We start from the raw sequence: 57,277 nt of genomic DNA on the forward strand, positions 1-57,277 counted from the left end.
CGGTGTCACCGCGTGGCCGGGCCTTTCCCATGGACCGGATGATCGACAGATCCGCTCAGCCCTTGGCCTGGGGCCTCCACTGCCGGAGACTGATCCGATGACGCAGCGTGTGGATCTCGCGACCGTGATGGACCAACTGGCCATCGATGAGGTGATCAGCGGTTACGCGATGGCCGTGGACGATGCCGACTGGCCCGGCTTTCTCGCTCTCTTCACTCCCGACGGGCGCGCCGACCACCGCGGCGCCGGTGGAATCGAGGGGTCGGCCGCCGAGGTCGCCGACTGGCTCGCGGGCGTCCTGGGCCGTTTTCCCGTACGCCAGCACCTGATCGGCAACCGCCGGCTGAGCTTCCAGGACGCCGGCGGATATCCCGGCGACCGTGCCGAGGTGCGGGCCGACTGCCTGAGCACACTGTTCGCGGAGTCCGGTGAGGAGACCGCCGCCATCGGCCGTTACACCTTCGGCCTCTCCCGCACGGACGACGGCTGGCGGCTGCACGGCGTCGTGGCGCGGGAGCGGGCACGGCGTGGCGCGGGTGTCACCACCGAGGGCTGACGGGGCGCGCTCGTCGATGCCGTGGACGCGGGGCTCATGGGCGCGCGGCTCGTAGGCGCGGGCTGACGCGCCGGGGGCGCTCTGTCGTCGCACGCCTCCTCTCCCGCACACTGATCGCCAAGCACCACGCCCGGCCGGGATCGGGCGGACGGCGGATCGGGCGGCACGAGGAGGCGCGGCATGCGGGTTCCGGCCGGCCGGCGGGAGATCTGGGCCCGCCGCGCCACTTCACCCGTGTGGCGCGGCGCCGCGGCTGTGGCGGCGGGCGCGCTGCCCGCGCTCTCCTTTCCCGAACCGGGCCTCTGGTGGTTCGCGTACGGGGCCCTCGTGCCGTGGATGCTGCTGGTACGTACGGCTCCGACGGGCCGACGCGCGGCCCTGGACGGCTGGCTCGGCGGGCTGGGTTTCATGCTCGCCGTCCATCACTGGCTGATGCCGAGCCTCCATGTGTTCATCGTGCTGTTGGCCGGGCTGCTGGGGCTGCTGTGGGCCCCGTGGGGCCCGCTGGTCCGGCGGATGCTCGGCGGGCGGCCTTCGCCCCGGCGTACGGCCGCCGCGCTGGCGGTGGTGCCGTCGGGCTGGCTGATGATCGAGACGGTGCGGTCGTTCGAGGGGCTGGGCGGTCCGTGGGGGCTGCTGGGCGCCGGTCAGTGGGAGGTCGCGCCCGCGCTGCGGCTCGCCTCGGTGGGCGGCGTCTGGCTGGTGACTCTGCTGGTGGTGGCCGTGAACACCGCGCTGACCGTGCTGCTGACGGTGTCCACCGCCCGTACGGTCGCCGTCGCCGGGCTCGTGGGGTCCGCCGTCGCCGTGACCTCCGCGTGGCTGTGGGCGCCACGCCCGGCGCACTCGGGGCAGGTGCGCGTCGCCGTCGTCCAGCCCGGTGTCTTCGGCGGCCCCGACAGCGTCGAGCGGCGCTTCGACCACGGCGAGGAGCTGACGCGCTCGCTGGCCGGCCGGGATCTGGACCTCGTGGTGTGGGGCGAGAGCAGCGTCGGCCACGATCTGACGACCCGGCCGGATCTCGCGGCGCGCCTCGCCGTGCTGTCCCGGCAGGTCGGCGCCGAGATCCTGGTCAACGTGGACGCTCCCGGTACGGACGCGGCGGGGCGCACCGGGATCTTCAAGAGCGCCGTGCTGGTGGGCCCGAACGGTCTGACGGGCGACCGCTACGACAAGATGCGGCTGGTGCCGTTCGGCGAGTACGTCCCGGCGCGCGCGGCGCTCGGCTGGGCGACGTCGGTGGGCAAGGCGGCGGGCGAGGACCGTGTGCGGGGCACCCGCCGGGTGGTCATGGTGCTGCCCGGCGAGGGGCGGGGCGGGCTGCGGGTCGGCCCGCTGATCTGCTTCGAGTCGGCGTTCCCCGACATGAGCCGGCGACTGGCCAGGGACGGCGCGCAGGTGCTCGTCGCACAGTCGTCGACCTCGTCCTTCCAGGGAAGCTGGGCGCCGGAGCAGCACGCGTCGCTGGCCGCGCTGCGGGCGGCGGAGACGGGCCGCCCGACGGTGCACGCCACCCTCACGGGCATGAGCGCGGTGTACGGCCCGGAGGGCGAGCGGGTCGGTGCCCCGCTCGGCACGGGCCCCGGTGCGAGCGCCGTGTACGAGCTTCCGCTGGCACACGGCACCACGGCGTACGTCAAGTACGGCGACTGGCCGCTGTACGGCGCGCTGGCCGTGCTGGCGGCGCTGTGCGCCGCCGAGGGCGCGCGGTCGCTCAGGCGGCCTGTGCCCGCACCGCCAGAACCACCCGTTCACACAGCTCGTGCGTCAGCAGAGCGTCCCGGGCACTGAGCGTCTTCCCGGCCCGTACGGCGTCCAGGAACGTCAGCACGCACTGCTCGATACCGCGCTGCCGGGCCACCGGCACCCAGTCGCCGCGCCTGCGGACGCTGGGCTGGCCCTTGTGGTCGACGATCTCGGCGAGGTGGTGGACGGCGCGCTTGGTGTCCTGTCCCGAGACTTCGAGGATCTCCTCGGTCGAGCCGTTCATCCGGTTCATCATGCCGATGGCGGTGAAGCCGTCGCCGGAGAGCTGGAGCACGACGTGCTCGGTCAGGCCCTCGCGTGTGCGGGCGCGGACGTCGATGTGCTCGACGGGGCCGGGGACCAGGAAGCGCAGGGTGTCCACGACATGGATGAAGTCGTCCAGGACGAGGGTGCGGGCGTCCTCGGGCAGGCCGACGCGGTTCTTCTGCATGAGGATCAGGTCGCGCGGATGCTCCAGGCACTGCGCGTAGGAAGGCGCGAAGCGCCGGTTGAAGCCGACGGTCAGGCTCGTCCCGCGCTCCTCGGCGAGGGCCACCAGCCGCTCGGAGTCCTTGAGTTCGTACGCGAGGGGCTTGTCGACGAAGGTGGGCACACCGGCCTCCAGGAGCCGGGTGACGATCTCGGCGTGGGCGGCGGTCGGCGCGTGGACGAACGCGGCGTCCAGGCCCTGGCCGAGGAGCGAGTCGAGGTCGGCGTGGCGCCGCTCGGCGGGGATGTGGTGGGTCTCGCCGACCCGCGTGAGGGTGGCCGGGGTGCGCGTCTGCAGATGCAGCTCGGTCCCGGGCAGCGTGGTGAGCACCGGCAGATACGCCTTCTGCGCGATGTCGCCGAGCCCTATGCAGCCGACCTTCACGTGGTTCTCCCTGTCGCCTTGCCGCGGTTCTGTCTCACGCGCCGGTGCGCGAGGGTCTGCCGTGCGGACCCTGATCCGCAGCATACGGGCGCCGCGGGGATCACCGTTCGGCGACGACGGCAACACCTGGGCGGGCCGTGTCACCCGTGCGGGTCACTCCGGGCGGTTACGGCCCCGACACGCCGGGCGGCCAGCAGAGTTGGCCCGGTGACACGGCGGACGAGAACGACAGCGTTGCTCCTGCTCGGTGTGGCCGTCGGAGGGGCCTCGGCCTGTGTGGCCGTGGAGCCCGAGGCGGGCGCCGCCCCGGACGTCGGCGCCGTACGGGCCGAGGCCCCGACGCCCGGCGCCGTGGAGCCGCAGATCGTGCAGCCGTCGGCGCGCGAGGTCCTGGAGGCCGCGGCCCCGCCCCGGCGTACGCTCCCGGCGCGGCCGGCCGTGACGGACTCCGTACAGCCGTCGCCCGAGCCGCCTCGGCGCCGTACGGCCGTACGACCGCCGGCACCTCCCGCACCATCCGCACGGCCCGTCCCGGCGGCTCCGACGACGGCGTTGCCCGATCTGGACGCCGGGCTGTGCGCGCTCGGTACGCGGTACGGGGGCTGGGCGCCGGGCAGTCCGGAGAGCCGTCTCTGCGAGCGGACGTACGGCGACTGACCACCCGCCGCTCCTCTCCTCCCCCCTCCCTCGCGGGAATGTGACCGATTCCGGCCAATCCGCAGGTCAAGCCGCCGCTGCGACAGCGCGACCGCCTCGGAACCGACGCCGACCGGCTTCACACACTCGACTCGCATGTCACTAAGTGACACAATGTCGCTTGAAGACATCGACAGAAGGGTGACGGGACGCCATGACGACGACAAAGCGCGGCGGAGGAGGGATGAGCGACCAGCGGCGTACGCGCCTGCGGCTGGAGATCTCCCGGGAAGCGGCACGTCTGTTCTGGGACCAGGGGGTGGCCGGCACGAGCGGCGATCAGATCGCGGAGGCCGTGGGCCTCTCGACACGCACCATCTGGCGCCACTTCCGCAGCAAGGAGAGCTGCGCCGAGCCGATCGTCATGCAAGGCGTCGTCACCCTGACGAAGGTGCTGCGCGACTGGCCCCGACATCTCTCCCTCGAAGACCATCTGGCGGCCGACCTGATCAGGCTCGGGCAGGAGGCACCGCCCGTCGACATGGCCGACGAGATGCTCGCGATGAAGATGATCAAGCTCGCCGACACCGAGCCGGCGCTCCGCACGGCGTGGCTGATGGCCTGCGACCAGACGGAGCGGGAGATGCGCGCGATCATCGGCGACCGCCTCGGGCGTCCGTCCGATGATCTGGAGGTACGGCTGCACGCCGCGACGACCGCCTCGGTGCTGCGGGTGCTGGACGAGTACATCGGCGCCGCCGTCCTCGCCGGTGAGGACCTCCCCGAGTTCAAGGACGCGACGGCCGTCGCCCGGCGTTTCGCCCAGGCGATCCGAAGAGCCACCGGCGGAGTCGTCGGCGACCCCGTCGCGTGAGGCCCCCGAGCCCCGAAAAACCTGTCGACCGATCTGGGAAACAGCCAGAAGGAGTGTCTTATGTCCGCCGTCTCACCCGCGGTCCCCCACCTCGCCGTCGAAGACCTCTTCGGCTCGCCGATCAAGGCCGGCGCGTCGATCTCACCCGACGGCACCACCCTCGCGTACCTGGCGCCCTGGCGGGGGCGGCTGAACGTCTGGGTGGAGAGCATCGACACGGACGAGGAGGCGCGCTGCGTCACCGCGGACGACCACCGCAGCGTGCACATCTACCACTGGACCGACGACCCGCGCTGGCTGCTCTACGAGCAGGACGGCGACGGTGACGAGAACTGGCACGTCCACCGGGTCGACCTGACGGACCCGGGCGCGAAGGCGGTCGATCTCACCCCCTTCCCCGGCGCCAGGGTCATGGGTTTCGAGACGAGCGTCTCCCGGCCGGGCAAGGCGCTGCTGCGGCTGAACCGGCGGGATCCCGCCGAGTTCGACCTCTACGAGGTGGACATCGCCACGGGTGAGCTGACGATGCTGGCGCAAAACCCCGGCCAGGTCGCCGACTTTCTTTACACGCCCAGCGGTGATCTGTACACGCGGTCCCTGGCGGCCGACGGCGACATGGAACTGTCGAAGTGGCGCCCCGGCGCGGAGAAGTCGCCTCCGGTCGTCACGGTCGACGGCGCCGACTACCCGCTGGGTGTGTATCCGTTCCAGCTCACCCCGGACGGCACCGGTCTGTGGCTCGGCTCCAACCGGAACAGCGACCGGACCCGGCTGGTCCGGCTCGACCTGGCCACGGGCGAGGAGACCGAGATCGACAGCCACCCGGTCTTCGACCTCGACACCCAGGCACACGTCTTCCCCACGCTGCCGTCGCCGCTCATCCGCGACCGGCGCACCGGCGAGCTGATCGCGGTCCGCTACCGCGGCGAGCGGCAGGTGATCCAGCCCCTGGACCCGCACTTCGCCGACGTACTGGAACATCTCACGAAGCTCTCCGACGGCGACCTGTCGGCCGTGTCGTCCGACGAGAGCGGACAGCGCTGGGTCGTCAGCTTCAGCCATGACCGTGACCCCGGTGCCACCTTCTACTACGACCACTCCACCGGCGAGAGCCGACTGCTGTTCCGGCCGTACCCGCATCTGGACCCCGAGGCACTGGCTCCGATGACACCGGTCACGATCACCTCACGGGACGGGCTGGCACTCCCGTCGTACCTGACGCTGCCCCTGGGGGCGGAGCCGTCCGCGCTGCCCCTGGTCCTCCTCGTCCACGGCGGCCCGTGGTCCCGCGACACCTGGGGCTTCAACCCGGTCGCGCAGCTGCTGGCCAACCGCGGCCACGCGGTGCTCCAGGTCAACTTCCGCGGCTCGGCCGGATTCGGCAAGTCCTTCCTCAAGGCCGGCATCGGTGAACTGGCCGGCAAGATGCACGACGACCTCATCGACGCCGTGGACTGGGCCGTCGACACGGGGTACGCGGACCGGGACCGGGTCGCCATCTTCGGCGGCTCCTACGGCGGCTACGCCACGCTGGTCGGCGTCACCTTCACCCCCGACGTCTTCGCCGCGGCCATCGACTGCTTCGGCATCTCCAACCTCGCGAGCTTCCTGGCGACCGTGCCGGAGTTCGTGAAGAACCAACTGACCAACAACTGGCACCGCTACGCCGGCGACCCCGACATCCCGGAGCAGGCGGCGGACCTGTGGGCCCGCTCGCCCATCAGCCGCGTCGACGACATCCGTACGCCGCTGATGGTGGTCCAGGGAGCCAACGACGTCCGCGTCGTCAAGGCCGAGTCCGACCAGATCGTCGACGCGCTGCGCGCCCGCGGCGTCGAGGTCGAGTACCTGGTCAAGGACGACGAAGGCCACGGCTTCGTCAATCCCGAGAACAACATCGAGATGTACCGCGCGGCCGAACAGTTCCTCGCGCGCCACCTCAAGCCGCGCTGAAGCGGCACTGACGGGGCAGCAGGACCGGAGCTGATCAGGCAGCGCGACGGAATCGCGACGAAATGAGGCAGAGCAGATGACACAGGACTTCGACCGTACGATCCACACCTCCACCTCCACCTCCACCTCCACCGGCGAGCCGGACCGGGGCCACCACAAGAACCCGAAACCGACGATGCTGGAGCAGATGGGCGGCACGACCGGCCTCGTCTACACGATGCTGCCGATCGTTGTCTTCGTCCTCGCCAACGCCTCCCTCGGGCTGACGCCCGCCATCTGCGCCGCGGTCGGCGTCGGGGTCGCGATCTCGGTGCTGCGCCTGGTGCGCAAGGAGCCGATCCAGCCGGCCCTCTCCGGCCTGTTCGGTGTCGGAGTCGCGTCGGCGGTCGCTTGGCAGACCGGCTCGGCCAAGGGCTTCTTCCTGCTGGGTATCTGGTCCAACCTCGCCCTCGGCGTGATCTTCCTGCTCTCCGTCCTGGTGCGGCGGCCCCTCGCCGGACTGGTCTGGGGCGCGCTGAACGGTACGGGGACGGCCTGGCTGCAGGACAAGCCCTCCATCCGCTACTACGACATAGCCACGCTCGCCCTGACGGCCGTCTTCGCCGCCCGGTTCGTCGTGCAGGAGTGGCTGTACGAGCAGGACGCCACCGGCTGGCTGGCCGTCACGAAGATCGCGATGGGCTACCCGCTGCTCGGCCTGGCGCTCCTGGTGGTGCTGTGGGCGGCCCGCCGCTCCGCCAAGCGGCTCAAGGCCAACCCCGTACAGCGGCTCGCCTGATCCAGCTGCCGCCTGCCGTCCCCGTCCGATCCGTCATCAGCGAGCACTTCGGAGGACAAGCGATGCTCCAGTCACTGCCGCAACGGCTCTACCTGCTCACCTACACCGTGGACGAGGGCAAGTTCAAGCTCGGGGATCTCCAGGGCCGTGGCCAACTGCTGCGTGCCGGGGCGCTGGCCGAGATGGTCCTCGGCGGGCTGCTCGGTGTCGAAGGCAGGAAGGTCGTCCGGCTGACCGACGAGCCGCCGAGCGATTCCTTCCTGGCCGGGGTGTGGGGCGACCTGCCCGGGGAGAAGCCGAAGGGCTGGCTTCAGTTCGTGCACAACAAGGCCCACACGGCGGAGGCGCCGGTCCAGGAGCAGCTCTCGGCGGCGGGCACGATCACCGTCACCCGCAAGAAGCTGCTGGGCCTGGTCGCCGGCAGCCATGTCACCGTCAACGACCCCCAGCAGGTGCTCGACCTGCGGGCACGAGTACGCGACGTCGTGATGTCGGGCTCGGATCCGGCGACGGTCCCCATGGACGAGCTGACCATGGCGGTGTTCGCGAAGGAGCTTGAGCTGACGAGTGTGTTTCACCGGAAAGAGGTGAGCGAGCACAAGCGGACACTCAAGGCGCTCGCCGACCGCTTCGACAAGGCCGTCCCCAAGTTGCGCTCATCGCTGCGCGACTCGTACCTGTCGAGCAGGGCGGTCGGCGGCGGCTGGAGCAACTCCTGAGCTTCGGCCCCGGAGTCCCCACGTTTCCCCAGGTCCTGTCCGGACCGGCAAGATCGCCCGGACAGGACCTAGCTCCTGTCGTCCAGCAGCTGCCGCTCCAGCCGGCCGATCGCTGTCCGTACGCCGTTCCCGTACCCGTCGTCCCCGAGCACGTTCACCGCTGCGCGGGCGCGGGAGAGGTGGAGCCGTGCCGCGTCGGGGCGTCGCAGCTTCAGGTAGTCGGCGGCGAGGTTGAGATGCAGCGAGGGGTAGAAGGCCCGTACCGCCGACGACGTACCGGCCGTGGCCGGGGCCTCGGCGGCGGTCAGGGCGCGCAGGTCCCAGGCCAGTTCGTCGCCGGGGTCGTCCTGTGTGTCCGCCATGTAGTGCGCGAGCGTGCAGCGGTGGAGCGGGTCGCCCGACTCGCCGATCTCGGTCCACAGCTCGCCGAACCGGTTGCGCGCCTCCTCGCGGTCACCGCCGTGGAGCAGCATGACCGCCTGGCCGATCCTGGTCAGGACGGCGTCCTCCGACACCTCGCGCTGCTCCATCGCCTGCCGCCTCCCGCGCCCGTCCGGTCGATCCCGTCCGGCCCGACGCTAACCGCAGCGACCGGCAATCCCGCACAGGCTCACCCGCCCGGCGCGGACCGCCGGGCGCGGACCGCCGGGCGCGGCGGTGCCCGGTCAGCCCAGGTCGGGGATGCGCCAGTCGATCGCCTGGTGTCCCTGCGCGGCGATCGCCTCGTTGATCTGCGTGAAGGGGCGGGAGCCGAAGAACTTCTTCGCCGACAGCGGCGACGGGTGCGCGCCCTTCACGACCACGTGCCGTGTCTCGTCGATCAGCGGCAGCTTCTTCTGCGCGTAGGCACCCCAGAGCACGAAGACCGCGGGATCCGGCCGGGCGTCGACGGCGCGGATCACCGCGTCCGTCACCTGCTCCCAGCCCTTGCCCTTGTGCGAGTTGGCCTCGCCGGCCCGCACCGTCAGCACGGCGTTGAGCAGCAGGACGCCCTGCTCGGCCCACGGCATCAGATATCCGTTGTCCGGGACCGGGTGGCCCAGCTCCTCCTTCATCTCCTTGTAGATGTTCCGCAAGGAGGGAGGCGTGCGCACACCGGGCCGCACCGAGAAGCAGAGACCGTGTCCCTGGCCCTCGCCGTGGTAAGGATCCTGGCCGAGGACCAGGACCTTCACCCGGTCGTACGGCGTGGCGTCGAGCGCGGCGAACACCTCGTCGCGCGGAGGGTAGACCGGCCCCTTCGACCGCTCTTCCTCGACGAACTCGGTGAGCTCCTTGAAGTAGGGCTTCTGCAGCTCGTCGCCGAGGACGCCGCGCCAGGATTCGGGCAGCATGTCGGTGTCGGTCACGTCAACAACCTCCGGTAAGCGATCAGTTGGTCCACTCCTGAACCTACCGGTGACCACTGACAATCACCGCCGCGGACGGCTACCAGCTGGCCTTGCGGCTGAACTCCCAGAGCTGCATGACCGTCTGCGGGTCGAGCGCCCGCTCCCCGCCGCTGATCTCCTCGGACGCCGCGACGTAGAGCTTGCCCTGCCAGAGCGGCAGCAGCCGCACGTCGTCCACGAAGATCTCCTGGGCGCGCTCGAACTGCTCGATCACCGCGCCGCGGTCGCTCTCGCGCCGTGACTGCGGCAGAAGCTCGTTGGTGATCTCGGGGCTCTCGTACGGCGTGCTGAGCGCGTTGTTCTTGCCGACGAAGGGGGCCACGAAGTTGTCCGGGTCCGGGAAGTCGGGGAACCAGCCACGGCCGAAGACCGGGTACTCGCCCTTCTGGAAGCCCGCCTGGAAGTCCTTCCAGGGCTTGCTCTTCAGTGTGATCTTGAAGAGGCCGGAAGCTTCGAGCTGGCGCTTGAGCTCCGCGAACTCGGCCACCGTGCCGGAGCCGTAACGGTCGGTGGTGAACCAGAGGGTCAGCGGCACGGGCGTGTCGATGCCGGCGTCCTGAAGGATGTCGCGCGCCTTGTCGACGTCCGGGTCGCCGTACTTGTCGAAGAAGCTCGTGGCGTGCCCGGAGATGCCCTTGGGGACCATCGAGTACAGCGGCTCGGCCGTGCCCTGGTAGACCTTGGCGACCAGCGCGTCACGGTCGACCACCTGGGCCACCGCCTGCCGCACGGGCAGCTTCGCCGCCGACGTGTCCTTGGGGTTGAACACCAGGTAACGGATGTCGGCGCCGACGGTCTCGATCAGCTGAAGGTGGTCGTTCTCTTCCTTCTTCTGTTCGAGCTCGACGACCTCCTCCGAGGTCAGACCTCGGTAGATGACGTCGATCTCCTTGTTCTTCAGGGCGCCGAACATCTTGTCGGAGTCCTGGAAGTACTGGATCTTGACGGCTTTGTTCTTGCGGTCGGCGAAGCCCTTGTAGCTGGTGTTCTCGGCCAGTTCGGCGTCGCTGCCCGCGGTGTACGACTCAAGCGTGTACGGGCCGGAGCCGGTGAGTTCGCCGTCGTCCCTGAGCTTGCCGGCCGGGTACTCGGCCGGGTCCACGATGGACATGGCGGGGGCGGCGAGGACGAACGGGAACGTGGCGTCGGGCTTGTTCAGGTTGAACGTGACGGTCAGCTCACCGTCCGTGGTGACATCGTCGAGGGACGCGAGGAGCCCGTTGGGACCACCGTTCACGTTGATCTTCACGATGCGGTCGAACGAGTGCTTGACGGCTTCGGCGTCGAGCTTGTTGCCGTTCGAGAACGTCAGTCCCTCGCGCAGCCGGCAGCGGTAGACCTTGTTCGTCGAGTCCGTGAACTTGCAGTTGTCCGCGGCGTCGGGCTGTGGAGTCGTGCTGCCGGTGGGGAAGGCGACCAGGGTCTGGAAGACGTTGCGGTACAGCTCCCAGGAGTTGTCCCACGCGGCGGCCGGGTCGAGCGTGCTCGGCGAACTGGTGGTGCCGATCGTGATCTTCTGATCCTCTCCGGCGCTGTCCGCCGAGAACAAGCCACATCCGGCCAGCAGGGATATGGACGCGAGGGCTGCAGCCGCCTGCAGACTGGTCCGGTTGAACACGTGCGCACGCTCCTTGTTCGGCCACGAGTCGGCCGACCATACCGCAGCGCCCCATCGGTTCAATATGCATGTCCGATGGGGCACTTGAAGCATTTACCTACAAAGCGTGTCAGTGCACACCGGCATTGAGGAAAATACCGCCGTCGACGACCAGCGTCTGTCCGGTGATCCAGTCCGACTGGTCGGACGTGAGGAACGCCGCGGCGCCGCCGATGTCCTCCGGCACCCCGAGGCGCCCGAGCGGGTAGGCGGCCGCGGTCTCGGCCTCCCGGCCCTCGAAGATCGCCTGCGCGAACCTGGTCTTGACCACCGCCGGCGCGATGGCGTTGACCCGCACGCCGGGCGCGAACTCGTGAGCCAGCTGGAGGGTCAGATTGACCATCGCCGCCTTGCTCATCCCGTACGCGCCGATGAACGGCGACGCGGACACCCCCGCGACCGACGCGATGTTCACGATCGCACCGCCGTGGTCCTTCTGCCAGGCGCGCCAGGTCAGCTGCGCGAAGCCCAGGGCCGAGATGACGTTGGTCTCGTACACCTTGCGCGCCACGTTGAGATCCAGGTCGGCCATCGGGCCGAACACCGGATTCGTCCCGGCGTTGTTCACCAGATAGTCGACGCGGCCGAACTCGTCCATCACGCGGTCCACCGCGGCGGCCTGGTGCGTCTCGTCGTGGGCCTTGCCGGCGAAGCCGATCACACGGTCCGCGCCCAGGCGCTCCACGGCCTCCTTCAGCGCGTCCTCACCGCGGCCGGTGATGCACACCCGGTCGCCGCGCGCGACGAGCGCCTCGGCGATGCCGTATCCGATACCCCGGCTGGCGCCGGTGACGAGCGCGACCTTGCCGCTGTCGGGTCGGCCACTGTCCTTCGGCTGTTCCGTCATGTCGCTCACTCTCCGGTTCAGTTGAGGGGTCCGCCGGCGACGTACAGCACCTGGCCGGAGACGAATCCGGCGTCCTCGCCGGTGAAGAAGGCGATCGCGTTCGCGATGTCGTCGGGGACACCGACCCGCTGGACCGGGATCTGGGTGGCCGCCGCGGCTTGGAAGTCCTCGAAGCCCATGCCGACGCGGGCGGCGGTCTGGGCGGTCATCTCGGTGACGATGAACCCGGGGGCGACGGCGTTGGCGGTGACGCCGAACTTGCCGAGTTCCTTGGCCAGGGTCTTGGTGAAACCCTGGAGGCCGGCCTTGACGGCGGCGTAGTTGGCCTGGCCTCGGTTGCCGAGCGCCGAGCTGGAGGACAGGTTGACGATACGGCCGAACTTCGCGTCCACCATGTGCGCCTGGCAGGCGCGGGCCATCAGGAAGGCGCCCTTGAGGTGCACGTTCATCACGGTGTCCCAGTCGGACTCGCTCATCTTGAAGAGAAGGTTGTCCCGCAGCACACCGGCGTTGTTGACGAGGACGGTGGGCGCGCCCAGCTCGGCGGCGACGCGCGCGACGGCGGCCTCCACCTGGGCGGCGTCGGAGACATCGGCGCCGACGGCGAGGGCCTTGCCGCCCGCGGCGGTGATGGTGCCGACGGTCTCCGCGCAGGCCGCCTCGTCCAGGTCGAGAACGGCGACGGCCCGGCCCTCGGCCGCGAGACGTACGGCGGTCGCGGCGCCAATGCCCCGCGCCGCCCCGGTCACGACGGCGACACGCTGCTCGGTGGTCGACATGCTGCTTCTCCTCGTCCTTGGATCGCGGCGTCCGGCGCGAGAGCACTGAGCGACCGCTTAGTATTCAGCTGCCGTGACGCTAGAAGCCCTGACACCTGGTGTCAACGGCCCACGGGGGCGCCGAACGTATGTCACACGGCGAACACGCGCAGGAGCGCCTCAGCGCACGAGCAGATCCAGCAGCCGCTCGACCTCCGCCGACGGGTCGAGCGTCAGACCCGTGTGTACGGGGCCGGGCTGGACGACCGTCGAGCGGGGCGCGATCAGCCAGCGGAACCGCCTTCCCGCGTCGTCCCGTGCCGCCTGCCCCGCCGGGTCCCCACCAGCGCAGACGCCCTCGACGGCGCGCAGCGCGGCCCGCACCCCCGCCACGTCGGCGTCCGGCGCCAGCGCCTTGAGCCGGGACTCGTCCAGGTGCGTACGGGCGGCCACGAACGACTTGGCGCGGCAGTAGACGAGCACACCCGCGTTGATGAACTCCCCGCGCTCGACCCTCGGCACCACGCGCAGCGGCGCGTACTCGAACACATCACGTCCGTTCACCTGCCCTCGCCTCCGCTGTTCTTCTTCGTGGGATGCGGCCAGGGCGTGGCGTGTTCGGTCAGCCAGCCGGGGGCCTGCGAGGGGCGCGTCCTGGTGGGCGCGTCGAGCGTGAGGCGCTCGTGAACGGTGGCCGCGCGCGGCAGCAGCGCCGCCACGTAGGCGCGTCGTACCGCGTCGGTGGAGTCGAACCCCGGCTCGTCCACGAGCCATTCGTCCGGCACGTCGGCGGTGACCTCGGTCAGCAGCTCCTCGGTGACCAGCGGCGCGAGCGCCGCGGCGGCCGAGGCGATGTCGGGCCGGAACGGCGCGAGGACATGGTCGGACGCGTCGTACGGCTTCGCGGCCGAGGCCGCGGCGCCCGGCCAGTTGTGATGCCAGATCATGGTGGCGCCGTGGTCGATGAGCCAGGTGTCCCCGTGCCAGACAAGCATGTTGGGATTACGCCAGGACCGGTCGACGTTGTTGATGAGCGCGTCGAACCACACGATCCGGCCGGCTTCGGCCGGGCCGACCTCGTAGGCGAGCGGATCGAAGCCCAGCGATCCGGGCAGGAAGTCCATCCCGAGGTTCAGCCCACCGCTCGCCTTGAGCAGCTCCTGCACCTCCTGGTCGGGCTCCCCGAGACCGATGACGGGGTCGAGCTGCATGGTGACCAACTCCGGCACCCGCAGCCCGAGCCGCCGCCCCAACTGCCCGCAGATGACCTCGGCGACGAGCGTCTTGCGGCCCTGCCCCGCGCCGGTGAACTTCATGACGTACGTCCCGAGGTCGTCGGCCTCGACGATCCCCGGCAGCGAACCGCCCTCACGCAGGGGCGTGACATAGCGGGTCGCGATGACCTCACTCAACATTCTCCCAGGCCACCCATCTCATCAACCTTGGAAACAACGGATACCCACTGGGGGCGGGGAGCGGCGGAATCCTCCGCCGACGACCCTGGGGAGAATCTGGGGGTTTCGGCGGGCATGCCGTCCCTCCCCTGCCTCGCCGTCGGCCCGTCGACCGCGGTGCGCCCCATACTTCCGCCCCCCCGGCACGGAGTGAGCATAGTAACCGAGGGTGATCGTCGGTGAGGAACGCCCGAGCCGCCGGCGCCAAGGCCGAGCGGGTGACCGCGCCGCTGCGCGACGTGGCCCAGGGGCTGCGCCTCGGCGAAGGACGCCAGGTATGAGTGGGGTGAGCTAGCCTGCGCGCATGCGCGGACAGTTCACCGGCTGGCCGGAGCAGGCCATGGACGTGTTGTGGCAGCTCCAGGGCGAACCGACCCACGCGACCCGCGAGCGCTACCGCGCGGACCGCGAACGCCTGGTCCGGCAGCCGATGATCGCCCTGCTCAACGAGGTCGCGGACACCGACCCCCGGTACGAGGACTTCTCCGTCTGGCACTACCGCACCGACTCCTGGTGGTGGCAGCACCAAGGCGCGGTGATCCGGCTCGGCCGCAAGATCGAGATCAATCTCCGATTCTCCCTGGACGGCCTGCGGATCCAGGGCGCCTGGTGGTATCCCGATCCCGGCCAGGTGGACGCGTTCCGCAGAGCCGTGGCCTCCGAGGGGAGCGGCCGCGAACTGTCCGCCATCGTCGAGGACGTGCGGAAGAAGGGCTACGACCTCTCCGGGGACGTGATGAAACGCCCCCCGCGCGGCTACCCGACGGACCACCCCCGTACGAACCTGCTGCGCCACCGTTCGCTGATCGCCGCCCGTCCCCTCGGCTGCGAGGAGTGGCTGCACACCCCCGAGGCGGTCGACCGGGTCCTGTCGGCCGCCGCCGACCTGGACGCCCTGCTGATGTGGCTGGTCCGCCATGTGAAGCGCGCCGCCTGACATCGCGGCGCGACACCCGCCACGCAGCGCTCCCGGACGGGCGCTCAGCGCCTCGTCTCGTACCTGGTCAGGATCACGCCGCTGGGAAACGTCCGCGTCTCCACCAGGTTCAGGTTCACCCAGCTGTCCAGCGCGGCGAAGAACGGCGTACCGCCGCCCACCAGGACCGGCGCGGTGGCCAGCATGTACTCGTCGATCAGCCCGGCCCGCATGGCCGCCCCGGCGAGCGTCGCGCCACCGATCTCCATCGGGCCGCCGTCCTCGGCCTTGAGCCGGGTGATCTCGGCGACCGCGTCACCGCCGACCAGGCGGGTGTTCCAGTCGACCGTGTCGATCGTCGAGGAGAACACCACCTTCGACATGTCCCGCCAGCGGTGGGCGAACTCGATCTCCGCCGGGGTGGCGCCCGGCTGCTGGTCGCCGGTCGGCCAGTGGGAGCTCATCGTCTGCCACAGCTTGCGCCCGTACAGCGACACGTCGGTCGCCCGCAACTGGTCGGACCAGAACTGGAACAGCTCGTCGCTCGGCGCACCCCAGCCGATGTCGTCGCCGGGCGCGGCGATGTAGCCGTCCAGGGACACGTTCATGCCGTAGATCAGTTTCCGCATGGGGCCAGCCTTCCGTGAGTCGGTCTCACGCGTACAGACCGGCGCGCCGCCGGAAACTCATCGGTGCGCGATCCGAGTTCGAACGCGGTCCTCGTGCTCGGTGGCTCGGCCGCGCGCTCATCGTTCCGCCGACACGTGCAACTGTTCGGGACCGGTAGGTGTCTAGGGGGTACAGGTGGCCGTTCTCCTGAAAGACGCCTTCCGTTCAGCTGTCCCGACAGAGGATTCCGTCAATGCCGACCCCGCCGTACCGACGCCGCGTCCCCCGTTCCGCCGTCGCCGCCCTCGGTGCGGCCGGGCTTGTGGCGCTGGGCGCCGCTCCCCCTGCCGTGGGCGACGAGGCGCCGCCCTCCCTGGTCCTCGGAGACATCAAGCCGATCACCGGAGTGACACCGGGGAGCCCGGTCGATCTGCCGGTCACCGTGGTGAACAACGGCGCCACGACCGTCGACAAGGTGTGGATCAAGTACACCGCCACCCGGGGTCTCGCCTTCCCCGAGGTTCCCTCCAACTGCCGGAAGCAGTACGTCGGTGCGTACGACGAGATGCCCGAGCGGTGGATCGCGATATGCGCGTTCGACGAGGCGGTGAAGCCGGGCGTCGCCTACACGCCGCAGAAGCCGTTCGCCGTCAAGGCCGAGAAGCACGCCTTCGACGACGAGATGTGGGTGACCGTCACGGATTACGAGCCGCCACCGGACGAGAACAGCACCCCGGTTCCGGGCACCGCACCGGAGATCGAACTGATCGAGTCGCCGACCGGGGGTACGGGGTCCACGGACCGGTTCAGGGTGCCCGTCACGTCGGTCAACACGGCGGACTACGAGGTGACGGGCGCTGCGTTGCGGGGGAAGCCCGGCGACACGGTGACGATGAAGGTGACTTTCGCCAACACCGGCCCCGGCTGGGTCTGGTCGAAGCCGGGCACTCCGTGGACTTCCGTCCTGGTCACGCTCCCCGCCGGAACGTCGGTCGTCAAGCCCGACTTCTACTGCAAGGCCAAGGGCAAGGCGTACAACTGCGGCCTCACGACCGGCCCGCAGGAACACCTGGAGACGGCGACCTTCACCTTCAAGTTGAAGATCGACAAGAAGGTGCCGGGCGCCAAGGGCTCGGTGGCGCTGAGCAACAGGAAGCTGCCGTTCGACCCCGACAAGGCCAACGACACGGCCCCCATCACGCTGGAGGTCACCGGCGGGGAGCCGGGCTCGACGGGCGGCGGTGCGACCGGCGGCGCGGACGGTGGCGCCGGGTCGACCGGCGGGTCAGGCGGCGGGTCGAGCGGCGGGTCAGGCGGCGGTTCCACCGGCTCGACCGGCTCGACGGGCGGGTCGTCGTCGGCCGGCGGTGCCGGTACGGCCACGACCGGCGGCAATCTCGCGACGACCGGCTCCTCCTCCACACTCCCGATCGCGGGCGCGGCGGCCGCGGCGGTCGTCCTGGGCGCGGGCACCGTCCTCGTCGTACGCCGTCGCCGGTGACCGAGCTCGGTGAACCAACAAAGATGATCCGCAAGCGCCGCCGCCCGATCCCGCAGGGATCTAGGCCTCGGTGAGCAGGGGGTCATAGGCAATTGAGCGCTGACGGCCCGCCATGAAGGAGAGAAAGTCCTTCAGGAACGCGCTGCGCGAGTACGTTCCCCCGGGGTTGTCCATGTCCCGCTGGAAGCCCGTGCGGAACAGGGCACGGTACTCGTCCGCGTCGATGGTCTGGTCGCCGTCCTTGTCGGTGGCGTCGAAGAGCACCTCGGCGACTCGGATGAGGGCGGGGCCGGCGAGGGAGGGGACGGCCGCGGCGTATTCCTGGGCGCTGACGCGGCCGTCGCCGTCGGTGTCGAGGGCCGTCTGGAGTTCCTGCCACCACTGGGCGTAGGCGTTGTAGAGGCGGGTCTCCTGCGGTTCGTCCAGGTCGAGGCGGCCGGAGAGTTCCCTGGCCATGGCGGCGAGGTCGGGCCAGTCCAGGTAGCCGTCGCCGGTCTGGTCCAGCACCGCGTGGAAGAACTCCTCGGCACTGCGGCGGGGCGCGGGCACCCGCGCCGGTTCGGGCTGTGCGGGAAGGGGCGTGACCAGCCTGATGAAGGCACCGGCTCGTTTCATCGCGTCCCGCACCGCGGTGACGCTTCGCGCGCGAGGGTCGTCGCTGTCGGGCGGGAGAAGGAGCAGCCCCGCGATGCCTTCGGCCTGGATCCAGCTGTCGGGCAGGAAGCGTGCCAGACCGGCGGCCAGATAGGCGCTCTGCATCAGCGTCCGCGCCCCGGGGATCTCGGGCAGGCCAGCCTTCCGGCGGAACGGTTCGGGAAGGGAGGCCACGGTGATGGCGCCGATGACAGGTCCGGCCAGTGTGCGGCCGGCCGCCCACACCGTGGGCAGTCCGTCCAGTACCGGCGGCGCGGGGAGGTGGTCGAAGAGCTTGTACAGGATGATGCGCAGGGCTTCGGTGTTCTCCAACTCCTCCTCGACCATGCGGTCGAAGTAGGGCCAGAACTCGTTCAGGGTCGGTGGCAGATGGCCGGCCTGGTCGCCCATGGTGGCGAGGAACGCCTGGAACTCGGTGTACAGCTTCTCCATGGTGGCCTGTTCGAGGGGCTGTCCGCCCAGGCGGCACATGGTCACCGCGCTTTCGAACAAGGTCGCCACCACCCAGGCCCGCACTCCGGGGTCCATCGCGTCGTACGGCCGACTGCGGGCGTCGGTGCCGTTCAGCCGCGCGTGCAGCCGGTTCAGACGGGCCGCTTCCCGCTGCCGGGCGTGGTCGTCGGCGCAGAACATGCGCTGCATGCTCTGGAAGGTGTTGCGCAGCCGCCGCCAGGGGTGCGCCACGAAGGTCGAGTTGTCCAGGAGGGCGGCGCCGATCTGCGGGTGCGCGGCCTCCAGCACGGTCGCCCGGATCATGGCCAGGGCCCAGCGCGGGTCGTTGAACAACGAGTTGAACTGCGACCCCGGACCGAACAAGGGATCCGCGGGCGGGTCCGCGGGTGTTCCGGGGCTGGGGCTGGGGCGGGAGCCGGGGGCGGCGGTGTCCGTCACGGTGGGGATGCTCCGTCTGCTTGGGGGGCCAGTTGGGGTGCCAGACCGCCGAAGCGGCGGCTGCGCTGCCGGTAGGTGTGCAGGCATTCCACGAAGTGCGCGGCTCCGAAGTCCGGCCAGAGCACCGGGGGGAAGATGAATTCGGCGTAGGCGACCTGCCAGAGCATGAAGTTGGAGATGCGCTGTTCCCCCGAGGTCCGGATGACCAGGTCCACGTCGGGGGTGTCGGGGTGGGGCAGGTGCGCGGCGAAGCTCTCCTCGCTCACCGCTTCGGCCCGCACCTGGTTGCGGATCAGGGAGCGTGCCGCTTCGACGATGTCCGAGCGTCCGCCGTGGTCGAACGCCACCGTGAGCGTCATGCCGCGATTCCGGCTCGTCAGCGTCGTCAGATCGGCGAAGTCCCGGGCCAGTTCGGCGGGGATCTGGGAGTCGGTGACGCCGAGGAACCGGCAGCGGATCCCCCGCGCCTGCAGCAGCGGGGCATGCTTGCGCACCACGCGGCGCACCAGCCGCATGAGGTAGTCGACCTCGCTGCCCGGGCGCTGCCAGTTCTCGGTGGAGAACGCGTACAGGCTCAGCCACTGAACCCCGGCGGCCCGCGCCGCCTCGATGACGTCGATCACCGTCGCCTCCGCGGCACGGTGACCCGACGTCCTCGGCAACGACCGGAGCGCGGCCCACCGGCCGTTGCCGTCCATCACACAGGCGACGTGCCGCGGGACCGGCACCCGGGGGTCCGCGCTGCCAGGGCCGCGGGCAGCGGGGCCGACGGGCTCAAAGGCAGCGGGGCCGACGGGCTCAAGGGCAGTGGGGTCGATGGCCCGTTCAACCGTCACGCGGACTCCTCACCTGCCTCCACGAACACCACCGGCCTGCACACCACCGGCCTGAAGATCGGCGGCCGCACCCCGGGCATGCGTGCGGTGCGGGTGTCAGACCGGATCGACAAGGAACAGCGTGCCGGGACCCGCCCGTCGGCGGAGCACGATCATTCGACATTCATCCCAACGTGGGCCATGCCGCACAGACGAACGACCAGCACCCGCCGATGCGGCCCCGGGCGGCCCGAGTTCCGCGTGTCGTGGCCCGCTACGCCCGAGGGAAGGCCCGGCGGTAGTCGCTCGGCGACACCCCGAGTTGCTTGAGGAAGTGGTGACGGAGATTGTTCGCCGTGCCGAGGCCGCTCAGTTCCCCGATCCTGGCGATCGGCAGGTCGGTCGATTCCAGCAGGCTCTGGGCCCGTCGCAGCCGCTGGTTGAGGAGCCACTGCAGCGGAGTCGTCCCGGTGGCCGCCTGGAGTCGCCGGTAGAAGGTGCGCGGGCTGACCGTGGCCCGCTGCGCCAGGTCCTCGACCGTCAGCGGTCGGTCGAGGTGTTCCCGGGCCCAGTCGAGTACGGGCTCCAGGCCCCGGTCGTCGGTGGCGGGCACGGGCAGGTCGATGAACTGGGCCTGGCCGCCGGGGCGGTGGGCGGGTACCACCATCCGGCGGGCAAGCTGGTTGGCGACATGCGGGCCGAGGTCGCGGCGTACGAGATGGAGGCAGAGGTCGAGTCCGGCGGTCAGTCCGGCGCTGGTGAGCACATCGCCGTCGTCCACGTACAACACCGAGTCGTCGACGCGCACCTTCGGGTAGCGCGCGGCCAGTTGGGCCGTGTGCATCCAGTGGGCCGTGGCGCGGCGGCCGTCGAGAATGCCCGCCTCGGCGAGTGCGAAGGCGCCGGTGCACAGGGAGACCATGCGGGCGCCGGCGTCGTGGGCGAGGCGCAGAGCCGTGATCAGTTCCGGAGCCACCGGTTCGGCCTCGTCGACGCAGGCGTCGGGCACCGAGGGCACGATGACCGTGTCGGCGCCGACGATGTCGGAGAGGCTGTATCGGGTGTTCAGGGACAGTCCGGTGCCGTTCGCCGGAGTGTCCGGACCGGGCTCCTGGGTGGCGCACAGTCGCAGGTCGTACCAGGGGTCCGCCAGGTCGGGCTGCGGCTTTCCGAAGACGGTGCAGGGGATGCTCAGTTCGTACAGGCTCCAGGAGGGGACGCCGATTCCCTCGGTCACGACCACGGCGACAGAACCAGCGTTCATGCCGGTCAGCGTATGGCAGCAATTTGGTGGTCGCCGTCACCGGTGTCACTGTTCCCGGTCGTCGCGTGCTGCGAGCGTGGTGCGTACGTGATCAACCACGTGCGGACAGACAGGGAGTTGGGGCATGGATTTCGATCGTTCGGCCGTGACCGTCGTCGGACTGGGCTCGATGGGTTCGGCGCTGGCCACCGTACTGCTGGAACGGGGCCACACGACCACCGTGTGGAACCGTTCGGCGCACAAAGCGCGGCCGCTGGCCGACCGGGGTGCCCGGGTGGCCGCGACGCCCGAGGAGGCGGTCGCGGCGAGCCCGCTGATCATCGTTTGCGTACTGGACCACGAGGCGCTGCACGTCGCCCTCGACCCCGCCGCGGGCTCCTTGGCGGGCAAGGCCGTGGTCAATCTGACCTCCGGTTCACCGGAGCAGGCCCGCGAAGCCGAGGTATGGGCCCGCTCGCACGGTGCCGACTATCTCGACGGCGCGATCATGACCACCCCGCCGGGGGTCGGCAGCCCCGAGATGATGTTCCTCTACAGCGGGTCGCACAGCGTCTTCGAAGCCCACCGTCCGACCCTGGCGTCCCTGGGCGACCCCATACACCTGAGCACCGACCCGGGCCTGGCGTCCCTCTACGACGCCGCGCTGCTCGGCCTGATGTGGTCCGCCATGACCGGCTGGCTGCACGGCACCGCACTGGTCGGCGCGGAGAAGACGGAGGCCACGGCCTTCACCCCCGTCGCGATCCGCTGGCTGAGCGCCGTGGCCGGTTTCCTGACCACCTACGCCGCGCAGGTCGACGCCGGCCACTATCCGGGCGACGACGCCACCGTCGACGTACAGATCGCGGCCATCGACCATCTTCTGCACGCCTCGGCGGACCGCGGCATCGACAACGCTCTGCCCGAACTCCTCAAGGCCACCATGGAACGGACCCGGGCGGCGGGCCACGGCTCCGACAGCTACGCGAGTGTCATCGAGGTCCTGAGGAACCCGGCGGCCACCAGCTGACCGTGGCACCGACGGCGGCCGCTTGACGGCCCGTCAGCCAGGCGGCGGAGTGTTCAGTGACCGATGAGCGGATCCGGCGTTGATCACCGCGATCCACCTCGTCCCCTGAAAGGAGCCAGCGATGCGCCTTCGCCTCGCCGCCCTCGTATGCGCGACGGCCGCCCTGGCCGCCGCGTACGCCGTCCCGGCCCAGGCAGCAGCCAACCCCTCCCCGGTGCCCCCCTCCGCTGAGTCCCTCCTCAAGGACGGGCTCACGATCGAGGGCCCTCTGATCAACAACCTCGACCTGCAGCAACTGCTGTAGCGAGCGCGAAAAGCCCGGCTGGGGCGCCCCAGCCGGGCCTCGTGTTTCGGTGAAAGCCGCGCCCGTCCGAGCGCTCGTGCGTCGTGTCAGTGACGGGCCGGATCACGCCGATCGGTCTCAGAGGGTGAGGCCGCCACCGAGGTCGATGCCGATGGCGGAGGCGGGGGCGGCAAGGGCGGTGACGAGGGCGAAGGCCCCGACCAGGACAGTGGCGATCCGACGGCGCATGGAGCTGCCTTTCTCTTCAGGAACTCGGACTGAGCTGCTGCCAGTCTGAAGATCACGGACGCCGAATGCCGAGAGAACCACGCCGAAAACACCTGAATGCGTGGTTGCGGGGCGCATACATGTAGCGAGTCCCGGTCCGGAACGTGTCGCCGTCCTCGCCGCACGCCGCTTCGTGGGCCGACCGGGACGGCCCGTCCACGAGCCGGGTACGGATTCCAGGCTGGCCCGCGCTCCGGCGCGACAACGCGTTATTGAATCTCGTTGGAAGCTCACTTACCATTTTCCGTATGGCGAATCAGATCGCGGCCGGAACGGAACTTCTCGCCTATGTGCGGGAGTTCTCGCTCAGGGAAGATGACATTCTGCGCGAGCTGCGCCGGTTGACAGCGGATCTCCCCGGTGGAGAAGCGATGCAGGTGATGGCCGAGGAGGGTCAGTTCCTCGCGTTTCTGGTGGCGGCGACCGGGGTCACGGATGTGCTGGAGATCGGCACCTTCACCGGCTACAGCACGCTGTGCATGGCTCGCGCGCTTCCGGCGCACGGGAAACTGGTCACCTGTGACATCACTGAACGGTGGCCCGACATCGGTGCCGACTATTGGCGGCGGGCCGGTGTTTCGGAGCGGATCGACGTTCGTGTCGGAGTGGCGACGGAAACTCTTGAGCACATGCTCAGCGACGGTTTATCGAACAGTTTCGGTCTCGTTTTCATCGATGCCGACAAAGCGAATTATCCGCGGTATTACGAGCTGGCTCTACGGCTCGTAAAGCCGGGCGGATTGGTGGTCGTGGACAACACGCTCTTCTTCGGACGGGTCATCGACCCCGCCGCCGACGACGCGGACACCGTCGGTGTTCGTGAGGTCAACGCGATGATCCGGGACGACCGGCGGGTCGACGTCTCCATGCTCCCGATGGCCGACGGCATCACGCTGGTCCGCCGGAGGTGAGGTCCGGAGCGATGAGCCGGACCGTCGTGGGGGCGTCGCGTCGCGTGGCGAGCAGGTGCAGCAGTTGGACGTCCTCGCCGGTACTCCCCGAGAGCGGGCCCCGGCAGTCGCAGGGCCGGTCGTCGAAGCCGGCGAACCGGTAGGCGACCTCCATCATCCGGTTGCGGTCGGTGGGGCGGAAGTCCGCCAGCAGATGGACACCGGCGCGGGCGGCCTGGTCGGCCAGCCAGTTCAGGATGATCGTGCCGGCGCCGTAGGCCACCACCCGGCACGAGGTCGCGAGCAACTTGAGGTGCCACGCATTCGGGTGCTTCTCCAGCAGCAGCACGCCCACGGCGCCGTGCGATCCGAAGCGGTCGGTGAGCGTGGTGACCAGGACCTCGTGGCCGGGGTGGGCAAGGAGCGCGCGCAGTGATTCGTCCGGGTAGTGCACCCCGGTCGCGTTCATCTGGCTGGTGCGCAGGGTCAGTTCCTCGACTCGCGACAGGTCGTCCTCCGTGGCCCGCCCGATGCCCATCACCATGTCCAGCGAGCGGAGGAAGTCCTCGTCCGAGCCGGTGAACCGGGTCTGCTCGGCCGTACGCCGGAAGCCGGCCTGGTACATCTTCCGGCGCTGACGCGCGTCGACCGTCACCGACCTCGGGCTGAACTCGGGCAGGTCGAGCAGCGTCTTGGCGTCCTCCGCCGGGTAGCAGCGCACGTCCGGCAGATGGAAGGCGACCTCGGCCCGCTCGGCCGGCTGGTCGTCGATGAACGCGATGGTGCCGGGAGCGAAGCCCAGCCGCTCGGCGATCCGGCGTACGGCGTCCGACTTGCGCCCCCAGCCGATCTCCGGCACGACGAAGTAGTCGGCGACGCCGAGCGCCGCCAACTGGGCCCAGGCAAGGTCGTGGTCGTTGCGGCTGGACACCGACTGGAGTACGCCTCGCGCGTCCAGGCCGACGATCACCTCGCGGATCGCCGCGGGGAGGTCGACGTTCTCGTCCTCCAGCAACGTGCCGTGCCAGAGCGTGTTGTCGAGGTCCCAGACCAGGCACTTAACGGTCGTGGGCGGGACCGTCGGGGTGGTGTCGCCCATGTTCATCTCCTTGTGTCGACGTAGGCCCTGTCTTCAAAGTCCCGCCTGGCCTGCGGGCGGACGGCGCTACTTTGAAGACAGGCCCTAGCGGCCCGATGGTCCGACGCCCTGACGGTCACCGCCCGCTGAGCGCGTGGTCGGCCAGGATCAGCTGGCACACCTCGTTGCTGCCCTCGATGATCTCCATGAGTTTGGCGTCGCGGTACGCCCGCGCGACGACATGGCCGTCCCGCGCCCCGGCCGACGCGAGCACCTGTACCGCGGCGGCCGCGCCCCTGGCCGCGTTGCCGGCGCTGACGTACTTCGCCAGCACGATGGCGGCGCCCAGGTCGGCGGCGTTCTCGTCCCAGCTGCGGCTGGCGTGCTCGCAGGCCCGGGTGGCGACCTGCTCGGCGGTCCACAGGTCGGCCAAGTGCCGTGCGACGAGCTGGTGTTGAGCGAGCGGCCGGCCGAACTGGTGCCGGGATACGGCGTGTTCGACGGCCGCCGCCACGCAGGCCCGCAGAATCCCGACGCACCCCCAGGCGACGGAGATACGGCCGTACGCCAGGGCCGTCGTCACCAGCAGGGACAGCGGCTGCCGTCCGCCGCCCAGCAGACTGCCGAGCGGCAACCGCACCTCGTCGAGCCGGAGATCCGCGTGCCCGGCCGCCCGGCAGCCCAGCGGATCGGCCACCCGTCGCAGCCGTACCCCCGGGGCCGTGCGGGGCACCACCACCACGGCGCCCTCCTCGCCCATCCGTGCGACGACCAGGAGGAGATCGGCGTACTCGGCGGCGGTCACCCACTTCTTACGGCCGGTGAGCACCAGGGAGTCGCCGTCGACCGTGACGGTGGTCTCGATGGCCGACAGGTCGCTGCCCGCCCGCGGTTCGCTGAAGGCCACGGCCGCCGTGTCGCCGGAGGCCAGCCGAGGCAGCAGTTCCGCCGCCTGTGCCGGGTCGCCGAGCCGTTCGACGGTCCACGCGGCCATGCCGCCCGAGGTCATGACGCTCCGCAGCGAGCTGCACAGACTGCCGACATGGGCGGTGAACTCGCCGCTGTCCGCGCTGCTCCAGCCGGGTCCGCCGTACGCCGAGGGGATCTGGGCGGTCAACTGCCCGGCCGCGCCGAGCTTGCGCACCACGTCCTCGGGCAGCCGACCCGACCGGTCCCAGTCGGCCGCCTGGTCGCCGACCAGTTCGGTGACCGCGGCGACCGCCGCGGCGACGGCTTCACGCACCGGAGCCACCGGAGCCACCAGAACCGCCGGGACCACCGGGACCACCGGGACCACCGGGACCACCGGGACCACCGGGACCACCGGGACCACCGGACGCCGGCTGCCCCAGCCGTTCGACCAGCGCCGCCATCCGCAGCACGGTGCGGAAGTTCTCCACCCGCAGGTCGGCGCCGCGGACGGCGATGCCGTACGTCCTCTCCAGGTGCACCACCAGCTCCATGGCGAAGAGGGAGGACAGCCCGCCGGAACCGAAGACGTCCGCGTCGGTCGCCCAGATCTTGCCCGTCCGTTTCGCCAGGAACGTCAGCAGGTCCTCCTGGACGGTGCCGGAGCCGCCGATGGGTTCCGGAACCTGTCGGTCGGATGACGTGGTCATGCCTGTTCTCCCTCGTACTCGTAGAAGCCGCGCCCGCTCTTGCGGCCGAGATGACCGGCCCGCACCATCTCCAGCAGCAGATCGCAGGGGCGGCAGCCGTCGTCGCCGGTTCTGCTGTGCAGCACCCACAGCGAATCGACCAGGTTGTCCAGGCCGATGAGGTCGGCGGTACGCAGCGGGCCCGTCGGGTGGCCCAGGCAGCCCTGCATGAGCAGATCGACCGACTCGGCGTTCGCGGTGCCCGCCGCGACCACCCGTACCGCGTCGTTGATCATGGGGTGCAGGAGCCGGCTGGTGACGAAACCCGGCGCGTCGTCGACCACGATCGACTGCCTGCGCAGCGCGGCGAGCAGGGCCCGCAGCGCGTCCAGGGTGGCCTCGCCGGTGTGCGTGCCCCGGATGACCTCGACCGTCCGGATCAAATAGGGCGGATTCATGAAGTGGGTGCCGATCAGATCGACCGGCCGTGCCATCGCCCCGGCCAGTTCGTCGATGGGGATCGCCGACGTGTTCGAGATGATCGGGGTACCCGGCGCGACCAGTGCGCAGACGTCCGCGAGGACCTTCGCCTTGGCGTCGGGGTCCTCGGTGACCGCCTCGATCACCGCGGTGGGTGGCGCGGCGGCCGTCACCAGGTCGGCGAGCGACAGGCCGGTGACGAGGGCGCCGGGGACGGCCCCGTCCGGCAGCGCGCCCAACAGCCGGGCCGTCCGCAGCTGGTGGCCGATCCGCGTCGGGGCCTCGGCCAGCCGACGCCGGTCCAGGTCGATCAACGACACCGCGACTCCGTGCCCGACCGCCAGCGCGGCGATGCCCGATCCCATCACTCCCGCGCCGAGCACCGCCAGTCGCCGCCCGGCGCCGGGCGTACCGTTCTCCGCTGCCATGTCCCCTCCCTTTCGATCCCGGCCCGGCCGGCCTCCGGGCCGGGCCGGGCCGTCGCGGCCGACGGTCACTCCTCCGAACTGCGTGCCTCGGTCCGGGGAGGCCGTGCCACGAGGCCGCCCGCGGGTTCGGTGTAGAACTGCTGCGCCCACTGCCGGTAGCGGCCGATGGGGCCGTCGCCCTTGGCGAGCTTCGGGTGCTCGACATGCTCCTGGTGGTGCCACATCAGCAGGTCGGCGCCGGTGTCGACGCTCGCCACCCGCTGGAGGACCGTGCTGAGCAGCCGCGCGGCGGGCATCGCCGCCGCGCGCCCGGCCTTCGCCGGCAGGCCGGGGACGCCGGTCAGCTCCAGCTTCGTGCCGAACCGGAGCTGGATGCGCCCCGGGCTGGTCGGGGTCGCGTGGAGCATCACGTACAGGCTGCCCGCGCCTCGCGGCAGGACCGTGCGGGCCGCGATGGTGGCCAGTCCGATCACCGTGAGGGTGTACGACTGGCGGGACCCGCGCATGACGGTGCCGCGGGCGGTCGCGGTGACGGTGCTGACCGGTTGCCCGGTCACCGGTGGGCCGTCGATGACGAGGTCCTTCAGACCGTGCAGCGCCGGCAGATGACCCCAGTCGAACGCGTTCTCGATGACGTCCTGCGGGTGCCCCGCGATGTCGAAGGTGTCGTGGCTGAACGGCTGCCGGTCGTCCAGCGGCAGGGCCGGGACCTCCCACTCGGGGGGCAGGCCGAGGGCGTGCCACCACACGTAGATCCCGCCGTTGGCCTCGCACACCGGGTACTGCGTCAGGGACGCCTTCGGCGGTGCCTTGTCGTAGCCCGTACGTACGCAGACGCCGTCCGGGTCGAACGCGAAGCGGTGGAAGGGGCAGACGATCTCCTCGCCCTCGACCGATCCGCCGACCCCGAGATGCGCTCCCAGGTGCGGGCACCGCGGCCGGACGGCCCGCAGCACGCCTTTGGCCGTCCGGTAGAGGACGACCTCCGCGCCCGCGAGCGGACGGGTGATGACGGTTCCGCGCCTCAGCTCGTCGCCGAAGGCCAGGCAGAACCACCCGTTCGGGTACGGACGGGAGGGAGCGTGCAGGGCGTCGGCCGGGGTCGCGCCGAACAGATCGGCCTTCCGCGAGTCGAGAAGGCGCTTCACCAGCGGCTTCAGGTGAGGCTTCATGGCATCACTCCTGGTGCGTCACCGGGCAGGTGGCGCCGCCCGGCTGCGTGGATGACTTGGCGGATACGGACCGCGGCGATGCCGCGCGGAGCACGGCGGTGCCCGCGCCGCCCATGCGGCGCTCACTGAGCCGCAGGGTCAGCCCGCGCGAACTCAGACTGGTCTCCACCTTGGGCTTGAACGGCTCGTCGCCGACGGGGGTCAGCTCCCAGCGGGCGACGATGGCGGTGAGGGCCAGGATCGCCTCGGTGAGGGCGAATTGGTCCCCGATGCACTTGCGCGCGCCGGCGCCGAAGGGGATGTAGGTGGCCCGGTCGGGCTGGGCGCCGATCCAGCGGTCGGGGTCGAACCGGTCGGGATCGGTGTAGAGGTCGGGCCTGCGGTGCAGGAGGTACGGGCTGAGCACGATGGTGCTGCCGCCCTTGAGCCGTACCCCGCCCAGTTCGGTGTCCTGTCTGACCGCGCGCGTCATCATCCAGGCGGGCGGATAGAGCCGTAGCGTCTCGGTCACCACCCGGGCGGCCAGGTCGAGCGAGGGCAGGTGCTCGGCCTCCAGCCGTCCCGCCGCCAGGACGTCGTCGGTCTCGGCCTGGAGCCGGCTCTGGATGTCGGGGTTCGTGGCGAGCAGGTGCAGTGCCCAGGCCAGGGTGATGGCCGTGGTCTCCATGCCGCCGAGGAAGAACGTGAGGGCTTCGTCGGCCAGTTCGTCGTCGTTGAGCTGCTTCTGACCTCCCTCGCTCTCCTCGTCGACCGCCGCGACCAGCGCGGAGAGCAGATCGGCCCGGTCGGTGGGATCGGCCCGCCGCTCGGCGACGATCTCCGCGATGGTGGCCGCCAGCCGACTGCGGGCTTCGTCGTACCGCCGCTTCTGCCGCGTCGGCAACTGGCGCAGCAGGGCCGGCGTCATCATCCGCCGGAAGAACGCGCTCACGATGGTGGCGGTGTCGGCCAGGGACTGTCGCATGGTCTCGGTAGGCAGCGAGCCGCTGAACATCGTCTCCATGGTGGCCCGCGTCGTCAGCGTCATCATTTCCTGGGTGATGTCGACGACGTCGCCGTCGCGCCAGGATCCCGCCTTCAGCTCGGCCGCCCGTGCGAACACCGCCCCGTACCCCGCGAGGCGGGTGGGGTGGAACGACGGCTGGCACAGCCGCCGTTGCCGCCGGTGCAGGCTGTACGAGCAGGTGGACAGGCCGTCGCCGATGACCTCGCTGATCCGGTCGTAGATCGGGCCGCCCTTGTCGAAGACGCGGTCGTTGAGGAACACCTGCCGGGTCAGGGCGGGATCGCAGATCATCACGGCGGTGCTCGGGCCCAGCCGGACGCGGACCATCTTGCGGTACTCGGACAGGGACATGATGAACGCCAGCGGGTCGCGCAGCAGGGGCAGCGCGTGGCCCAGCAGCGGCAGGGCCCGCGGTGCCAGCGGGATCGACGCGACGGTCGCCGTGCTCGTGTCTGTCATGGACGACTTCCTTCTGTGGGTGAGTGACCGGCCGGTGCCGCGGTGACGGGATCGCGGGTGACTTCGAACAGTGCGGTGGTCCAGCGGAAGCCGACTCCGAAACTCACGACGAGGACGCGCTGTCCGGCCCGTAGGGTGCCGGAGCGGAAGGTCCGGTCGAGGGCGAGCAGGACGTCGGACGGCCCGGCGTGGCCGAGGTGGCGGCCGTACGTCCAACTGGTGTCGTCGGCCCGGAGGCCGAGCCGTGAGCCGGTGAGCAGCAGGTCGAGCACGACCGACCCGATCGCGATGGGCACCACGTGCGAGATGTCCGCCGGTTTCACGTCGGCCTCGTCGAGGACGCTCTCGACACAGCGGTGGGTGGCCCGTCGCAGCACGTCGATATGGGGCATGAAGCCGGTCTCCTCGACGGGGAACCGCCGGGCGGCCCCGGTGTACCCCACCCTGGCCCGGGTCTGCCCCTCCAACTGCGGCTCGGAGACCTGGGCGGTCGCCACCAGGCGGGCCAAGCCCGTCCCTCGTGTGAGTACGGCGGCGGCGCCGGCGTCACCGGCGACGTAGCCCAACTCCCGTGAGTAGCCCCACCGTTCCTCGGGGAACCGGACACCGGTGGTGACCAGCGTCGCTTTCGCGGCCGGCCGGGCGGTGAGGTGTTCGGCCGCGGCGACGAGTGCGACGCCCCCGCCGTCACTGGCGGCACCGATCTCGATCCCGGCGGTGTCCTTTCCCCCGAGCACCCGCGTCAGATAGGCCGCGGGCGTGTAGTGGTCCACGTCCTGGAAGCCGGCGTGCACGAGCAGACTCAGGTCGGCACTGGCGACGTCCGCGTGGCGCAGCGCCTTGAGTCCGGCCCGCGCCGCCATCTGCGTCGCCGTGTGGTCGGTCGAGACGGCGGCCGAGGTGAATCCGTTGAGCGCCAAGGCGGAGGGCTGCCCGTTGCCCGGCCCACCGCGCGGTGTGTGCTCGGGTCTGATGGGGGGTACCCACGCGCCGGTCCCGGCGATCGTGATGTCCTGCCACAACACTGCTGTCTCCTTGGCTGTCTCGAATCCTTGGCTGTCACGAAACGGGCGACTGAGGAATACGGGGACGTGGCCTGATCAACTCCCCGCTGTGGTCCAGGGGGTGGGCGGTGACCCCGGTGATCCGGGCCAGCACCCGGCCGTCACCGGTCGTGGCGGTCAGGTCGCCGGTGGCGTAGTCGCAGTGCAGCCGGATGGCCGGGTTCTCGGCACTGAGCAGGCAGTCGTTGCCCGGCCCGCTGAGATCGACCTCGTCGAGGCCGGCCATCGGGCCCACCAGGGGCGGGCTGTCGCCGCGCGGCGGCAGCAGCAACAGGTGCACCATCGCGTCCAGCAGGATCGTCGGTACGGTCATCCCGGCCAGTGCCGGGGCCCATGCCTCGTGGTCCAGGCTGAAGCGGGCGCTGTTCCCGTCCGGCCCGCGCGCGTAGTCGCTGGTGCCGGCGAACGGGCCGGTGAGCGAGATCGGCGGGTCGGGCGAGTAGACCGGCATCGCGAAATCGGGTTCGGGTTCGTAGGACGAGGAGTCGGGCGGCGGCGCGAGCACGGGGTAGCGGTCCGCCAGTACGACCGTCGTCTCGCACAGCAGATCGTTGAAGCGCAGCACCTTGTCGTTCTTGCCGATCCGGTGCGCCGTCATCCTGACGGCGACCTCGGTGCGGCCGCGCTCGCGGCTCGTGACCCGGGCCTCCACGGCGACGGTACGAAGCGGCCCGGCGAGCCTGACCGTGATCGACGTCCGGCAGGAGAGACCGCGGAAGCCGGTGACGACGAGGTCGGGGCAGAGGGTCGCGGCCGCGGCGGCGGCCGCCTCAAGGGTGAAGGTGCCGGGCAGGGTGTACTCGCCGTTGACCCGGTGGTGGCGCATCCACCGCCCGTCCCGCTCGGCCAGGGTGGCCGGGTCCCAGGTCTTGGTGAACACCGCCCAGTTCCTGCCGCGGTACTGGGCACCGTCGAGCAGCGGAGTGGTCAGCGCCGGATCCGGCGGGGCGGGCGGCGGGGCGTCGGGGGCGGGGATCCGCAGGTCGGCTTGGTCGGCGTCGGCCGAATTGCCTGTATGGCCTGGGTTGCGTGGGTTGCCTGAATCGTGGGTGGTGATCCCGCGTCGGGCCAGCAGAACGCGTTCCTGTTCCCGGATGAAGAACGCCACCCCGCCGGCCGGTGGCCGGGTCACGGCGGAGAGGAACTGCGCGCGTCCTTGCGCGGTGCTGATGTAGGCGTCCATCCGGTTGCGTTTCAGGGTCTCCCGCATGCTGACGCTGCTGGCGACCCCGACCTCCCGCCAGCCGCTCCACAGGATCGCCATCTCGTGATGGCCCTTCGGTGCGTCCCGCTGGGCCCGGGCGCTCGCGTACGCCAGGTACTCGTTGACGGCGCAGTAGTCGATGTCTCCGGGCGCGGGGGCGAGTGTGGCCAGGGTGCTGAAGTTGCACCAGATACGGGGGGTCCGGCCGGCGAGGGCGCGTCTGAGATTGCGGTAGCCGGTCGCCTTGGTGGCCCGGACCGCCCGGAAATCGGTGAGGGTCTTGGCGTGCAGCGCCCGCGACCGCAGGTCGAGGACGGTGTTGATGAGCAGGTCGATCTGCCCGTGGCGGTCGAGGACCTCGTCGAGTACGGCGGCGGTCCGGTCGGCGTCGAGGATGTCGCACACGCGGTGGTGGACCCGGCCCGGACCGCACAGGTCCGCCAGCCGTCGCACCGTACGGTGCGCCTCCAGGCGTGCCTCGGCCCGCACATAGGCGGCCCGCAGCTCGCCCAGCGACGCGCCGGGGCGGCTGCGGCGTTCGGCGGCGATGAACTCGGCCTGCGGGGGCAGCGCGTCGCCGGATTCCGGCAGCGGGGTGCGGCCGATGACGTACACATGCGGCCGGTCGCTGGTCTCGGCGACGGCGTGGAGGAGTTCGGGGGTGATCCCCCGGGCGCCGCCGAAGGCGACGACGACCGCGCCGGGCGGCAGGGTGGGTTTCCCCGCCGGAAGCGGCACCGCGGGGTCGTCGACGACGGCCAGGGTCAGCCAGTCGTCCGCGCGGCGGACGAGCGTGTGCGTCGGCACCCGGGCGGTGCCCGCCAGGGCGAGTTGGTCGAGGGCGGTCGCGGCGTCCGCCGTGTCGCTGAGCAGGATCACCCCGCCGCACTGCGGGACTTCGGCGCGTACGGAGCGGACGAGTCCGGTGAACAGGCCGCTCAGTGGGGGCGGCAGGTCGTCCGGTACGGCGCCGAGCAGGAGCGCGCCGAGTGTGCCGCCGGTGCGCAGCGCGGGCAGCGCCGCCTGGAGTGTGGTGAAGGTGAGGTCCTGGAGATCTTCCAGCCGGGTGGCCTCGGCGTCGTCGTCCACCTCGTCGTGGGCGGGCAGCCGGGTCAGGACCCTGATGTGGCGTGGGACGAACGGCAGTTCGGCCAGGGCGCCGGCCGCCTCCTCGGGCGGAACGTGGCCGGCGGCCGTGACGCCCGGGCGCGGTGACCAGACGGCGACGTCCGGGCCGGTGACCGCCGCGGCGAGATCCGGCGCGTCGGTGAGGACGACGGTGCCCGGTGGGATCGGCGGCGTGTCCGGGCCTCCTCCCGGCGGTGGGGGTGTCGGGACGAGACGGAAGGTCTGCCGGCGGCCGGTGAAGTCCTCGGAGTCGGATTCGGAGTTGGAACCGGCATCGGAGTCGGCGTGTGCGTCGGAGTCGGCGTCGGCGTGCGCCGGGCCGGGGCGGTCGAGGGTGCTGGGCACCGGCTCGGTACGGGCGGCCGGCGCCGGTTCCGTACGTACAGCCGCCGCCGACTCCCCCGCCCGGCCGTGGTCGGACGGGCCGTCCGGCCGGGTGAACCGGATCAGCGGTGATCCGGCCGCGGCGGGCGTCACGACGGTGTCCGTGCCCGTGACGACGCCCTTGACGACCGCCAGCAGGGCGTCCAGCGACAGATAGGTGTGTCCGGCGCCGGCCAGGACGGGCAGGTCGTGCGCGGGCGTGGCCGGGTACGGGGAGTCGGCGCCCTCGATCGCGGTGGAGAGCGTGCCCAGGACGGGCAGGCCGTGCTCCCGCGCGGTGGAGCGCCGGGTGACCGCCAGGACGGCGGCGCCTTCCGCGATGGACCGGCCCTCCGGCACCAGTCCGTCGAGGTGGCGGTCCCAGCCGCTGATCGGCCGCAGGCATACGGCTCCGACGAGGGCGAGGTCGCAGGCCCGGTGCCGGAGCTGCCGCAGGGCCAGGTCGACGGCGGTGTGCGCGGAGTCCCGCTGGGAGTAGAGGCTGGCCCCCATGGCCTGGAAGTCGTAGTAGTTGGCGGCGCGGCCCGACAGGATGCAGGAGACCGCGCCGGTGAAGTCGTCCTCGTTGAGGTCGCCGGGGATCACTCCCTTGGCCTCCGCCATCCCCTTCTCCAGATACTCCTTCAGCGTCCGCGCCTGCGCCGGGTCGGGCAGGATGTCGAAGGTGGTGGCGCACTCGCGGGCGTGCACCCGCAGCGCCGCCTGGGTGTTGTGCGTGGTCGGCAGCGTCGATCCGACCATGACCGCAGTGGTGGGCCGCAGGCTGGTGCCCGGCTCGCCGAGTTGCTCCAGCAGCGGGCCGAGGGCTTGCAGCATCATCAGGTGCGCGGCGTCCATATGACGCATCGTCAGTGGCGGGATGCGTACGTCCCGTGGGGACGGCAGCGGGTACGGCGTACCGAAGCCGGACTCCGGGAGCGGACCGTCACCACCGAGCCAGGCCGGTACGCGGGCGGCGTCCAGACCGGGCAGATGGGTGTTCCAGCCCACGACGACCAGGTCCTCCGTGTCGGTGGCCACGTCACGGCCCAGCCTCCGCGTGGGGGCTGCGGGTGACACTCGGTCGGACAGGACCACGTGCGCGTCCGCCCCGCCGAGGCCGAAGGACGACACTCCGACGACTCGCGGCCGTGTGTCGTCCGTCGGCCAGGGCGCGTCCTTGACGGGCACGGTCAGACGCTCGCCGTCACCCAGCAGGGGGTGCGGATCGGTGACGACGGGCTGGCCGGGGACCGCCCCGCGTTCGAGGGCGACCAGCGCGTGCGCGACCGAGACCAGGCCCGCCAGCACACCGGTGTGCCCGAAGACCTGCTTGTTCGACGTGATGAGGCACGCCCGCTCGCGGGGCCCCAACCGGGAGAGCAGCGAGCGCAGTTCGATCTCGTCGCCCACCGGTGTGCCGGTGCCGTGCGCGACGACCCAGTCCACGTCGGCGGCCGCGACGCCGGCGTCGGCCCAGGCCCGGGAGATGGCCAGCTCCTGTCCGCGCGTGGCCGGGGCGTGGATGCCCTTGCCCCGGCCGTCGGCGGCGAGACCGGTGCCCCGGATGACACCGAGCACCCGGTCGCCGTCCGCCACGGCCCGCGCGTAGGTCTTGAGGGTGAGTACGATCGCGCCCTCACCGATCAGGGTCCCGTCGGCGGCGCGGTCGAAGGGGCGTACCTTGCCGCTCATCGAGATGCCCTGGGCCCGGCAGAAGAGGGTGAACCCGATCGGCTCGATCACCGACGTACCGGCGGCCATCGCCACGTCGCAGGAGCCGTCGCGCAGGGCCTTGACCGCCGCGTCGATGGCGAACAGTCCGCTGGCGCAGGCCGCGTCGAGGGTCAGATGCTGCGACTCGGCGGGGATCAGCCCGCGCAGCGCGTTCCGGGAGACGGACGCGGGGAGGTACGCCTTCGGGTCGCCGCCGTCGCCGCCGTAGTGCGCGCTGATGGCGTGGTCGGCCAACTCGGCCAGCCAGTCGCCGTCCTGGCCGGCGGGGATCGCCTCGCGCACCATGCGGCGGTATTCGTCACCGAGCACGACGCCCTGGGTGCCGAGTCCCGTCTGGTCGTGGATGCCGGTGGTCGCGGCGAGCCACCGGTCCGCCGGGTCGCGGCGTACGCCCGCCAGGGCCTGGACGGCGCAGTGCCGCAGCCAGCGGGTGGTCCGCGGCCACCCGGGGTGGCCGATGTTGCCGTCCGGTTCGGTGAGGGAGGCGGGGTCGGGGACGAAGTCGTGGAGATAGCCGGCCTCGCGGACGTAGAAGGCGTCGGTCTCGGCACGGGTGGGGGCCCAGAAGTGCTTCAGGTCGAAGGCGGACGGCTCGCTGGAGAGCAGGACGCCCTCCCGCAGGCGGTCCCAGAACTCGGAGGTGTTGTTGGCGCCGGGCAGGGCCAGGCCGAGCCCGACGACGGCGACGGCTCCTGGGTCGTGATCGGGGGCCTGGTCCGGGTCCGGGTCCGGCGGTCGGTCCGACGCCTGGGTCGCGGTACGAGTCGCCGCCGGTGTCTGCGCCGTTGCGGGCGGGGGCAGTTGGGTGGGTGCCGGTCGGTCGGGGGCGGGCCGGGCCGGCTCGGGCGGTGTCGTCGCCTCCGCCGCCGGGGCCGGCCGGCGCCGGGCGGGTGTGCTCACCTGGTCCGCCAGCCTGCTGTTCAGCCGCAGGCCCTGCATTCCGCCGATGCCGATGCCGCCGTCGGCGACGATGGTCTGTCCGGTGATGAAGCCGGTGTCCTCGTGCAGGAGATGGACGACCAACTTGGCCGCGTCCGGCGTCGAGAGGGTACGGCGCATGAGTTCGCCGGCCCTGACCGGGTCACCGAGCGCCGCCGCCGGGTCGTCCAGATTGACGACGATCTCGCTGGCGACGGAGCCCAGCAGCACCGTGTTGACCCGGGTGCCCTGGTCGACCAGTTCGAGCGCGAGGTAGCGGACCAGCGACTCCATGGCCGCCTTGGTGACCCCGCCGGGGCCGTATCCGGGCACCGGCTGGTGCGCCCCGACGCTGGACAGGCAGAGGATGCTCGCGCCCTCGCGTCCCGCCATCAGCTCGGCCGCACGGCGCGAACAGTGGTAGGCACCCATCACATTGGTGGACCACGCCCGCTGCCAGTAGGTGTCGTCCACGTCGAACAGAGGCAGGAACGCCCCGCCCGCGGCGTTGTTGATCAGAATGTCCAGGCCGCCGTGCCGCTCCTGGATCTCGTCGAACATCCGGTCGATCTCGCTGGTCTTGGCCACCGACGCGCGGATGAACTCGCAGCTGTGCCCGGCTTCTTCCAGCTCGGCCCGCAGCAGCTTCGCCTGGTCGACCGAGTGGAAGTAGTTGACGATCACATGGGCACCGCCCCGCGCCAGACGGCGGACGATGTCCGCGCCGAGGCTCTTCGCGGCCCCGGTCACGAGCGCGACCCGGCCCCGCAGATTGTCGGAGGTCATCGCCCGGCAGCCTCCGCCCGGCCCGCCACGACGGATTCCGCGATCCGGCGCAGCGTGCCGACGGACAGCAGCGAGGAGTTCGACCGCAGTTCCGGCAGGTCGAACTGGTCGGACACCCGCCCGAGCAGCACCACCTGTTTCAGCGACTCGACGCCCAGTTCGGACTCCAGGCCGTCGTCCTCACCGAGCAGGTCCGGTGGATAGCCCAGGAAATCGCCGTAGAGCGTCTGCAACTCGGCCAGCACCGTCTCGTACTCCAACCCGTCGGACGCCGACGAGGTGACCGCCGGGGCGACGGTGGCCACGGCGGACGGAGCCGACGAGGCGGAGGGGGCTGACGGGGCAGGCGACGGGGCGGGCTCGACCGGTCCGGCCGGCGCGGGCAGGGTCACCCGCACGACGGGGCCGCGTCCGTTGCTCGGCGTCGCCGGCGGACGTGGCCGGAACGGGGCGCCGTCGGCGGCGCCGGCGGACTCGGCGACCAGTGCCCGGACGACCTCGACGGGGTCGCTCTCGCTCAGCGGGACGACACACCGCACGCCCGGGATCGACGCCTCGACGAACTTGGTGACGACGGCCCACTCCCCGCACTCCACAAAGGCGTCGGCGCCCGCCGCATGCAGCTGACGGATCGTGTGCAGCATCCGGACCCGGGCGGTGAGCGCTCCGGCGACCAGGTCGACCGGGTCGTCGTCACCGACATCCCGCCCCAGCCAGGGTGAGCACACGCGCCAGCGCCCGGAGCCGTACGGAACCCGTGGCGCGGTCGCCCGCAGATCGCGCGCGGCCCGCGCCATCGCCGGGGTGTGGGTCGGGTGCGGGACGTCCAGGGGAAGGCTCGGCCAGCCGAGCGAGTCGGCCACCCGCTCCACGTGTTCGATGAGTTGTCTGGGGCCGCTGATGACGCTCTGCCGAGGGGCGTTCTCACAGGCCAGCACCAGATCGGGATGGTCCATCAGGCCGGCGAGCGACTCCGCGCGGCGTCCGTCCACCCCGACCGCGAGCATCTTGCCGTTCCAGCTCTGGCGGGTCAGTACCTCGGACCGGGCCACGGCCAGGCGCGCGGCGTCCTCCACCGACAGATGCCCGGCGGCGGCCAGGGCCCACAACTCCCCGATGCTCTGCCCGACGATCGCGACGGGCTCGGCGCCCTCGGCGATCAGCATGTGGTGCGTCGCGATACTGACCGCGAAGATCTCCAGATACTGCACCTCGGGGCCGCGCCGGTCGCTCGTCCCGTTGTGCTCGACGAGCCGGGTACTGATGTTGGGCAGCCCCATGTCGCGGGCCGCCTTGTCGATGCGGGACAGCGCCTCACGTACGGTCTCGTAACGGTTGTGCAGATCGCGCAGGAGGCCCCCGCGCGGGGCAGCAACCGTACCGGGCATGACAAAGACAGAATCCACCACGTTCATCACCCTCATCTCCGGCCCGATTGCCGGCGATGTCGCATCGGCTCAGCGGGTCCCTGAAACGCCACGACGGCGCGTTTCCTGTAAATGCGTGACTCCGAGCAGAGTTATCCCTGCTGAACGGGTTCGCTGGTAGAGGCGGCCACCCTCCTTTCGTGACGCGTCTTCATGACGCGACGCCGGACGGAAATTGCGCTCCTGTCACCCGGCGCTGGTCAGAACCCCGAACTACCCATAGAAATGGCCGGACTTCCGCGATCCGTATCGCCGAACGCCCATAGTGTGTTCCCGCACGGAACGACCTGACAAGCTTTTCGGTTCTGCTCGAAAAGAGCGCTCGAAATACCAGAACAAGGCGGCGGCGCACGCCCCCGAAAATTATCCGCGAGCCTGTATGAACTCGCTCAGGCATTCCAGCGCCCGAACGGCCCGCCGGGCGGATTCAGGCCGCGCGAAATGCGCCTGTCCGCGTGTTAAGTGCGCCTGTCTGCGTGTTTCAGAGGGGCCGCCCCATGCCGTGGGCGTCCAGAACACCGCACCCCAGCGGGGTGAGCGCGTGATGGACGCTGCCGCCGGTGCGGTGCGTGGTGATCAGTCCCGACCGGCGCAGCACCGACGCGTGATGGGAGACCGTGGCCGCCGAGACACCCAGCCGGTGTACGAGATCGGTCGCCGTCGCGGTCGGATCGGCCGCGACATGCAGGAGCACCTCCGCACGGGTGGTGCCCAGTAGCGCCGCGAGCGCCTGCCTTCCCGCCGTGTCCGACCGCTTCGCCCGGTAACCGCCGCACACACCTTGCTCCATGTCCTCTGCCGGGCCCGTCGCCGCCCATGGAGGGCCGCGGCCGGTCCGCCCGCGCGCCGCCACACACGGGCCCTGCCTCCCCCGCGTACACCTCAACCAGCGACATCATCAACTGGCTGTAACCGAACGGCATATGTCGCATCAGGCAGCCTGGACCAAAACGCACCACTCCGGTATAAGCCGACGCCACCCTCCACCAGGGGTGGAACACTCCGTGACCGACAGCCACTTCGGCGCCGACCACTGGAGCGCCCACCCCTCGCGGAAGAACTTCTGCGCGATGCATTGACGAAACAAGTGCGCGGTCCTAGCTTCATCGCGTCGTACTTCGTACGTCATATATGAGACGTGATACGCGAGATGTGAGAGCGCCCATGGCCTTCGCTCCGAGTCCGATTCCCTCCCGCACCCAGTTCGTTCTGGAAGCGATCAAACACGGCATCCTGACCGGTGGTCTCAGCCCCGGTCAGGCCCTGGTCGAGACCGAACTGGCCGCGCGGTTCGGGGTGTCGAAGACTCCGGTCCGAGAAGCACTCAAGACCCTCGCCGGTACCGGCCTCGTCGTGATGAGCCAGTTCAAAGGGGTCACCGTGCGCACCGTCGACGCGGCCATGGCCCACGAGGTGTACGACGTACGGCTGTTGCTGGAGCCGGAGGCGCTACGGCGCTCCCTCGCCCGGCACGCCTCGCTGGACGCCGCCCGCGACGCCCTGCTCAGGGCCGACGAGGCGGTGGACCGGGCGGAACGGTCCCTCGCCAACCGGGAGTTCCACCGCGAGCTGTATCTCTCCTGCGGCAACCCGATGCTGACCCGGATGCTCGACGAGGTACGCGACCAGGCCGCGCTCGTCTCGACCGTCGCCTGGGCCGCCGATCCGTCCTGGGCGCGGGAGGCCGACGAGCACCGGGAGATCCTGCGCCTCGCGCTGGCCGGTGACGCCGCCGGCGCCGCACTCGCCCTGCACGACCACATCGCCTCCTTCGTACGGCGGGCGTTCCCCGAGGGAGACCGCATATGACGAGCCGTCCGCCCGCTCGTACGACCGGCCCCGGTCTCGACGCGTCGCGGGACGCGCTCGCCGATGTCGTCGCGATCCCCGTCACGCCCTTCGCCGACGACGGCACCATCGACACCGAGGCGCACCGGGCCCTGCTGCGCCGGCTGATCGACGGCGGGGTGCGCACGCTCACGCCGAACGGCAACACCGGTGAGTACTACGCGCTCAGCCCCGACGAGCGCCGTACGGTCACCGAGCTGACGATCGACGAGGCGGCCGGACAGGCCGCGATCCTGGTCGGCGTCGGCCTGGAGGTGCCGACCGCCGTGGCCGCCGCCGAGCACGCCCGGGACGCCGGCGCCGCGATGGTGATGGTCCATCAGCCGGTGCATCCGTATGTCTCGCAGGACGGCTGGATCGACTACCACCGCGCCGTCGCCGAGGCGGTGCCGGAGCTGGGCGTCGTGCCGTACATCCGTGATCCGCGGCTGCCCGGCGAGAGCCTCGCGGAGCTGGGGCGGCTGTGCCCCAACGTCATCGGCGCGAAGTACGCCGTCCCGGACGCCGCGCGCTTCGCGGCCTTCGCCCGGGACGCGGGTCTGGAGCGGTTCGTCTGGGTGGCGGGACTCGCCGAGCTGTACGCGCCCTCGTACTTCGCGGGCGGCGCCACGGGCTTCACCTCGGGGCTCGTCAATGTCGCCCCGGCCGTCTCGCTGGGCATGCTGGAGGCGCTTCGCGCCGGGGACTACGACACCGCCATGAAGGTCTTCGAGCGGATCCGGCCCTTCGAGGACCTGCGCGCGGCACGGCAGTCCGCCGACAACGTGACCGTCGTCAAGGAGGCGCTCGCGGCGCTCGGCCTCTGCCGGCGCGACGTGCGCCCGCCGAGCCGGGTACTGCCCGAGCCGGTACGCGCCGAGGTCGCCGCCCTGATCGCGGGCTGGCCGACATGAGCGGGCCGGCGGACATGACGACACCCGAAGCGACCACCACCGACGCCACCGCCACCGGCCCCGCCACCAGCCCCGGCCCCGGCCCGGTCGCCCCCGAGGACCTGCGCAGCCACCAGTGGTACGGCACGGACGGGCTGCGCTCCTTCAGCCACCGGGCCCGCACCCGCCAGCTCGGCTACCTCCCCGAGGAACACCTCGGCAAGCCGGTCATCGCGATCCTCAACACCTGGTCCGACATCAACCCCTGCCACGTCCACCTGCGCGAACGCGCCCAGGCCGTCAAGCGCGGCGTGTGGCAGGCCGGCGGATTCCCGCTGGAGTTCCCGGTGTCGACGCTCTCCGAGACGTTCCAGAAGCCGACCCCGATGCTCTACCGCAACATGCTCGCGATGGAGACCGAGGAGTTGCTCCGCTCCTACCCCGTCGACGGCGCCGTCCTGATGGGCGGGTGCGACAAGACCACACCGGCGCTGCTGATGGGCGCCGCGTCCGTGGACCTGCCCACCGTCTTCCTGCCGGCCGGGCCGATGCTCCCCGGACACTGGCGAAACGTTGTCCTCGGCTCCGGCACCGACATGTGGAAGTACTGGGACGACAAACGCGCCGGGCTGATCGGCGACTGCGAACTGGCCGAACTGGAGAACGGCCTCGCCCGCTCCCCCGGCCACTGCATGACCATGGGCACCGCGTCGACCCTGACGGCCGCCGCCGAGGCGCTGGGCGTCACGGTCCCCGGAGCCTCTTCGATCCCGGCCGTCGACTCCGGACACGAACGGATGGCGGCCGAGTCCGGACGGCGGATCGTGGACCTCGTGCGGCGCGGGCTCACGCTCTCGAAGATCCTCACCGCCGACGCGTACGAGGACGCCGTCGCCACCGTCCTGGCGCTCGGCGGCTCCACCAACGCCGTCATCCACCTCATCGCGATGGCCGGCCGCTCCGGCATCACCCTCACCCTCGACGACTTCGACCGGGTCGCCCGCACCGTGCCCGTACTCGCCAACCTCCGTCCCGGCGGCGCGTATCTGATGGAGGACTTCCACTTCGCCGGCGGACTGCCCGGCTTCCTGTCCCGGCTCACCGACGTCCTGCATCTGGACCGCCCCACGGTCGCGCACGACACCCTGCGCGAACAGCTCCACGGCGCCCTCGTCCACAACGACGACGTCATCCGCACCCGTGACAACCCGCTCGCCGACGAGGGCGGCGTCGCCGTGCTGCACGGCAACCTCTGCCCGGACGGCGCCGTCATCAAGCACATCGCCGCCGAACCCCATCTGCTGCGCCACACCGGACCCGCCGTCGTCTTCGACGACTACCGACAGCTCCAGAGCACCATCAACGACCCGGCGCTCGCCCTCACCCCGGACCATGTGCTGGTCCTGCGGGGCTCCGGCCCCAAGGGCGGCCCCGGTATGCCCGAGTACGGCATGCTCCCCCTGCCCGACTATCTGCTCAAGCGGGGCGTACGGGACATGGTCCGGCTCTCCGACGCCCGTATGAGCGGCACCAGTTACGGCGCGTGCGTGCTGCACATCGCGCCCGAGTCGTACGTCGGCGGGCCCCTCGCCCTCGTCCGCACCGGCGACCTCATCACCCTCGACGTCGAGGCGCGCAGCCTCCATCTCCACGTGAGCGACGAGGAGTTGACGAACCGGCGGGCCGACTGGACGCCGCCGCCCGCCCGTTACCAGCGCGGCTACGGCGCCCTCTACCAGGACCAGATCACCCAGGCCGACACCGGCTGCGACTTCGCCTTCCTGGCCCGGCCCGGAGACGTACCCGATCCGTACGTGAGCTGACACACGCGTCGGCACGGCCGGAACGCGCACCGCGGCCGGCACGCACACCCGCTTTCACCGAAGGACTTCACCGAAGGAACGGAGAACCGGTCATGGCCTCAGCTGTGGCGCAGGACTCGTCAGGCGCCCCACCAGGGGCTCCGAAGAAGCCGGGGTCCCGCAGAAAAGGCACGGGGCTCTCGCCGCGCCGGCTTCCGTATCTGCTGATCGCCCCGGCCGTACTGCTGATGGTGGGCTTCATCGCCTATCCGATGCTCAGCGTCTTCTACTACAGCCTGCAGAACTACAACGCCACCAAGCCCTGGCGGAACGGCTTCGCCGGCCTCGACAACTTCAGGCGGATCTTCACCGACGACCCGCTGTTCTGGGACAGCCTCGTCTTCTCCGGCAAGTGGGTCTTCACCGAGGTCACACTTCAGCTCGCCCTCGGTCTGATCCTCGCGCTCCTCGTCAACCAGACGTTCGTGGGCCGGGCAGCGGCCCGCGCGCTGGTCTTCTCGCCCTGGGCCGTGTCCGGCGTCCTCACGACCACCATCTGGCTGCTGCTCTACAACCCCTCGACGGGCGTGGGCCGTTATCTCGCCGACGCGGGCATCGGCACCTACGGCTCGTCCGTGCTGTCCGACACCGGCACCGTCTTCTGGGCCGCCGTACTGGCCGAACTCTGGCGCGGGGTGCCGTTCTTCGCGATCCTCATCCTCGCCGATCTCCAGTCCATCCCCGGGGATCTGTACGAGGCGGCCTCGGTCGACGGGGCGGGCAGGCTGCGTCAGTTCATCCACATCACGCTGCCCCATCTGCGGGACGCGATCATCCTCTCCACGCTGCTGCGCGCCGTGTGGGAGTTCAACAACGTCGACCTGCTGCTCACCCTCACCGAGGGCGGTCCGGCGGGCGTGACCACCACGTTGCCGCTGTACGTCGCGGTCACCGGGTTCGAGGCACACGACTTCGGCTACGCCACCGCGCTGACGACCGTCGCCTTCGGGATCCTCCTCTTCTGCTCGATTCTCTATCTGCGCCTGAGCAAGTTCGGAGGCGATCACAAGTGACCGCGGTCATGACCGGGAAGGGCACGTCCCCGGTGTCCGCGGGCGGCAGCCGCAAGCCGCCCTCGGTAAGGAGGAAGCGGCGCGAGCGCGCCTTCGACGAGGTGCCCCGGTGGCAGATCTATCTGCCGCTCGGCCTGTATCTCCTCTTCACCCTCGTCCCCTTCTACTGGATGGTGCTGTTCTCGCTGCGGCCCGCCGGCTCCACGTCGCTGGTGCCGTGGCCGATGACCTTCGACCACTTCGAGAAGGTCTGGAACGACCGCAGCTTCTCCGTCTTCTTCCAGAACAGCGCGCTGATCGGCGTGTTCACCCTGATCTGTACGACGGGGGTGGCGCTGGCCGGGGGTTACGCGCTGGCGCGCTTCAACTTCCGTATCAAGCAGGGCTTCATGCTGGCGCTGCTGTGCTCGCAGTTCATCCCGGGCGCGCTGATGCTGGTGCCGCTGTTCCAGATCTTCAAGAACCTCTCGCTCATCAACTCCCCGCTGAGCGTGGTCATCGCGGAGACCGTCTTCCAACTGCCGCTCTCCATCATCCTGATCAGCGGCTTCATCAAGAACGTGCCGTACTCCCTGGAGGAGGCGGCCTGGGTGGACGGCTGTTCACGGCTCCAGGCGTTTCGCATCGTCGTCCTGCCGATGCTGCGACCGGGTCTGATCGCCGTCGGTTCCTTCGCCTTCGTCCACAGCTGGAACCATTTCCTCTTCGCCCTGATGTTCCTGATGGACCAGGACAAGCAGACGATCCCGGTCGGCCTCTCCACCCTGATCGGCGCGGACAGTGTCGACTTCGGCGCGCTGGCGGCCGGCGGTGTGATCTCGGCGGTGCCGGTCGTCATCGTCTTCGCCTTCATACAGAAGTGGCTGATCACCGGCTTCAGCGCGGGGGCGGTGAAGGGATGAGCCTGCCCGTGGTGCTCGCCGGGGCCCGCGGCCACGGCCGCTCGCATCTGCGCAACATCCACCGGCTCGAACAGGCGGGTCTGGTACGGCTCGTGGGCGTCTGCGAGCTGACCCCGCTGTCCCCGGCGGAGCTGGCCGGTTTCGAGGCCCCCGAGCAGTCCGCCGATCTCGGTGGACTCCTGGACCGTACGGGCGCGGCGGTCGCCGTCATCTGCACCCCCATCCACACGCACGCCGATCTCGCGCTCACCGCCGCCGCCCACGGGGTGCACACCCTGCTGGAGAAGCCGACCACCACCTCGTACGCGGAGTACGAGCGGCTGCTCACCGGGCTGGCTTCGAAGGGCACGGCCTGCCAGATCGGGTTCCAGTCGCTCGGGTCCCATGCCCTGGGCCCGATAAGGGAGTTGGTCCGGAGCGGCGCGATCGGCCGGCCGCGCGGGATCGGGGCGGCCGGGGCATGGGTACGCGACGACGCCTACTACCGGCGTGTCCCCTGGGCCGGGCGGCGCTCCCTGGACGGCCGGGACGTCATGGACGGGGTGCTCACCAATCCGCTGGCGCACGCGGTCGCGACAGCCCTGCGTGTCGACGGCAGCGACCTGGCCGAGTCCGTCACCGGAATCGAGCTGGAGCAGTTCCGGGCCAACGACATCGAGGCCGACGACACGAGCTGTCTGCGGCTGACGACGGCGGGCTCCACCCGGATCACGGTCGCCGTCACGCTGTGCGCGGAGCGGAACGCGGAGCCGTACGTCGTCATCCACGGCACCCGGGGCCGCATCACCTTCTGGTACAAGCAGGACCGGGTGCTCGTGGAAGCCGAGGGCCGGGAGCCGGCCGAGACGGTGTACGGGCGTACGGACCTGCTGGAGAACCTGCTCGCGCATCTGCGTGAGGGCACGGACCTTCTCGTACCGCCGCACCGCACCGGGGCGTTCATGCGGATCCTGGAGGCCGTCAGGACGGCGCCGCCGCCCGCGCCGCTGCCCCCGGACGCCTGGTACGAGGCGCCCGGTGGGACGGGGCCGCGCCGGATCGTCAAGGGCATCGACGCGCTGGTCACCGAGAGCGCCGAGACCCTGGCCACGTTCTCGGAACTGGGCGCCGGCTGGGCCGTGGGCGAGGCCGGGCCGCCGACGACGGACGCGACGGTGCTGCGCTGCGCCGGCCGCGCCGTGGCCCACTACGTCCACCGGCCGCGACTGCCCGCGACGCTGTCCCCGCGCCCGTATCTGCATCCCGTACGGACCTTCGGCGGCCGGGTCGTCACCGAACTGCGCCCCGCCGACCACGCGCACCATCTCGGGGTCTCCGTCGCCGTGCCGGACGTGGCGGGCGTCAACTTCTGGGGCGGCCGTACCTACGTACGCGACCGGGGCCCGGTGGCGCTCGACAACCACGGCGCGCAGGAGCACACGGGCCGGCTGCGGCGGGAGTCCGACGGCCGCGAGCAGGAGCTGTCCTGGACCCGCGAGGGACGCGAACTCCTCAGTGAGCGGCGCACGTTGAGCACACGCGCGCTCTCCGCCGACGCCTGGGTCCTCGACTTCACCTTCACGCTGACCAACGTGTCCGGCGAGGACCTGTCGATCGGCAGCCCGGCCACGAACGGCCGGCCGGGGGCGGGTTACGGCGGGTTCTTCTGGCGGGCTCCCAAGGAGGGCCCGGCGGATCCGCCGCCCGAGGTGTTCACCGCGACCGCGAGCGGCGAGGACGCGGTGCACGGGAGCACCGCGGAGTGGCTGGCGCTGGCGGGCCGGGACTGGACGCTCGTCTTCGCCGGGGCCGACGAGCGGACACGGCGGGACCCGTGGTTCGTACGCACCGGCCAGTACCCCGGTGTGGGCTCCTCGCTCGCCTGGGAGCGACGGCTGCCGCTGGCGGCGGGGGCCGTCGTCTCGCGGCGCATCCGCACGGTCGTCACGGACGGCCGGCTCGACCGGCCGGCCGCGGCGGCCCTCGCCCTGGAGGCGGCCACCCGCCTCCCCGACATTCGTATCACCGGCTGACCCGCACTCCGGAACAGACCCCTCGGAAAGACCCTCAGAGAGAAGAGCCGATCATGACAATCCCGAAGGCGAACAGAGGGCGGACGGTCGCGGCCGTCTCCCTGACGACGGTGCTCGCACTGGCGGCCACCGCGTGTGGCGACGACGGCAGCGGCGGTAGCGGCAGCGAAGGATCCGGCAAGGGTGAGATCACCCTCTGGGACAACAACACGGGCGAGCGCCGGGACATCTGGGCGCAGATCATCGAGGACTTCGAGCAGCAGAACAAGGACATCGAGGTCAAGTACGTCGGGCTGCCCATCGACCAGGTCCAGCAGAAGTACGACACGGCGATCGACGGCGGCGGGCTGCCGGACGTCGGCGGCGTCGGCACCGCCTATCTCTCCAACCTGGTGGTCCGGGAGGTCCTGGAGCCGGTCGGCGGGCGTATCGACGCCGGCCCGCTCAAGGGCAAGCTGGTCCCGTCGATGGTGGACAGCGTGAAGGCGGCGGGCGGTCGCGGGGACGAGATGTACTCGGTGCCCAGCTCCACCAACAACGGCACGCTGTGGTACCGGACGGATCTGTTCGCGCGGGCCGGTCTTGAGCCGCCGACCACCTGGGACGCCTTCTACGAGGCCGCCGAGAAGCTCACCGAGCCCGGGACGGACCGGTTCGGCTACACGATCCGCGGCGGCGCCGGGTCGATCGCCCCGGCGCTGGACGCCATGTACGGGCAGTCCGGCATCACGTCCTTCTGGAAGGGGGACAGGACGACGGTCAACGACCCGAGGAACGTCGCGGCGCTGGAGAAGTACGTCGCCCTCTACAAGAAGGTGACGCCGTCCGCCGACGTCAACAACGACTTCATCAAGATGGTCGCGCAGTACGACAACGGCAGTATCGGCATGCTGATGCACAATCTCGCCTCGTACCAGGACCATGTGAAGTCGCTGGGCGAGGAGAAGTTCAAGGGCCTGCCCTATCCGGCGCGGGCGAACGGCGAGCGGGTCCAGGTCTCCAACCCGGTGGACGGCCTCGGTCTGTTCAAGAACAGCAAGAACAAGGCGGCGGCCTGGAAGTTCATCGAGTTCGCCGCCTCCCACAAGTCCAACAGCGCGTGGAACGAGTCGGCGGGCTCCATACCGGCGAACACCGACGCGGCCGGCGACGCCTGGATCCAGCGGGCGGAGCCGACGGCGGCGGCGATGAAGGCGCTCAGCGACGGCTCGACGAAGATCGTCGACCTGCCGTACTACCTGCCCGACTGGAACACGATCAGCAAGTCCGGCAACGAGCCGAACTTCCAGAAGGTGCTGCTCGGCGACATGTCCGCCAAGGAGTTCGCGGACAAGGTCGCCGAGGAACTCAACGCCGCCCAGGCCGAGTGGAACGAGCAGATGAAGAAGTGACCCTGGGGCCCGGACCAGGGACCCGGGCCCCAGGCCCCGGCCGACGCTCCCGTACGCGTGAACGAGTGATCACTTGATGGGGTATCCGGTGGGCGAGAACGCCTGCCACCGGTCACTCTGCTGTCAGGGCCGGGCACGCGTGTGTCCGGCCGTGGGGCAGAGGGGTGGGGACCGTGGGCTTGCCGGAGGACGACCGTGGCGACGGTGACAGCGGGGGCCGGCCCGTTCTTCTGCTGGCCGGGCTGGCGGATCTGGCGCTGAGCACGTGCGGGTCGGCGCTGAAGGCGGCGCACGGTCTGCTGGGCCGCTCCGACCTCGGATCCCTTGCGGCGCAGGGCAGCCGGGACCTCCAGGCACGCGGCCGGCTGGCCCTCGACCGCCTCGGGACCGACCGTCTCGGCACCGACCGTCTCGGCACCGACCGTCTGAGCGTCGATCTGTTCAACGCCGGGGGCGAGGCGCACATGGAGGGGCTCGCGCGCCACGCACAACGCCGGGCCGCCGCGGACGCCGCCACCGCGGACGCCTCGTCCACGGACGCCGCCGCCGGTGGCACCGGTGCCTGAGCCGGGCGAGCAGGCGGCGCTGAAGTCCCGCGTCGACCGGGAGCTGGAACGGTTCGTACAGGCGGAGGCCGAGGCCCTGCTGGCGCTGGACGACGAACTGGCGCCTCTCGTCGATGTCCTGACGGCCGTGACCGCTCGCGGGAAACGGCTGCGCTCGGCCTTCTGCTACTGGGGCTGGCGGGCGGCGGGCCGGCCGGACAGCGACGCGATGGTACGAGCGGCGGCGAGCATGGAACTCGTCCACGCCGCCGCGGTCGTCCACGACGACATCATCGACGACAGCGATCTGCGGCACGGCCTGCCGACCGCCCATGTCGCTCTGCGCGGCGCCTTCTCGGGCGGATCGCGCCCCAAGTCGCGGGCACGGTCGATGGCGATGCTGGCCGGGGATCTGCTGATGGCGTGGGCCGGTCAGATGTTCGCCGGCTGTGGACTGCCCGCGGCCTATCTGGGTCAGGCCCGTGGCCTGTGGGCCGTGCTGGCCCGCGAGTTGATCGCCGGGGAGGCGCTGGAGATCCTGCACCCCGAGGGTGAGCCCGACGTACGGCGGTCGCTGAAGGTGATCCGGTACAAGACGGCGAAGTACACCGTCGAGCATCCGCTGCACATCGGTGCCGGACTCGCCGGCGCCGATCCCGTCCTGCGCGAGGTGTTCACCGACTACGGCCTTCCGCTGGGTGAGGCGTTCCAACTGCGGGACGACCTCATCGGGTTGTTCGGCGAACCGGCGACCACGGGCAAGTCGAACACCGACGACATCTCCGCCGCCCGTCCCACCACGCTGCTCGCCCTCACCCAGCAGGCGGCCACCCCCACCGAACGGCGCGAGTTGACGGCTCTCCTGGGCCGCCGCACCCTGACGGCCCCTCAGTTGGGGCGCGTCCGCGCCGTCGTGGAGAGCACCGGGGCGCGCGAGCGCGTCGAGCACATGATCACCGAGCGGGTCGGGCTCGCCGTCGGCGCGCTGGGCGGCGCCGGGATTCCCGACCTCGCCCACCGCTCGCTGACGCACCTGGCCACCGCGGCCACGAGCCGGCCCGACTGACCCCACCGGCCCCACCGACCCGACTGACCCGGCTGACCCGACCGCCTGACCGACCTGACCGGCCCCTCCGACCACCGACCACCGACCACCGCCCGCCGCCCGCCGCCGGTTCCGGATCCCCCATCTCTCGAAAGGGCCGACCGTGGCCTACACCGAACAGTCCCTCGACGCCCTGCGCGGGTACGGTGACGAACTCGCCGACGCCACCGTCGCGACCCTCTTCGAGCGCGGCGAGGTCGGCACGTACAACTCCCTCATGCGCTACGTCTCCCACGCCGGTCAGGACCTCCCCGACGGCCTGCCGGAGGTGGCCCGTGAGTATCTGCACCAGACCGGCGGTCCGCCGGCGTGGGTGGACTGGGACGAGATGGAGAAGGCGCGGCTGTTCTTCATCGACAACAACGTGCACATCTCCACCGCACTGTCCTTCGCGTCCATGCCCGCCTGTTACGTCGTACCGCACATCGCCAAGCTGCTGTCGGCGACCCACTCGCTGAAGTACCCCTCGAAACGCATGGCCGAGACCGGTCAGTTCACGGTCCTTCTCATGCAGCCCAACGCCTTCGAGGCGGGCAGCCGGTTCATCCCCGCCGCCCAGAAGGTCCGGCTCCTGCACGCGTCGATCCGCCATCATCTGCGGCGCGAGGGGCGCTGGGACGTGGCGGGTCTCGGGACGCCGATCTGCCAGGAGGACCTGATCGGCGGGCAGATGATGTTCTCCATCCAGGTGCTGGACGCCCTGCACCGCCTCGGCATCCATATGAGCGTGGACGGGGCGGAGTCGTACTACTACGCCTGGCGGGTGGTGGGCGCCATGCTCGGCGTCGACCAGGACCACGCGCCCGCCGATCTGGACGCGGCACGCCACTTCTCGGATCTCTACATGTCGCGCCACATGGGCCCCAGCCCGGAAGGCGTCGATCTCACGCGGCAGTTGATCGGCCTGTACGAGGAAGTGGTGCCCGGCACGCTCCTCGATCCGGTCGTGTCCGCGCTCATCCGCCATCTGATGGGCGACACGAGCGCCGACTGGCTGGAGGTGCCGCGCACCCGGTGGGACACGCTCGTGAAGGTGGTCCCCGTACTGCTGAATCTGCTGGAGACCGTCGAGGACCGCTCGCCCTACGGCGCCTGGGCACTGGACAGGATCGGCCACCTCACGACCGTGCTCGAACTCTCCTCCCTCACACGCGGCCGCGTCATGCACTACGCCGTCCCCGAGCAGCTCAAGAAGGATTACGGCCTCTCCTCCGCCGTTCCGCGAACACGCCGCTGGACTCCCCCGGCCCCTGTTTTCCCGAGCGCCGGGTAAGGACGCCTGATCGGCAACTGATCCACCCGGTCACTCGTCTTGATGAGCACGGTCGAGCGAATGGGAAGCCATGGTGGAGCAGGTGCGGGAGGACGCGGGCGCGGACGCGCGGGACACGCCGGTCTGGTGGGCCCGGCGGCGGGGACGGGTGCTCGCCGCGCTCGCGGTACTGACCGCCGCGCTCCTGGCGTTCCACCGGGCGGTGCCGAACTTCCCCGGCCGGCTGGGCAGTTCGCTGGAGGCGTTCCTGCCGTGGCTCGGTCTGGTGGTCGTGGTGCTGCTCGCTCTGGCGCTGCTGCGCCGTTCGGTCCTCGCGCTGGTCGCGCTGCTGCTGCCGGTGGCGGCGTGGACGTATCTCTTCGGCGGGCTGTTCCTGCCGGGTGCGGAGGCCGACTCGTACGACCTGGTCGTCGTGCAGCACAACGTCAGCGACGAGAACACCGACCCGGCGGGCACGGCCCGTGCCCTGGCCGCCGCCGACCCCGATCTCATCGCGCTGCAGGAGCTGGTGCCCCCGGCGCTCACGGTCTACGAGAAGACCCTCGCGCCCGACTACCCGTACCACGCGGTCCGGGGCACCGTCGGGCTCTGGTCGAAACATCCGCTCACCGGCACCCGGCTGCTGGACATCAGACCCCGGGGGATCGCGGCGGGGTGGAATCGGGGGCTGCGGACCGTGGTCGACACGCCGCACGGCGAGATGGCGGCGTATGTCGCGCATCTTCCCTCGGTCCGCTTCCGGGCGAGCGGCCTCGCGTCGGCCTCGCGTGACGAGAGCGCCGGCCTGCTGGGCAGGGCCGTGGCCGCCGAGCGGACGGACGCGGTGGTGCTGCTGGGCGACCTCAACGGCACGGTGGACGACCGCGGACTGGCTCCGCTGACCTCACGGCTGAACGTGGCGGAACGGGGCTTCGCCCTCAGCTTCCCCACCGCCTTCCCGCTGGCCCGGATCGACCAGGTCATGGCCCGCTCGGCGACCGTCGCCCACATCCGCACCCTGCCCGCGACGGGCAGCGACCATCTGCCGGTCGCCGCCGGGATCACCGGTCTCGGTACGGAGCGCTGAACCGTGTCCGGTAAGCCCCTGTGGATGCGTCCTCACGCGTGCGGGAGCGGCAGACCCGTGTAGTTCTCGGCGAGTTCGGCCGCCGCGTGCGGTGACGAGGCGATCCGGTCGAGCTGGGAGATCTGGAGGCGCGTCTCGAAGTCGCTCCGGCCGGGGTCGGTGTGGAGCGTGGTGGTCATGAAGTACGAGAAGTGCTCGGCGCGCCACACCCGGCGCAGGCAGGTGTCGGAGTACGCGTCGAGGCGGTCCGCCGAGCCGGTCTCCGCCCGGTGCGCGAGGGCGCGCGCGAGGACCACGACGTCGGCGGCGGCCAGGTTGAGTCCCTTGGCGCCGGTGGGCGGCACGATATGGGCGGCGTCGCCCGCGAGGAAGAGCCTCCCGTAACGCATGGGTTCGGTGACGGAACTGCGCATCGGCAGGACGGACTTGGCGGTGATGGGTCCGCGCCGCAGCCGCCACGCTCCGCCGACGGCGAAGCGTGCGTCGAGTTCGTCCCAGATCCGTCCGTCGGGCCAGTCGGCGGGGTCGGTGCCGTTGGGCACCTGCAGATAGAGCCGGCTGACGTGCGGCGTACGCATGCTGTGCAGCGCGAAGCCGCGGGGCGAGTGTGCGTAGATCAACTCGTCGCAGGAGGGCGGGACTTCGGCGAGGACGCCCAGCCAGGAGTAGGGATAGACGCGCTCGAAGGTACGCCGCAGGGCCGCGGGGACGGCCTCACGCGCCACTCCGTGGAACCCGTCGCAGCCCACCACGTAGTCGCAGGTGAGGGTCCTCTCCTGGCCCTCGTGGGTGTAGCGGACGACGGGCCGGTCCATGTCGGCGTCTTCGACGGTGTGCGCCCGCGCGCCGAAGAACAGCGGCGCGCCGTCCTCCAGTCGCAGCGCGATCAGGTCCTTGACGACCTCGGTCTGGGCGTACACCCACACGCGGCGCCCGCCCGTGAGCGAGGGGAAGTCGACGCGGTGACTCCGGCCGTTCCAGCGCAGCTCGATGCCGTCGTGCACCAGGGCTTCGGCGTCCAGGCGCTGTGCGGCGCCGACGGCGCGCAGGGCGTCGACGGTGGCCTGTTCGAGGATGCCCGCGCGCTGGCGGCGCTCGACATGGGCGCGCTCCCGGCTCTCCAGGACAACGGAGTCGATGCCCGCCCGGTGCAGCAACCGGGCGAGGAGCAGCCCGGCCGGGCCGCTGCCGATGATGCCGACGGTGGTGCGCATGGACGACGCCTCCAGCCTGTTGTTCGCGTGGTGAACTTTGCTTCATTCATCGGCCCGGCCGGAATGTTCCGCCCGCCACGGGCTCCTGTCAACGGGACCCCGGCGGATTTCCGACGGGTCGCCGACGGGTCGCCGACGGGTCGCCGCGCTTCCGGACGAGCCCTGTCACAACCCTTGTCATCCGTTCGGAACGCAATGTATACATTGCGCTCAACGAACGAGGGCCGGCCCAGCCCGCCCTCCCCCAACCGCCGGCCAGAGGTGAGTGCCATGCCAAGAAGTGGTCCCAGCGGGCTCCGGATCAAAAACCGGATCAGGAAGCTGTCAGTGCCGGTCGCGCTGTCGGTGACACTGCTCGTCGCCACGGCCTGCGGCTCGGGACAGGGGTCCGGGGACGGGGACGGGGCGATCAAGGTCGGCGCCTCGCTGCCGCTGTCCGGCCCGGTCGCCGACTCCTCGAAGCCCGCCTACGAGGCGTACAAACTCTGGCGCGACGAGGTGAACGAGGAAGGCGGGCTGCTCGGCCGCGACGTCGAACTCAACGTCCTCGACGACGGCTTCGACCAGAACACCGTCGTCACCAACTACAACCGGCTGATCAGCCAGGACCGCGTCGACCTGCTCCTCGGCACCTTCTCCTCCAAGCTCAACCTGCCCGCCTCGTCGGTGGCCGAGCGCAACAAGATGCTCTACGTGGAGCCGTCGGGCGGCGCCGAGGAGATCTTCAACCGGGGTTACGACTACCTCTTCTTCGCGCAGCCCAGCACCTCGCTCAGCCTGCCGGACCAGTTCCTCGCGCTCATCGAGTCGCTGCCGGCCGACCAGCGGCCGAAGACCGCCGCCTATCCGACCCAGGACGATCCCAACACCGACGTGGCGATCGAGGCGTTCCGCACCGCGCTCACCAAGCTGGGCGTCAGAAGCGTCTACCACAAGAAGTACGCGCCGGAGACGGTCAACTTCGACCCGATAGCCGACTCGGTCGCCCGCGCCAAGCCCGACCTGATCGTGCACGGCGCCGTCAGCGCGGACGGGGTCGGCTTCGTCAAGGCGCTCCAGAAGCAGGAGTTCAGCCCCAAGATGCTCTTCCAGACCAACAGCCCCAGCGTCGTCCAGACGTTCGGCAAGGGGGTCGGCGAGAAGAACACCGAAGGCGTGTTCACCATCACGGCCTGGAGCCCGAAGGCCACCTACCCGGACAACGAGCGCTTCGTGAAGGACTACACGGCGAAGTTCGGTACGGCTCCGACGGAGGACGCCGCCAACGCCTACACCGCCGGTCAGGTACTGGAGGCCGCGGTCAAGGGCGTGGGCAGCCTCGACCAGGACAAGCTCCGCGACTGGCTGCGTTCGCACACGGTGCAGACGATCGTCGGCCCGCTGAAGTGGGACGACCGCGGGGTGCCGGACGGCGACATGCTCCTCGCGCAGTGGCAGGCCGGGAAGCTCGAATTCATCCTCCCCGAGAGCCAGAAGACCGTGGACGGCATCGTCAACCCGAAGCCCGGGTGGTCTTGATGGGGCAACTCGCCCAGACGCTGATCCTGGGGCTGCTGGTCGGCGGCGTGTACGCGCTCGCGTCGTCCGGGATGAACCTGATCTTCGGCGTGATGAAGGTGGCGAACCTCGCCCAGGGCGCGATGCTGATCCTCAGCTCCTATCTCACCTACTCCCTGTGGGAGGCCACCGGCCTCGACCCGCTGATCCTGGTGCTGCTGACGACGCCCTCCCTGCTGCTGGTGGGCTGGGTGACGTACTACCTGGTCGTCGAGCGCTCCCGTACGACGGACGCGTCGATGGCGCTGGTGACCACCTTCGGACTCGCGCTGGTCACCAAGGGAGTGGTCGCGCTGGTCTGGGGCAACGACCTGCACTCCGTCTCGCCGGGGTACGCCAACCGCTCCTTCTCCGTGCTCGGGATGAAGCTGCCGCAGGCGCAGGTGTACGCGACGATGGTCGCCGCCGTCGTGCTCCTCGCCCTGTACGTGCTGCTGACCCGCACCTGGCTCGGGCGCTCCATCCGGGCCACGGCGACGAGTTCGGAGGGCGCCCGGCTCATCGGTATCGACGTACGAAGGACCTGGGCGGCCTCGTACGCGATCGGCATCGCCGCCGCCGGGGCGGGCGGTTCGCTGCTGAGCGTGCTGTACCCGTTCATGCCCAGCTCGTCCGACCACTGGATCGGGCTGCTGCTCTCCATCATCGTGCTCGGCGGCATGGGCAGTCTGCCGGGCAGCATCCTCGGCGCGCTGGTCATCGCGGTCGCCGAGTCGCTGACCACGACCTATGTCTCACCGGACTGGGCGAGCGCCGTGCCGTACGTGGCGATCATCGCGGTGCTCGTCGTCCGTCCCCAAGGCCTGCTGGGCGCCCGGCTGCGAGAGGACATGAGCCGCGCATGAACGTGCCACGCATCAACGCCGGGAACACCTGGGCGACCCCGCGCCGGCTCCAGGCCACCGCCCTCACTCTCGCGGTGACGGTCCTGGTCCTCTTCCCCGTCGTCTCCGACAACGCGTACTACCAGAACATGGCGATCATGGCTTTCCTGCTGGCCGTCATGGCGTCCGGCTGGAACATCATCTCCGGGTACACCGGTTACGTCTCCCTGGGACAGAGCGCCTTCCTCGGCATCGGCGCCTATACGACGGCCCTGCTCTCGATCCATCTGGGCTGGTCACCGCTGCTGGCCGCGCCGGTCGGCGGTCTCACCTCGGCCGCCGCCGCCCTGCTGCTCGGCCTCGTCGGACGGCGTACCCGGGGCATCGCCTTCGTCATCGTCAGCTTCGCGTTCCTGGAGTTCGCGGCGCTGCTGGTGTCCAACTGGTCGTCCCTCACCAACGGCAACCACGGGCTGGCGCTGCCGCTGCCGTCGTGGGACCGCGCCCTGCTCAACATCCCTTTCTACTACGCCCTGTTGGTGCTGCTGATCCTGACGGTCTGGGCGTCGTGGGCCATCCGGCGGTCCACGTTCGGCATCGGGCTGCTCGCGATCCGCGACGACGAGTCGAAGGCCGACGGCGTCGGGGTGCGCACCGACCGGTACAAGATGCTGGCCTTCGCGGCCAGCGCGCTCCCCATCGGGATGGCGGGCGGGGTGTACGGCTACTACATCTCCTTCCTGGAACCGGCGGCGATGTTCGACATCGTCATCGCGATGCAGATCCTGCTGGCCGCGCATCTGGGCGGGGTCGGCACCCTGTGGGGTCCCGTGCTGGGCGCGTTCCTGCTGGAACCGCTCAACCAGTTCACCAACCAGACGCTCAGCGGACCCGACGCCGGGTCCTGGCGAATGATCATGTACGGGACGCTGCTGGCCGTGATCGTGCTCTTCCTACCCCGGGGCATCATCACGGAGACCCGCGCGTGGCTGTCACGGCGTCGCGGTACGGCTCCTCAGGCGCGGGCGGGGGTCCGGCTCACCGACGTACCGGCCGTCCTGCCGGCGCCGTCGGAGCCCCGACGGCCGAGCGAACTCCCCACCGGTGAGCCGCTGTTGCGGGTGAGCGGGCTCGGAAAGGCGTTCGGCGGGGTGAAGGCGGTCGACGACTGCTCGTTCACCGTGCGGGAGGGGTCGATCACCGGGCTCATCGGCCCCAACGGGTCCGGCAAGACCACCGTGTTCAACCTGCTCGACGGCAGCCTCGGCGCGGACAGCGGCACGATCGAGCTGGCCGGGCGGCGTGTCGACCGGCTGCCGCGATGGCGGCGCGCGCACTCCGGGCTCGCCCGTACGTTCCAGGCGACCCGGGTCTTCCCCCGGCTGACAGCACTGGAGAATCTGGCCGTGCCGAGCCGGTCGTACTCGACGCGCGGGCTGCGCGCCGGGGTGTTCAGCGGCGAGGAGGCGGAACGCGCCCAGGAGTGGCTGGAGTTCGTCGGCATGGGCGCGTACTCGCACCACCTGGCGGGCGAACTGTCCTACGGACAGCAGAAGTTGATCGAGCTGGCGCAGGCCCTGGT

47 protein-coding genes and 3 pseudogenes (1 of these 50 cut by a window edge) are annotated in these 57,277 nt (G+C 70.7%); 27 read left to right on the plus strand and 23 right to left on the minus strand.

What is annotated here, in order from left to right:
* The first annotated feature begins 97 nt into the window (after positions 1-97).
* Both ACFUN8_RS15350 and lnt read left to right on the plus strand, forming a co-directional pair.
* Complete coding sequence (locus ACFUN8_RS15350) at positions 98-556, plus strand: nuclear transport factor 2 family protein (protein ID WP_383636528.1); 459 nt, start codon at positions 98-100, stop codon at positions 554-556.
* A 180-nt stretch (positions 557-736) separates the two neighbouring features.
* Positions 737-2,347 carry an apolipoprotein N-acyltransferase gene (gene lnt / locus ACFUN8_RS15355; protein ID WP_383636531.1) on the plus strand — a complete coding sequence of 537 codons (1,611 nt, stop codon included), beginning with the start codon at positions 737-739 and terminating at the stop codon, positions 2,345-2,347.
* Here the strand turns inward: lnt and ACFUN8_RS15360 are convergent.
* Positions 2,271-3,176 (minus strand): Gfo/Idh/MocA family protein, encoded by a 906-nt coding sequence (locus ACFUN8_RS15360; protein ID WP_383636534.1) that lies wholly within the window; start codon positions 3,174-3,176, stop codon positions 2,271-2,273. The two genes, lnt and ACFUN8_RS15360, sit on opposite strands and share 77 nt — an antisense overlap.
* 207 nt (positions 3,177-3,383) lie before the next feature.
* On the opposite strand from ACFUN8_RS15360, the gene ACFUN8_RS15365 reads away from it, so the two are divergent.
* The 5 genes from ACFUN8_RS15365 (at position 3,384) to ACFUN8_RS15385 (ending at position 8,136) form a co-directional block, all read left to right on the plus strand.
* The gene (locus tag ACFUN8_RS15365) at positions 3,384-3,833 is read left to right on the plus strand and encodes a hypothetical protein (RefSeq protein ID WP_383636537.1); all 450 of its coding nucleotides are present in this window, start codon (positions 3,384-3,386) and stop codon (positions 3,831-3,833) included.
* Between the two features lie 223 nt (positions 3,834-4,056).
* Positions 4,057-4,686 carry a TetR/AcrR family transcriptional regulator gene (locus ACFUN8_RS15370; RefSeq protein ID WP_383636540.1) on the plus strand — a complete coding sequence of 210 codons (630 nt, stop codon included), beginning with the start codon at positions 4,057-4,059 and terminating at the stop codon, positions 4,684-4,686.
* 60 nt (positions 4,687-4,746) lie between these two features.
* On the plus strand, positions 4,747-6,639 hold the full coding sequence (locus tag ACFUN8_RS15375) for an alpha/beta fold hydrolase (protein ID WP_383636543.1): 1,893 nt from the start codon (positions 4,747-4,749) through the stop codon (positions 6,637-6,639).
* A 76-nt stretch (positions 6,640-6,715) separates the two neighbouring features.
* On the plus strand, positions 6,716-7,417 hold the full coding sequence (locus ACFUN8_RS15380; protein ID WP_383636546.1) for a DUF3159 domain-containing protein: 702 nt from the start codon (positions 6,716-6,718) through the stop codon (positions 7,415-7,417).
* A gap of 62 nt (positions 7,418-7,479) precedes the next feature.
* Positions 7,480-8,136: a GPP34 family phosphoprotein gene (locus tag ACFUN8_RS15385; RefSeq protein ID WP_383636549.1), complete on the plus strand. Its 657-nt coding sequence runs from the start codon at positions 7,480-7,482 to the stop codon at positions 8,134-8,136.
* Positions 8,137-8,204: 68 nt separating this feature from the next.
* Here the strand turns inward: ACFUN8_RS15385 and ACFUN8_RS15390 are convergent, their stop codons facing one another.
* The 7 genes from ACFUN8_RS15390 to ACFUN8_RS15420 all read right to left on the minus strand — a co-directional run bounded on the left by ACFUN8_RS15390 (position 8,205) and on the right by ACFUN8_RS15420 (position 14,204).
* Positions 8,205-8,666: a hypothetical protein gene (locus tag ACFUN8_RS15390; protein ID WP_383636552.1), complete on the minus strand. Its 462-nt coding sequence runs from the start codon at positions 8,664-8,666 to the stop codon at positions 8,205-8,207.
* 135 nt (positions 8,667-8,801) lie between these two features.
* On the minus strand, positions 8,802-9,485 hold the full coding sequence (locus ACFUN8_RS15395) for a uracil-DNA glycosylase (protein ID WP_382571371.1): 684 nt from the start codon (positions 9,483-9,485) through the stop codon (positions 8,802-8,804).
* A gap of 79 nt (positions 9,486-9,564) precedes the next feature.
* Entirely contained in the window at positions 9,565-11,145 is a 1,581-nt protein-coding gene (locus ACFUN8_RS15400) for an ABC transporter substrate-binding protein (RefSeq protein WP_383636555.1), read from the minus strand.
* Between the two features lie 109 nt (positions 11,146-11,254).
* Positions 11,255-12,031 (minus strand): SDR family oxidoreductase, encoded by a 777-nt coding sequence (locus ACFUN8_RS15405; protein ID WP_383636558.1) that lies wholly within the window; start codon positions 12,029-12,031, stop codon positions 11,255-11,257.
* A gap of 17 nt (positions 12,032-12,048) precedes the next feature.
* Positions 12,049-12,810: a 3-oxoacyl-ACP reductase FabG gene (fabG, locus tag ACFUN8_RS15410; RefSeq protein ID WP_383636561.1), complete on the minus strand. Its 762-nt coding sequence runs from the start codon at positions 12,808-12,810 to the stop codon at positions 12,049-12,051.
* Between the two features lie 159 nt (positions 12,811-12,969).
* Entirely contained in the window at positions 12,970-13,353 is a 384-nt protein-coding gene (locus ACFUN8_RS15415; protein WP_364974716.1) for a DUF3037 domain-containing protein, read from the minus strand.
* A complete protein-coding gene (locus tag ACFUN8_RS15420; protein ID WP_383636565.1) occupies positions 13,350-14,204 on the minus strand; it encodes a HipA family kinase in 855 nt (284 codons plus the stop codon). Before ACFUN8_RS15420 ends, ACFUN8_RS15415 begins: the two co-directional genes overlap by 4 nt.
* Before the next feature lie 343 nt (positions 14,205-14,547).
* On the opposite strand from ACFUN8_RS15420, the gene ACFUN8_RS15425 reads away from it, so the two are divergent.
* A complete protein-coding gene (locus ACFUN8_RS15425) occupies positions 14,548-15,180 on the plus strand; it encodes a DUF2461 family protein (RefSeq protein WP_383636568.1) in 633 nt (210 codons plus the stop codon).
* A gap of 44 nt (positions 15,181-15,224) precedes the next feature.
* Here the strand turns inward: ACFUN8_RS15425 and ACFUN8_RS15430 are convergent, their stop codons facing one another.
* Positions 15,225-15,788, minus strand: coding sequence for a dihydrofolate reductase family protein (locus ACFUN8_RS15430; protein WP_383636571.1), 564 nt, complete (start codon positions 15,786-15,788; stop codon positions 15,225-15,227).
* A gap of 233 nt (positions 15,789-16,021) precedes the next feature.
* On the opposite strand from ACFUN8_RS15430, the gene ACFUN8_RS15435 reads away from it, so the two are divergent.
* Positions 16,022-17,269 (plus strand): hypothetical protein, encoded by a 1,248-nt coding sequence (locus ACFUN8_RS15435; RefSeq protein WP_383636574.1) that lies wholly within the window; start codon positions 16,022-16,024, stop codon positions 17,267-17,269.
* Positions 17,270-17,329: 60 nt separating this feature from the next.
* On the opposite strand, the gene ACFUN8_RS15440 is transcribed toward ACFUN8_RS15435, so the two are convergent.
* The 3 genes from ACFUN8_RS15440 to ACFUN8_RS15450 form a co-directional block, all read right to left on the minus strand.
* On the minus strand, positions 17,330-18,814 hold the full coding sequence (locus ACFUN8_RS15440) for an oxygenase MpaB family protein (protein ID WP_383636577.1): 1,485 nt from the start codon (positions 18,812-18,814) through the stop codon (positions 17,330-17,332).
* Positions 18,811-19,542, minus strand: a complete 732-nt coding sequence (gene uppS / locus ACFUN8_RS15445) for a polyprenyl diphosphate synthase (protein WP_383636672.1) — start codon at positions 19,540-19,542, stop codon at positions 18,811-18,813. Before uppS ends, ACFUN8_RS15440 begins: the two co-directional genes overlap by 4 nt.
* Before the next feature lie 361 nt (positions 19,543-19,903).
* Positions 19,904-20,893 (minus strand): GlxA family transcriptional regulator, encoded by a 990-nt coding sequence (locus tag ACFUN8_RS15450; RefSeq protein ID WP_383636580.1) that lies wholly within the window; start codon positions 20,891-20,893, stop codon positions 19,904-19,906.
* 124 nt (positions 20,894-21,017) lie between these two features.
* Here ACFUN8_RS15450 and ACFUN8_RS15455 point away from each other — a divergent pair, with 124 nt between their 5' ends.
* The 3 genes from ACFUN8_RS15455 (at position 21,018) to ACFUN8_RS15465 (ending at position 23,384) form a co-directional block, all read left to right on the plus strand.
* The gene (locus ACFUN8_RS15455) at positions 21,018-21,902 is read left to right on the plus strand and encodes an NAD(P)-dependent oxidoreductase (protein ID WP_383636583.1); all 885 of its coding nucleotides are present in this window, start codon (positions 21,018-21,020) and stop codon (positions 21,900-21,902) included.
* 121 nt (positions 21,903-22,023) lie between these two features.
* The gene (locus ACFUN8_RS15460; protein ID WP_383636586.1) at positions 22,024-22,206 is read left to right on the plus strand and encodes a hypothetical protein; all 183 of its coding nucleotides are present in this window, start codon (positions 22,024-22,026) and stop codon (positions 22,204-22,206) included.
* A 515-nt stretch (positions 22,207-22,721) separates the two neighbouring features.
* Positions 22,722-23,384 (plus strand): O-methyltransferase, encoded by a 663-nt coding sequence (locus ACFUN8_RS15465; protein ID WP_383636589.1) that lies wholly within the window; start codon positions 22,722-22,724, stop codon positions 23,382-23,384.
* Here ACFUN8_RS15465 and ACFUN8_RS15470 read toward each other — a convergent pair.
* The 10 genes and pseudogenes from ACFUN8_RS15470 to ACFUN8_RS15515 all read right to left on the minus strand — a co-directional run bounded on the left by ACFUN8_RS15470 (position 23,362) and on the right by ACFUN8_RS15515 (position 39,001).
* Complete coding sequence (locus ACFUN8_RS15470) at positions 23,362-24,462, minus strand: HAD-IIIC family phosphatase (protein ID WP_383636592.1); 1,101 nt, start codon at positions 24,460-24,462, stop codon at positions 23,362-23,364. The two genes, ACFUN8_RS15465 and ACFUN8_RS15470, sit on opposite strands and share 23 nt — an antisense overlap.
* 115 nt (positions 24,463-24,577) lie before the next feature.
* Positions 24,578-25,684: an acyl-CoA dehydrogenase family protein gene (locus ACFUN8_RS15475; RefSeq protein WP_383636595.1), complete on the minus strand. Its 1,107-nt coding sequence runs from the start codon at positions 25,682-25,684 to the stop codon at positions 24,578-24,580.
* A 76-nt stretch (positions 25,685-25,760) separates the two neighbouring features.
* Positions 25,761-26,060: pseudogene (locus tag ACFUN8_RS15480) on the minus strand (acyl carrier protein); the annotation flags it as partial.
* Positions 26,057-26,947, minus strand: coding sequence for a 3-hydroxyacyl-CoA dehydrogenase family protein (locus ACFUN8_RS15485; protein WP_383636598.1), 891 nt, complete (start codon positions 26,945-26,947; stop codon positions 26,057-26,059). The gene ACFUN8_RS15485 and the pseudogene ACFUN8_RS15480, both read right to left, overlap by 4 nt.
* A gap of 65 nt (positions 26,948-27,012) precedes the next feature.
* On the minus strand, positions 27,013-28,119 hold the full coding sequence (locus ACFUN8_RS15490) for a Rieske 2Fe-2S domain-containing protein (RefSeq protein ID WP_383636601.1): 1,107 nt from the start codon (positions 28,117-28,119) through the stop codon (positions 27,013-27,015).
* Positions 28,120-28,123: 4 nt separating this feature from the next.
* Positions 28,124-29,584: a cytochrome P450 gene (locus ACFUN8_RS15495; protein WP_383636604.1), complete on the minus strand. Its 1,461-nt coding sequence runs from the start codon at positions 29,582-29,584 to the stop codon at positions 28,124-28,126.
* Complete coding sequence (locus tag ACFUN8_RS15500) at positions 29,581-30,609, minus strand: 3-oxoacyl-[acyl-carrier-protein] synthase III C-terminal domain-containing protein (protein ID WP_383636607.1); 1,029 nt, start codon at positions 30,607-30,609, stop codon at positions 29,581-29,583. Before ACFUN8_RS15500 ends, ACFUN8_RS15495 begins: the two co-directional genes overlap by 4 nt.
* 34 nt (positions 30,610-30,643) lie before the next feature.
* Positions 30,644-36,784, minus strand: a complete 6,141-nt coding sequence (locus ACFUN8_RS15505; RefSeq protein ID WP_383636610.1) for an SDR family oxidoreductase — start codon at positions 36,782-36,784, stop codon at positions 30,644-30,646.
* Positions 36,781-38,172 (minus strand): acyltransferase domain-containing protein, encoded by a 1,392-nt coding sequence (locus ACFUN8_RS15510; protein ID WP_383636613.1) that lies wholly within the window; start codon positions 38,170-38,172, stop codon positions 36,781-36,783. The genes ACFUN8_RS15505 and ACFUN8_RS15510 overlap by 4 nt, the downstream gene beginning before the upstream one ends.
* 520 nt (positions 38,173-38,692) lie before the next feature.
* A complete protein-coding gene (locus ACFUN8_RS15515; protein WP_383636616.1) occupies positions 38,693-39,001 on the minus strand; it encodes a MarR family transcriptional regulator in 309 nt (102 codons plus the stop codon).
* Between the two features lie 374 nt (positions 39,002-39,375).
* On the opposite strand from ACFUN8_RS15515, the gene ACFUN8_RS15520 reads away from it, so the two are divergent.
* The 12 genes and pseudogenes from ACFUN8_RS15520 to ACFUN8_RS15575 all read left to right on the plus strand — a co-directional run bounded on the left by ACFUN8_RS15520 (position 39,376) and on the right by ACFUN8_RS15575 (position 52,100).
* The gene (locus ACFUN8_RS15520) at positions 39,376-40,020 is read left to right on the plus strand and encodes a GntR family transcriptional regulator (protein WP_383636619.1); all 645 of its coding nucleotides are present in this window, start codon (positions 39,376-39,378) and stop codon (positions 40,018-40,020) included.
* Positions 40,017-40,952 carry a dihydrodipicolinate synthase family protein gene (locus tag ACFUN8_RS15525; RefSeq protein WP_383636622.1) on the plus strand — a complete coding sequence of 312 codons (936 nt, stop codon included), beginning with the start codon at positions 40,017-40,019 and terminating at the stop codon, positions 40,950-40,952. Before ACFUN8_RS15520 ends, ACFUN8_RS15525 begins: the two co-directional genes overlap by 4 nt.
* Before the next feature lie 14 nt (positions 40,953-40,966).
* Positions 40,967-42,754 (plus strand): L-arabinonate dehydratase, encoded by a 1,788-nt coding sequence (gene araD, locus ACFUN8_RS15530; RefSeq protein WP_383636625.1) that lies wholly within the window; start codon positions 40,967-40,969, stop codon positions 42,752-42,754.
* Positions 42,755-42,858: 104 nt separating this feature from the next.
* Entirely contained in the window at positions 42,859-43,806 is a 948-nt protein-coding gene (locus tag ACFUN8_RS15535) for a carbohydrate ABC transporter permease (RefSeq protein WP_383636675.1), read from the plus strand.
* An 8-nt stretch (positions 43,807-43,814) separates the two neighbouring features.
* The gene (locus ACFUN8_RS15540; protein ID WP_383636678.1) at positions 43,815-44,708 is read left to right on the plus strand and encodes a carbohydrate ABC transporter permease; all 894 of its coding nucleotides are present in this window, start codon (positions 43,815-43,817) and stop codon (positions 44,706-44,708) included.
* Positions 44,705-45,826 (plus strand): annotated as a pseudogene (locus ACFUN8_RS15545) (Gfo/Idh/MocA family protein); the annotation flags it as partial. The gene ACFUN8_RS15540 and the pseudogene ACFUN8_RS15545, both read left to right, overlap by 4 nt.
* Positions 45,827-45,871: 45 nt before the next feature.
* Positions 45,872-46,720, plus strand: a pseudogene (locus ACFUN8_RS15550) (PmoA family protein); the annotation flags it as partial.
* Between the two features lie 53 nt (positions 46,721-46,773).
* A complete protein-coding gene (locus ACFUN8_RS15555) occupies positions 46,774-48,111 on the plus strand; it encodes an ABC transporter substrate-binding protein (protein WP_383636628.1) in 1,338 nt (445 codons plus the stop codon).
* A 173-nt stretch (positions 48,112-48,284) separates the two neighbouring features.
* Positions 48,285-48,677: a hypothetical protein gene (locus tag ACFUN8_RS15560; RefSeq protein ID WP_383636631.1), complete on the plus strand. Its 393-nt coding sequence runs from the start codon at positions 48,285-48,287 to the stop codon at positions 48,675-48,677.
* Positions 48,670-49,722 (plus strand): polyprenyl synthetase family protein, encoded by a 1,053-nt coding sequence (locus ACFUN8_RS15565; protein WP_383636681.1) that lies wholly within the window; start codon positions 48,670-48,672, stop codon positions 49,720-49,722. The genes ACFUN8_RS15560 and ACFUN8_RS15565 overlap by 8 nt, the downstream gene beginning before the upstream one ends.
* A gap of 142 nt (positions 49,723-49,864) precedes the next feature.
* Positions 49,865-51,034 (plus strand): oxygenase MpaB family protein, encoded by a 1,170-nt coding sequence (locus ACFUN8_RS15570; RefSeq protein WP_383636634.1) that lies wholly within the window; start codon positions 49,865-49,867, stop codon positions 51,032-51,034.
* A 70-nt stretch (positions 51,035-51,104) separates the two neighbouring features.
* Positions 51,105-52,100: an endonuclease/exonuclease/phosphatase family protein gene (locus tag ACFUN8_RS15575; RefSeq protein ID WP_383636635.1), complete on the plus strand. Its 996-nt coding sequence runs from the start codon at positions 51,105-51,107 to the stop codon at positions 52,098-52,100.
* A gap of 32 nt (positions 52,101-52,132) precedes the next feature.
* Here ACFUN8_RS15575 and ACFUN8_RS15580 read toward each other — a convergent pair whose 3' ends face one another.
* Positions 52,133-53,314, minus strand: a complete 1,182-nt coding sequence (locus ACFUN8_RS15580; RefSeq protein ID WP_383636638.1) for a 4-hydroxybenzoate 3-monooxygenase — start codon at positions 53,312-53,314, stop codon at positions 52,133-52,135.
* Positions 53,315-53,641: 327 nt separating this feature from the next.
* Between ACFUN8_RS15580 and ACFUN8_RS15585 the strand changes: the two genes are divergently transcribed.
* The 3 genes in view from ACFUN8_RS15585 to ACFUN8_RS15595 are tightly spaced (each overlapping or abutting the next) and all read left to right on the plus strand, a layout consistent with a single transcriptional unit that may run on beyond the window.
* Complete coding sequence (locus ACFUN8_RS15585) at positions 53,642-54,832, plus strand: amino acid ABC transporter substrate-binding protein (RefSeq protein WP_383636641.1); 1,191 nt, start codon at positions 53,642-53,644, stop codon at positions 54,830-54,832.
* Positions 54,832-55,716 carry a branched-chain amino acid ABC transporter permease gene (locus tag ACFUN8_RS15590; protein WP_383636644.1) on the plus strand — a complete coding sequence of 295 codons (885 nt, stop codon included), beginning with the start codon at positions 54,832-54,834 and terminating at the stop codon, positions 55,714-55,716. The genes ACFUN8_RS15585 and ACFUN8_RS15590 overlap by 1 nt, the downstream gene beginning before the upstream one ends.
* A protein-coding gene (locus tag ACFUN8_RS15595) for an ATP-binding cassette domain-containing protein (RefSeq protein ID WP_383636647.1) crosses the window boundary here: on the plus strand, positions 55,713-57,277 show its 5' portion. The gene runs 295 nt beyond the window's last position; the window shows 1,565 of its 1,860 coding nt (coding positions 1-1,565); its start codon is at positions 55,713-55,715; its stop codon lies off the right edge, out of view. The genes ACFUN8_RS15590 and ACFUN8_RS15595 overlap by 4 nt, the downstream gene beginning before the upstream one ends.

The sequence above is a fragment of the Streptomyces sp. NPDC057307 genome (genome assembly GCF_042667665.1).
Taxonomy (GTDB): Bacteria; Actinomycetota; Actinomycetes; order Streptomycetales; family Streptomycetaceae; genus Streptomyces.

Excerpts from the sequence above, each read along its gene's own strand:
- ACFUN8_RS15350 (WP_383636528.1), top strand. The coding sequence starts at position 98 with ATGACGCAGCGTGTGGATCTCGCGACCGTGATGGACCAACTGGCCATC.
- lnt (WP_383636531.1), top strand. The coding sequence starts at position 737 with ATGCGGGTTCCGGCCGGCCGGCGGGAGATCTGGGCCCGCCGCGCCACT.
- ACFUN8_RS15370 (WP_383636540.1), top strand. The coding sequence starts at position 4,057 with ATGAGCGACCAGCGGCGTACGCGCCTGCGGCTGGAGATCTCCCGGGAA.
- ACFUN8_RS15375 (WP_383636543.1), top strand. The coding sequence starts at position 4,747 with ATGTCCGCCGTCTCACCCGCGGTCCCCCACCTCGCCGTCGAAGACCTC.
- ACFUN8_RS15380 (WP_383636546.1), top strand. The coding sequence starts at position 6,716 with ATGACACAGGACTTCGACCGTACGATCCACACCTCCACCTCCACCTCC.
- ACFUN8_RS15385 (WP_383636549.1), top strand. The coding sequence starts at position 7,480 with ATGCTCCAGTCACTGCCGCAACGGCTCTACCTGCTCACCTACACCGTG.
- ACFUN8_RS15390 (WP_383636552.1), bottom strand. The coding sequence starts at position 8,666 with ATGGAGCAGCGCGAGGTGTCGGAGGACGCCGTCCTGACCAGGATCGGC.
- ACFUN8_RS15405 (WP_383636558.1), bottom strand. The coding sequence starts at position 12,031 with ATGACGGAACAGCCGAAGGACAGTGGCCGACCCGACAGCGGCAAGGTC.
- fabG (WP_383636561.1), bottom strand. The coding sequence starts at position 12,810 with ATGTCGACCACCGAGCAGCGTGTCGCCGTCGTGACCGGGGCGGCGCGG.
- ACFUN8_RS15420 (WP_383636565.1), bottom strand. The coding sequence starts at position 14,204 with ATGTTGAGTGAGGTCATCGCGACCCGCTATGTCACGCCCCTGCGTGAG.
- ACFUN8_RS15425 (WP_383636568.1), top strand. The coding sequence starts at position 14,548 with ATGCGCGGACAGTTCACCGGCTGGCCGGAGCAGGCCATGGACGTGTTG.
- ACFUN8_RS15430 (WP_383636571.1), bottom strand. The coding sequence starts at position 15,788 with ATGCGGAAACTGATCTACGGCATGAACGTGTCCCTGGACGGCTACATC.
- ACFUN8_RS15435 (WP_383636574.1), top strand. The coding sequence starts at position 16,022 with ATGCCGACCCCGCCGTACCGACGCCGCGTCCCCCGTTCCGCCGTCGCC.
- ACFUN8_RS15450 (WP_383636580.1), bottom strand. The coding sequence starts at position 20,893 with ATGAACGCTGGTTCTGTCGCCGTGGTCGTGACCGAGGGAATCGGCGTC.
- ACFUN8_RS15455 (WP_383636583.1), top strand. The coding sequence starts at position 21,018 with ATGGATTTCGATCGTTCGGCCGTGACCGTCGTCGGACTGGGCTCGATG.
- ACFUN8_RS15460 (WP_383636586.1), top strand. The coding sequence starts at position 22,024 with ATGCGCCTTCGCCTCGCCGCCCTCGTATGCGCGACGGCCGCCCTGGCC.
- ACFUN8_RS15465 (WP_383636589.1), top strand. The coding sequence starts at position 22,722 with ATGGCGAATCAGATCGCGGCCGGAACGGAACTTCTCGCCTATGTGCGG.
- ACFUN8_RS15470 (WP_383636592.1), bottom strand. The coding sequence starts at position 24,462 with ATGGGCGACACCACCCCGACGGTCCCGCCCACGACCGTTAAGTGCCTG.
- ACFUN8_RS15485 (WP_383636598.1), bottom strand. The coding sequence starts at position 26,947 with ATGGCAGCGGAGAACGGTACGCCCGGCGCCGGGCGGCGACTGGCGGTG.
- ACFUN8_RS15490 (WP_383636601.1), bottom strand. The coding sequence starts at position 28,119 with ATGAAGCCTCACCTGAAGCCGCTGGTGAAGCGCCTTCTCGACTCGCGG.
- ACFUN8_RS15495 (WP_383636604.1), bottom strand. The coding sequence starts at position 29,584 with ATGACAGACACGAGCACGGCGACCGTCGCGTCGATCCCGCTGGCACCG.
- ACFUN8_RS15505 (WP_383636610.1), bottom strand. The coding sequence starts at position 36,784 with ATGACCTCCGACAATCTGCGGGGCCGGGTCGCGCTCGTGACCGGGGCC.
- ACFUN8_RS15510 (WP_383636613.1), bottom strand. The coding sequence starts at position 38,172 with ATGCCCGGTACGGTTGCTGCCCCGCGCGGGGGCCTCCTGCGCGATCTG.
- ACFUN8_RS15515 (WP_383636616.1), bottom strand. The coding sequence starts at position 39,001 with ATGGAGCAAGGTGTGTGCGGCGGTTACCGGGCGAAGCGGTCGGACACG.
- ACFUN8_RS15520 (WP_383636619.1), top strand. The coding sequence starts at position 39,376 with ATGGCCTTCGCTCCGAGTCCGATTCCCTCCCGCACCCAGTTCGTTCTG.
- ACFUN8_RS15525 (WP_383636622.1), top strand. The coding sequence starts at position 40,017 with ATGACGAGCCGTCCGCCCGCTCGTACGACCGGCCCCGGTCTCGACGCG.
- araD (WP_383636625.1), top strand. The coding sequence starts at position 40,967 with ATGACGACACCCGAAGCGACCACCACCGACGCCACCGCCACCGGCCCC.
- ACFUN8_RS15540 (WP_383636678.1), top strand. The coding sequence starts at position 43,815 with ATGACCGGGAAGGGCACGTCCCCGGTGTCCGCGGGCGGCAGCCGCAAG.
- ACFUN8_RS15555 (WP_383636628.1), top strand. The coding sequence starts at position 46,774 with ATGACAATCCCGAAGGCGAACAGAGGGCGGACGGTCGCGGCCGTCTCC.
- ACFUN8_RS15575 (WP_383636635.1), top strand. The coding sequence starts at position 51,105 with ATGGTGGAGCAGGTGCGGGAGGACGCGGGCGCGGACGCGCGGGACACG.
- ACFUN8_RS15580 (WP_383636638.1), bottom strand. The coding sequence starts at position 53,314 with ATGCGCACCACCGTCGGCATCATCGGCAGCGGCCCGGCCGGGCTGCTC.
- ACFUN8_RS15590 (WP_383636644.1), top strand. The coding sequence starts at position 54,832 with ATGGGGCAACTCGCCCAGACGCTGATCCTGGGGCTGCTGGTCGGCGGC.